The organism is Streptomyces aureocirculatus (assembly GCF_000720475.1).
GTDB classification, from domain to species: Bacteria; Actinomycetota; Actinomycetes; order Streptomycetales; family Streptomycetaceae; genus Streptomyces; species Streptomyces aureocirculatus.
In genome coordinates, this window is sequence record NZ_JOAP01000057.1 from 1 (window position 1) to 45,188 (window position 45,188).

General features: G+C 72.8%; 39 protein-coding genes and 1 pseudogene. 27 read left to right on the forward strand and 13 right to left on the reverse strand.

The genetic code is table 11. From position 1 onward, the window contains the following. Positions 1–283: 283 nt before the first annotated feature. Positions 284–958 carry a GDSL-type esterase/lipase family protein gene (locus IG78_RS0135620; protein ID WP_030571900.1) on the reverse strand — a complete coding sequence of 225 codons (675 nt, stop codon included), beginning with the start codon at positions 956–958 and terminating at the stop codon, positions 284–286. Between the two features lie 112 nt (positions 959–1,070). On the opposite strand from IG78_RS0135620, the gene IG78_RS0135625 reads away from it, so the two are divergent. Next, positions 1,071–2,081 (forward strand): NHL repeat-containing protein, encoded by a 1,011-nt coding sequence (locus IG78_RS0135625; RefSeq protein ID WP_030571903.1) that lies wholly within the window; start codon positions 1,071–1,073, stop codon positions 2,079–2,081. 164 nt (positions 2,082–2,245) lie between these two features. On the opposite strand, the gene IG78_RS0135630 is transcribed toward IG78_RS0135625, so the two are convergent. After that, positions 2,246–3,037 carry an AraC family transcriptional regulator gene (locus tag IG78_RS0135630; protein ID WP_078965830.1) on the reverse strand — a complete coding sequence of 264 codons (792 nt, stop codon included), beginning with the start codon at positions 3,035–3,037 and terminating at the stop codon, positions 2,246–2,248. A gap of 55 nt (positions 3,038–3,092) precedes the next feature. Here IG78_RS0135630 and IG78_RS0135635 point away from each other — a divergent pair, with 55 nt between their 5' ends. After that, entirely contained in the window at positions 3,093–4,460 is a 1,368-nt protein-coding gene (locus IG78_RS0135635) for an MFS transporter (protein WP_030571907.1), read from the forward strand. Here IG78_RS0135635 and IG78_RS0135640 read toward each other — a convergent pair. Continuing rightward, positions 4,367–5,140 (reverse strand): TetR/AcrR family transcriptional regulator, encoded by a 774-nt coding sequence (locus tag IG78_RS0135640; RefSeq protein ID WP_030571910.1) that lies wholly within the window; start codon positions 5,138–5,140, stop codon positions 4,367–4,369. The two genes, IG78_RS0135635 and IG78_RS0135640, sit on opposite strands and share 94 nt — an antisense overlap. Before the next feature lie 100 nt (positions 5,141–5,240). Between IG78_RS0135640 and IG78_RS0135645 the strand changes: the two genes are divergently transcribed. Further along, positions 5,241–6,227, forward strand: a complete 987-nt coding sequence (locus IG78_RS0135645; protein WP_030571913.1) for a daunorubicin resistance protein DrrA family ABC transporter ATP-binding protein — start codon at positions 5,241–5,243, stop codon at positions 6,225–6,227. Continuing rightward, the gene (locus IG78_RS0135650) at positions 6,224–7,069 is read left to right on the forward strand and encodes an ABC transporter permease (RefSeq protein WP_051853253.1); all 846 of its coding nucleotides are present in this window, start codon (positions 6,224–6,226) and stop codon (positions 7,067–7,069) included. Before IG78_RS0135645 ends, IG78_RS0135650 begins: the two co-directional genes overlap by 4 nt. Before the next feature lie 111 nt (positions 7,070–7,180). On the opposite strand, the gene serC is transcribed toward IG78_RS0135650, so the two are convergent. Next, a complete protein-coding gene (serC, locus tag IG78_RS0135655) occupies positions 7,181–8,299 on the reverse strand; it encodes a phosphoserine transaminase (protein ID WP_030571919.1) in 1,119 nt (372 codons plus the stop codon). A 261-nt stretch (positions 8,300–8,560) separates the two neighbouring features. Here serC and IG78_RS0135660 point away from each other — a divergent pair, with 261 nt between their 5' ends. The 16 genes from IG78_RS0135660 (at position 8,561) to IG78_RS0135730 (ending at position 26,156) form a co-directional block, all read left to right on the forward strand. Next, positions 8,561–11,431 (forward strand): FAD-binding and (Fe-S)-binding domain-containing protein, encoded by a 2,871-nt coding sequence (locus tag IG78_RS0135660; RefSeq protein WP_030571922.1) that lies wholly within the window; start codon positions 8,561–8,563, stop codon positions 11,429–11,431. 229 nt (positions 11,432–11,660) lie between these two features. Further along, positions 11,661–12,659, forward strand: a complete 999-nt coding sequence (locus IG78_RS0135665; protein WP_030571925.1) for an EamA family transporter — start codon at positions 11,661–11,663, stop codon at positions 12,657–12,659. Between the two features lie 53 nt (positions 12,660–12,712). Then, complete coding sequence (locus tag IG78_RS0135670) at positions 12,713–13,924, forward strand: helix-turn-helix domain-containing protein (RefSeq protein WP_030571927.1); 1,212 nt, start codon at positions 12,713–12,715, stop codon at positions 13,922–13,924. Between the two features lie 94 nt (positions 13,925–14,018). Further along, positions 14,019–14,513, forward strand: a complete 495-nt coding sequence (locus IG78_RS0135675) for a recombinase family protein (protein WP_030571930.1) — start codon at positions 14,019–14,021, stop codon at positions 14,511–14,513. After that, positions 14,510–14,776, forward strand: a complete 267-nt coding sequence (locus tag IG78_RS0135680; RefSeq protein ID WP_030571943.1) for a DUF7848 domain-containing protein — start codon at positions 14,510–14,512, stop codon at positions 14,774–14,776. The genes IG78_RS0135675 and IG78_RS0135680 overlap by 4 nt, the downstream gene beginning before the upstream one ends. Beyond that, a complete protein-coding gene (gene tgmA, locus IG78_RS52305; RefSeq protein WP_078965831.1) occupies positions 14,776–15,126 on the forward strand; it encodes a putative ATP-grasp-modified RiPP in 351 nt (116 codons plus the stop codon). The genes IG78_RS0135680 and tgmA overlap by 1 nt, the downstream gene beginning before the upstream one ends. Before the next feature lie 11 nt (positions 15,127–15,137). After that, positions 15,138–15,587, forward strand: coding sequence for an MvdC/MvdD family ATP grasp protein (locus IG78_RS52840; RefSeq protein WP_404827809.1), 450 nt, complete (start codon positions 15,138–15,140; stop codon positions 15,585–15,587). Between the two features lie 52 nt (positions 15,588–15,639). Next, positions 15,640–16,101: an MvdC/MvdD family ATP grasp protein gene (locus IG78_RS52845; protein ID WP_404827810.1), complete on the forward strand. Its 462-nt coding sequence runs from the start codon at positions 15,640–15,642 to the stop codon at positions 16,099–16,101. Beyond that, positions 16,094–17,221, forward strand: coding sequence for an ATP-grasp peptide maturase system methyltransferase (gene tgmC / locus IG78_RS0135695; protein WP_030571949.1), 1,128 nt, complete (start codon positions 16,094–16,096; stop codon positions 17,219–17,221). The genes IG78_RS52845 and tgmC overlap by 8 nt, the downstream gene beginning before the upstream one ends. Before the next feature lie 99 nt (positions 17,222–17,320). After that, positions 17,321–18,181, forward strand: a complete 861-nt coding sequence (locus IG78_RS0135700; RefSeq protein ID WP_051853255.1) for a TIGR03084 family metal-binding protein — start codon at positions 17,321–17,323, stop codon at positions 18,179–18,181. A 44-nt stretch (positions 18,182–18,225) separates the two neighbouring features. Beyond that, positions 18,226–19,950, forward strand: a complete 1,725-nt coding sequence (locus IG78_RS0135705) for an acyclic terpene utilization AtuA family protein (protein ID WP_030571955.1) — start codon at positions 18,226–18,228, stop codon at positions 19,948–19,950. A 73-nt stretch (positions 19,951–20,023) separates the two neighbouring features. Further along, a complete protein-coding gene (locus IG78_RS0135710; protein WP_030571958.1) occupies positions 20,024–21,622 on the forward strand; it encodes an acyl-CoA carboxylase subunit beta in 1,599 nt (532 codons plus the stop codon). A 21-nt stretch (positions 21,623–21,643) separates the two neighbouring features. Further along, positions 21,644–23,578 carry an acetyl/propionyl/methylcrotonyl-CoA carboxylase subunit alpha gene (locus IG78_RS0135715; RefSeq protein WP_037687217.1) on the forward strand — a complete coding sequence of 645 codons (1,935 nt, stop codon included), beginning with the start codon at positions 21,644–21,646 and terminating at the stop codon, positions 23,576–23,578. After that, positions 23,575–24,738: an acyl-CoA dehydrogenase family protein gene (locus IG78_RS0135720; protein ID WP_030571964.1), complete on the forward strand. Its 1,164-nt coding sequence runs from the start codon at positions 23,575–23,577 to the stop codon at positions 24,736–24,738. The genes IG78_RS0135715 and IG78_RS0135720 overlap by 4 nt, the downstream gene beginning before the upstream one ends. A 57-nt stretch (positions 24,739–24,795) precedes the next feature. After that, a complete protein-coding gene (locus tag IG78_RS0135725; RefSeq protein ID WP_030571967.1) occupies positions 24,796–25,545 on the forward strand; it encodes an enoyl-CoA hydratase family protein in 750 nt (249 codons plus the stop codon). Next, positions 25,533–26,156: a TetR/AcrR family transcriptional regulator gene (locus IG78_RS0135730; RefSeq protein WP_030571969.1), complete on the forward strand. Its 624-nt coding sequence runs from the start codon at positions 25,533–25,535 to the stop codon at positions 26,154–26,156. The genes IG78_RS0135725 and IG78_RS0135730 overlap by 13 nt, the downstream gene beginning before the upstream one ends. A 28-nt stretch (positions 26,157–26,184) precedes the next feature. Here the strand turns inward: IG78_RS0135730 and IG78_RS0135735 are convergent, their stop codons facing one another. After that, positions 26,185–26,604: a cupin domain-containing protein gene (locus IG78_RS0135735; protein WP_107055074.1), complete on the reverse strand. Its 420-nt coding sequence runs from the start codon at positions 26,602–26,604 to the stop codon at positions 26,185–26,187. 239 nt (positions 26,605–26,843) lie between these two features. Beyond that, complete coding sequence (locus tag IG78_RS0135740) at positions 26,844–27,944, reverse strand: citrate synthase 2 (RefSeq protein ID WP_030571975.1); 1,101 nt, start codon at positions 27,942–27,944, stop codon at positions 26,844–26,846. 266 nt (positions 27,945–28,210) lie between these two features. Here IG78_RS0135740 and pdxH point away from each other — a divergent pair, with 266 nt between their 5' ends. After that, positions 28,211–28,939, forward strand: a complete 729-nt coding sequence (pdxH, locus tag IG78_RS0135745; RefSeq protein WP_030571978.1) for a pyridoxamine 5'-phosphate oxidase — start codon at positions 28,211–28,213, stop codon at positions 28,937–28,939. Positions 28,940–28,987: 48 nt separating this feature from the next. Here the strand turns inward: pdxH and IG78_RS0135750 are convergent, their stop codons facing one another. After that, entirely contained in the window at positions 28,988–29,854 is an 867-nt protein-coding gene (locus IG78_RS0135750) for an alpha/beta fold hydrolase (RefSeq protein WP_030571981.1), read from the reverse strand. Positions 29,855–30,478: 624 nt separating this feature from the next. Next, positions 30,479–31,171, reverse strand: coding sequence for an iron-dependent transcriptional repressor DtxR (locus IG78_RS0135755; protein WP_030571984.1), 693 nt, complete (start codon positions 31,169–31,171; stop codon positions 30,479–30,481). Between the two features lie 341 nt (positions 31,172–31,512). Between IG78_RS0135755 and IG78_RS0135760 the strand changes: the two genes are divergently transcribed. Further along, a complete protein-coding gene (locus IG78_RS0135760; protein ID WP_078965832.1) occupies positions 31,513–32,379 on the forward strand; it encodes an SIS domain-containing protein in 867 nt (288 codons plus the stop codon). A gap of 208 nt (positions 32,380–32,587) precedes the next feature. Next, positions 32,588–32,815: pseudogene (locus IG78_RS0135765) on the forward strand (ABC transporter permease); the annotation flags it as partial. Between the two features lie 47 nt (positions 32,816–32,862). Here IG78_RS0135765 and IG78_RS0135770 read toward each other — a convergent pair. From IG78_RS0135770 to IG78_RS0135785, 4 genes are all read right to left on the reverse strand, one after another. Beyond that, the gene (locus tag IG78_RS0135770; RefSeq protein ID WP_030571993.1) at positions 32,863–34,251 is read right to left on the reverse strand and encodes a PAS domain-containing protein; all 1,389 of its coding nucleotides are present in this window, start codon (positions 34,249–34,251) and stop codon (positions 32,863–32,865) included. Between the two features lie 427 nt (positions 34,252–34,678). Then, complete coding sequence (locus tag IG78_RS0135775) at positions 34,679–36,313, reverse strand: hypothetical protein (protein WP_037687213.1); 1,635 nt, start codon at positions 36,311–36,313, stop codon at positions 34,679–34,681. Beyond that, on the reverse strand, positions 36,310–37,086 hold the full coding sequence (locus tag IG78_RS0135780) for an ABC transporter ATP-binding protein (RefSeq protein ID WP_030571997.1): 777 nt from the start codon (positions 37,084–37,086) through the stop codon (positions 36,310–36,312). The genes IG78_RS0135775 and IG78_RS0135780 overlap by 4 nt, the downstream gene beginning before the upstream one ends. Before the next feature lie 147 nt (positions 37,087–37,233). Continuing rightward, positions 37,234–37,896: a bifunctional DNA primase/polymerase gene (locus tag IG78_RS0135785; protein WP_030572001.1), complete on the reverse strand. Its 663-nt coding sequence runs from the start codon at positions 37,894–37,896 to the stop codon at positions 37,234–37,236. A gap of 387 nt (positions 37,897–38,283) precedes the next feature. On the opposite strand from IG78_RS0135785, the gene IG78_RS0135790 reads away from it, so the two are divergent. Beyond that, complete coding sequence (locus IG78_RS0135790) at positions 38,284–39,672, forward strand: NsdA family TPR-like regulatory protein (protein ID WP_030572004.1); 1,389 nt, start codon at positions 38,284–38,286, stop codon at positions 39,670–39,672. Positions 39,673–39,966: 294 nt separating this feature from the next. Further along, positions 39,967–42,012: a hypothetical protein gene (locus IG78_RS51865; RefSeq protein WP_107055073.1), complete on the forward strand. Its 2,046-nt coding sequence runs from the start codon at positions 39,967–39,969 to the stop codon at positions 42,010–42,012. Between the two features lie 50 nt (positions 42,013–42,062). Here the strand turns inward: IG78_RS51865 and IG78_RS0135800 are convergent, their stop codons facing one another. Beyond that, entirely contained in the window at positions 42,063–43,415 is a 1,353-nt protein-coding gene (locus tag IG78_RS0135800; RefSeq protein ID WP_051853257.1) for an ABC transporter substrate-binding protein, read from the reverse strand. A 118-nt stretch (positions 43,416–43,533) separates the two neighbouring features. On the opposite strand from IG78_RS0135800, the gene IG78_RS0135805 reads away from it, so the two are divergent. Together IG78_RS0135805 and purU are read left to right on the forward strand one after the other, a co-directional pair. Continuing rightward, positions 43,534–44,034, forward strand: a complete 501-nt coding sequence (locus IG78_RS0135805; RefSeq protein WP_078965833.1) for an SCO4402 family protein — start codon at positions 43,534–43,536, stop codon at positions 44,032–44,034. A gap of 124 nt (positions 44,035–44,158) precedes the next feature. Then, complete coding sequence (purU, locus tag IG78_RS0135810; protein ID WP_030572015.1) at positions 44,159–45,052, forward strand: formyltetrahydrofolate deformylase; 894 nt, start codon at positions 44,159–44,161, stop codon at positions 45,050–45,052. Positions 45,053–45,188 lie beyond the last annotated feature (136 nt).

A 45,188-nucleotide genomic window follows, 5' to 3' on the forward strand; every position in this document is an offset into this window, starting at 1 on the left:
CATACCGAAGGTCCTGCATCGCCTGCTCGATATCCGGGACCACGAAGCACACATGGTAGAAGGCAGTCATTCACCCATGATCGAGCACGTCACCCCAGAGGCCCAGAGCTTAAAGAACAAGCTGAGGAGTCGGGCGACGGCTGCGCTGTTGCCGACGGAGTCGGCGGAGCGCATCGTGTCGACCAGTTCGACGGCGAAGGCGTGGACGTCGGCCTCCGGCAGGAAGCGATCGCCCGCAAGAGGGACCCGCGCCGAGCGATGGATCCGGAGCGGGGGGCGGAGCCTAGAGCTCCGGTGGGCCGCCCAGATCCCACGCCTCCCACATCGCCCCCGCGAACGCCGCCGCCAGCTTCCGTTCGCCCTGTTCGTTGGGGTGGGTGCCGTCGTACGTGTCCAGGTGGATGTCGTACGCGGGCGGTGGCGAGGCCAGGAGGAGGGCGGAGGAGGACGTGTCCAGGTCGGCGACCGTCTTGGCCAGGAGTTCGTTGAAGCGGGTGACCTCGCTCGCGAAGGCGGGCTCCGTGTCGGCGCGGATGTTCGGTATCACCGGCAGGACGGCGACGGCGATCCGCGGGTTGGCGGAACGGGCCTCGGCGACGAAGCGGCGTACGTTCTGCGCGGTCTGCTCGGCGTTGGTGTAGAAGCCGAGGTCGATCAGGCCGAGGGAGACCAGGAGGACGTCCGCGCGGTGCGCGCTGACGGCGTCGGCGATCAGCGGGGTCAGGTGCGACCAGCCCTCGCCCCACCCCGCCAAGTGCCGCCTCGGGAAGTCCGGTTGGGCGTACTCGTAGGACGTCGCGTCGTCCGTGGCCTTGTCGTGCATGGCCTCCCGCGGGCCGACGATCTTGAACGGGGCGCCGTACGCGGCGCACAGGTGCCGCCACATCCAGTAGCGCCAGGTGTGCTCCCCGGCGCTGCCGATGGTCATCGAGTCGCCGACGAACATGAACCTGAGCATCCGCTCATCATCGCGTGCGCGGCAGGGGTCCGAACGCCCCGCCGGGTGTGAGGATGAGCACGCCCCGCGATCATCCGGTCGCAGCCGCCGCGCGGATGGCACGCTTGACGCCATGCGCTCGCTTCCGCCGGTCGTCCCCGGTGCCGCCACCGCCGTCGCCCTGTGCACGGTGCTCGCCCTGACCGCCCCCGCGGCCCACGCCGACGGCAAGCCCGGCAACGACGGGTTCACCATCGAGGACCCCCGCATCACCGAGTCCAGCGGACTCGTCGCGTCCCGCGCGCACCCCGGCGTCTACTGGACCCACAACGACCAGGACAAGGGCGCCTTCCTGTACGCGGTCGACAGCAGGACAGGCAAGACCGTCGCCACGATCACGATGACCGGTGTCGGAACGCCGCGGGATGTCGAGGCGATCTCCATGGGCCCCGACGGCGATCTTTACGTCGGCGACATCGGCGACAACCTCGGCGGCAAGTGGTCCTTCGTGTGGGTCTACAAGCTGCCCGAGCCCAAGGAGCTGAAGGACCAGAAGATCCGTGCCACGCAGTACGTCGTGAAGTATTCCGACGGGCCGCGCGACGCCGAGGCCCTGATGGTCCACCCGAAGACCGGGCGCGTCTACATCGCGGACAAGAAGGAGGACGGCGGCAGCCTGTACGAAGGGCCGCCGATCGCGCGGATGTCGACCTCCAGGCCCAACATCTTCAAGCGTGTCGCCGCCACCGACCTGTGGGTCACCGACGGCGCCTTCTCACCCAACGGCAAACAGCTCGCCCTGCGCGGCTACTTCGGCGGTGTCGCCTTCCGCTGGGAGGGCGCGGGGAAGATCAAGCGCGAGGGGCGGCTGAGCGTTCCGCTTCAGCGCCAGGGCGAGTCCGTCGCCTACAGCCCGGACGGCACTCGGCTGATGTACGGCACCGAGGGCCAGGCCGGCGACGTCGAGCCGGTCGACGTCAAGGGCGCGGGGCGGCCCGCCGGGGCGGGGGACGACGCGGGCGGCGACAGCGACGGAGGAAACGAAGGGATCAGCGGCAACTACAAGAAGGGCATCCTCGTGGCGGGTGCCGCGCTGCTGGCCGTCCTCGGCCTGAAGCGGTTGTTCCGGCGTTCGGGGGGATAGTCCCTCCAGTACGGGAAGCTCCCTCCAGTGCGGGAAGCTCCCTCCAGAGCGGGAAGCTCCCTCCAGTGCGAGAAACTCCCTCCAGTGCGGGAAACAGTCCCTCCAGTACGGGGGGACAGTCCCGCCAGCACGGGGGGACAGTCCCTCCAGCAGCCGGGGTGCGTTCAGCGTCCGAGGCGGTACGTTCCCGGCGTACGCCCCATCGTGCGGCTGAACGTGTCGATGAACGCACTGGTCGTCGCCCACCCGCACGCCCGCCCCGCCGCGCTGACGCTCGCCCCCTCCGCGAGCAGCACCATCGCGCGAAAGACCCGGACGTTCGTCCGCCACTGCGGATACGTCATGCCGAACTCCGTCCGGAAAAGACGGGCCAGCGTGCGCTCGCTCACGCCCACGCTCCTGGCCAGCCAGGCGGCCGTGCGCGGCTGCCGCAGATCGTCGGTCACAAGGGCGCACGCCCGCCGCAGCAGCGGGTTGTCGGGGGCGGGCAGCGCCAGCGGTTCCACCAGGGCCCGGCGCAGCCGGTCCCGCAGCACGGCGCGCAGCCTGCGGGCCTCGGGGCGCGGCAGGGACGGTTCGCTGCACGCGATGACCAGCTCGCGGACCAGGGCGTCCACGGCCACCACGACCGGACCCGCGGACCGCACGAGCACGTCGTCGACGGCGAAGGCGAGCGTGTGCACGGAGCTGTGCCCGTGCACCCGGTGCTCGTGCCAGACGCCCGCGGGGATCCAGACGGCCCGCGCGCTGGACGCCACGAAGGACGCCTCGCCCGTCCGCACCGCGAGCACCCCGGCACTGACGTAGAGGAGCTGGTGGCAGTCGTGCCGGTGGCGGCCGATGACCTCGCCCGCGAGGTGGTCGTGCGTCGTGCTCCAGGGCTCCGCCGCCACCGTCCCGAGTTCCGCGGCCGACTCGGTGCCCACCACACCCACACCTTGTCCGTTCTGCGACATACGACGGCAGATTAACGGAAGCGGGGCACGGCGGGGCTCTGCCAGCGTGGTCGCCATGCCCGCACCGACGCCCCCGCCCCCGCCGACGCCCACGCCTCCACCCCTGAAGTCCCGGCTCGCCGCCGGGCTGCGTGGCGTCGCCCTCGACACCCGCCCGCTGGCCGACCCCGTCTTCCGGCGTCTGCTCCTCGGGCAGAGCGCGGCGTACGTCGGCACCATGGTCACCGCCGTCACCATCCCGGTGCAGGTGTACGCGCTGTCGCGGTCGTCGCTCGCCGTGGGCCTCACGGGCCTCGCCGGGCTCGTGCCCCTGGTGGTGTTCGGCCTGTACGGCGGCGCACTCGCCGACCGGTTCGACCGGCGGGTGCTGTATCTGGCGTCGGCGTTCGTCACGTGGGCGACCACGCTCGCCCTGCTGGTCCAGGCGCTCGCCGATGTGCGCTCGGTCCCGCTGATCCTCGGCCTCGTCGCCGTCCAGGCCGGCGCGTTCGCGGTGTCGTCCGCCGCCCGGGGCGCGATCATCCCCCGGGTGGTGGCCCCGGACCTGGTGCCCGCGGCGAACACCCTGTACTTCACCGCGGGCAACGTCGGGCAGGTCGCGGGGCCCCTCGTGGCGGGCCTCCTGATCGGCCTCCCGAACGGCTACTGCTGGGCGTACGCGGCCGACGCCGTGCTGTTCTCCCTGCTCCTGTACTCGGCCGTCCGCCTGCCCCCGGTCAAACCGGCCGGAGGATCCGCCTCCCGGCCCGGCGGACTGCGCCAGGTCTTCGACGGGCTGCGGTTCATCGCCGCCGCCCCGGTGCTCTGGATGTCCTTCGCGGTCGACATCGCGGCGATGACGCTCGCCATGCCCACGGCGCTGTTCCCGGAAGCGGCGCACGTCCGCTTCGGCGGCGGGGTGGGGCTGCTGTACTCGGCCATCGCCGTCGGCTCCGTCGTCGCGGGCCTCTTCAGCGGCTGGATCGGACGCGTACGCCGCCAGGGCCGGGCGCTCGCCCTGGCCGTCACCGCCTGGGCCGCGGCCGTCGCGCTCGCGGGCACCGTCCACCACCTCGCCGCCGCCGCGGCCCTCCTCGCCCTGGCCGGGGCTGCGGACCTCGTCAGCGCGGTCTACCGCCAGACGATCCTCCAGACCTACGCACCCGACGCGATGCGCGGCCGGCTCCAGGGCGTCTTCACCGTCGTCGTCGCGGGCGGGCCGCGCCTCGGGGACCTGCGTGCCGGTGCCATGGCCACCGCCACCGGCCTCGGCGTCGCGTGGTCGGGCAGCGCACTGCTCTGCGTGGTCGTGGTCATGGCGGGCGCGCTGCTCGTGCGGCCGTTCTGGCGCTACGACGTGACCTCGGGCCCTGCTTCCCGCGCGCGCTCCGCCACCAGCACGTCGAGCCCGTCCAGAAGGCGCTGCAGCCCGAACTCGAAGTGATCGAAGTCCATGCCGAACGCGTCCTCGGAGAGCCCCGCGATCAGCGGATAGCGGCCGCTCTCCATGGCCCGCTCCAGGACCGGGAGCTGCGCCTGCCAGAACGCCTCGTCCGACAGTTGCGACTCCTTGGCGGCCTGCGCCGCCTGCACCTGGGTGCGCGCGACCCCGGACACGTACCCCTCGACCATCACGAGGACCGAGATCAACTCGGGGTCGCTCAGGCCCATCGGCTTGATGTACGTCAGGAGCTTCTCCAGACCGCCGAGCGCGCTGGGGCCGAGCACCGGCCGCGTCTGGTTGACCTGGAGCAGCCAGGGGTGGTCGCGGTACTGCTGGAGGGTCTCGCGTCCGTACGCCTCCACGGCCGCGCGCCAGCCGCCGCGGAAGGACTCCTCGTCGTCGGTGGGCGCCTGCACGTGATTGAGCATCAGGTCGAGCAGCTCGGCCTTGCCGGGGACGTAGCGGTACAGCGACATCGTGCCCGTGCCCAGCTCGGTCGACAGACGGCGCATGGAGACCGCGGCGATGCCCTCGGCGTCCGCGAGGCGCACGGCGGCCTCGGTGATCCGCTCCAGGGTCAGGGCGGGTTTGGGCCCGCGTGTGGGGCGCTCGCCGCTGCCCCACAACAGTTCCAGGCTGCGTGTGACATCGCCGCTGCCGCTGGTCTCCGAGGTCGCCATGGCTCTCACGATAAGCCCTTGGACGGAAACTGGGTACGGTGTACTCTCTATTGGGTACGGTGTACTCAGGTGCATGGTGTACTCAGTTCCTGGAGGGGCAGTGAACAGCGCAGAACACGCGGTCCGGGCCCGTGGCCTGGTGAAGAGATACGGCGACAAGCGGGCCCTTGACGGCTTCGACCTGACCGTGGAACACGGCACGGTGCACGGCCTGCTCGGCCCGAACGGCGCGGGCAAGACCACGGCGGTGCGCATCCTCGCGACGCTGCTCAGGCTCGACGGCGGCCGGGCCGAGGTGGGCGGGGTGGACGTCGTGCGCGACGCCCGCGCCGTCCGCGGCCGCATCGGCCTCACCGGTCAGTACGCGGCGGTGGACGAGATCCTCACCGGGCGGCAGAACCTGGAGATGTTCGGCCGCCTCTTCCACCTCGGCGGCGGGCAGGCGGCTCGGCGCGCGGCGGAACTCCTGGAGCAGTTCGACCTGACGGCCGCCGCCGACAAGGGCGCGGGCCAGTACAGCGGCGGCATGCGGCGCCGCCTCGACCTCGCCGCCTCGATGATCCTCGCCCCGTCCGTGCTGTTCCTGGACGAGCCGACGACCGGCCTCGACCCGCGCAGCCGCAGCGAGGTCTGGGAGTCCGTACGGTCCCTGGTGGCGAGTGGAACGAGCGTTCTGCTCACCACGCAGTATCTGGAGGAGGCCGACAGGCTCGCCTCCCGCATCACCGTCATCGACCAGGGCCGGGCCATCGCCGACGACACCCCCGACGGCCTGAAGGCGACCGTCGGCAGCAGTCATCTGGAAGTCGTGGTCACCGAGGCCGCGGACCTGCCGGCCGTGGTGAAGGCCGTCGCGCGGGTCGCGGACGGCGAGCCGGAGACGGTCGACGCGGAGCGCCGCGTGCAGGCCGCGGTCACCGACCGCGTGGCGGCGCTCACCGACGTCGCCCGCACCCTCCAGGACGAGGGCATCGCCGTGGAGGACATCGGCCTGCGACGGCCGAGCCTGGACGACGTGTTCCTGCGGCTCACGGGGGACAGGCCCGCGGAGGAGTCCGCGGGCGACGAGACGGGAGCCGCGGCATGAGTGACGTCACAACGACCGGCGGGATCGCGCCGGTGACCCCCGTACCGCACGGGCGGGCCTACTGGGCGGTCGCCGACACCCTCAACATCACCCGCCGCTACCTCACGCACTTCCGGCGCCAGCCCATCAACATCGCCTGGCAGCTCGGCTTCCCCATCATCAGCGTGCTCCTGTACGGCTTCGTCTTCGGCGAGGCGATGAAGGTGCCGGGCGGCGAGGGCGACTACAAGGACTTCCTGATGCCAGGCATGTTCGTGATGACGATGGCCTTCGGCTTCATGAACACCGCGATGGGCGTCGTCACGGACGCCTCCAAGGGCGTCATCGACCGCTTCCGCTCCATGCCCATGGCGCCCTCCGCGGTGTCGGCGGGGCGCGGCCTCTCCGACATCGTCGTGGCCTGCGCGGAGTTGACGATCCTCGCGCTGACGGCCGTCGCGATCGGCTGGCGCCCGGACAACGGCGTCCTGAACGCGATCGCCGCGTTCGCGCTGCTCCTCCTGCTCCGCTTCAGCCTGATCTGGGTGGGCGTCTGGCTCGGCCTGGTGGTGCCGACCCCGGAGGCGGCGGGCGGCCTCTACGCCGTCGCGTTCCCGCTCACCATGATCTCCAGCGTGTTCGTGGCACCGTCCCTGATGCCGGACTGGCTGGCGCCGATCGCCGCCTGGAACCCGGTGTCGTCCACGGGTACGGCGGCCCGCGAGCTCTTCGGCAACCCGGGCGCGGGCGGGTCGAGCTGGGTGGAGCAGAACGCGGTGCTGATGGGGGTGGTGTGGCCGCTGGTGGTGACGGCGGTGTTCCTGCCGCTCGCGGTACGGAGGTTCAAGCGCCTGAGCCGCTGACGCGGTGTGCCCTGTAGGGGGTGTAGGGGTACGGGGACGGGCCCGGGTACGCGCGCTGCGTACCCGGGCCCGTCCCCGTACCTGTATTCGTCCTCGTACCCGTACTGACCGTCAGAGCTGCTCGATCACATAGTCGACGCACTTGGTGAGCGCCTCGACGTCCTTCGGGTCGACCGCCGGGAACATCGCGACGCGCAACTGGTTGCGGCCCAGCTTGCGGTACGGCTCGGTGTCCACGATGCCGTTGGCGCGCAGGACCTTGGCGACGGCGGCCGCGTCGATCTCGTCGGCGAAGTCGATGGTGCCGATGACTTGCGAGCGCTGGGCCGGGTCCGCGACGAACGGCGTCGCGTACTTCGACTCCTCCGCCCAGTTGTAGAGCGTGCGCGCGGACGTCGCCGTGCGGCGCACCGACCAGTCGAGACCGCCCTGGCCGTTGATCCAGTCCAACTGCTCGCCGAGCAGGAACAGGGTGGCGAGGGCGGGGGTGTTGTACGTCTGGTTCTTGCGGGAGTTGTCGATCGCCGTCGGCAGGCTGAAGAACTCCGGTACGTGCCGCCCGCTCGCGTGCACGCGCTCCGCGCGCTCGATGGCGGCCGGGGAGAACGCGGCCACCCACAGGCCGCCGTCCGACGCGAAGGACTTCTGCGGGGCGAAGTAGTAGACGTCGCTCTGCGCGATGTCGACGGGCAGGCCGCCCGCGCCGGAGGTGGCGTCCACGAGGACCAGGGCGTTCTCGTCGGCGCCCGCCACCCGTTCGATGGGGGCGGCCACGCCGGTGGAGGTCTCGTTGTGGGTGAGGGCGTAGACGTCCACGCCCTGCTCGGCCTCGGGGGTGGGGTGCGTGCCCGGCTCGGCGGAGATGACGGTCGGCTCCGCGAGCCAGGGGGCGAGCTTGGCCGCCTTCGCGAACTTGGAGCTGAACTCGCCGAAGGTGAGGTGCTGCGACTTGTTCTCGATCAGGCCATGAGTGGCGATGTCCCAGAACGCGGTGGAGCCGCCGTTGCCGAGTACCACCTCGTAGCCCTCGGGGAACTGGAACAGTTCGCGTACGCCCTCGCGGACGCGGCCCACGAGGTTCTTCACCGGCGCCTGGCGGTGGGAGGTGCCGAGCAGGGAGGTGCCGGTGGCGGCCAGGGCGTCGAGGGCCTCCGTCCGCACCTTGGAGGGGCCCGCGCCGAAACGGCCGTCGGCGGGCTTGATGTCAGCGGGAATCCGGATCTCAGCCACGGGCTGAGCCTAGCCTCTCCCGGTCGCCCGGGGCGCCCCTCGTCCACCCCGCGAGACGCCCAGGTCCTCTGTCCCTCCGGTGGCCGGTTTCCCCCGCGCTCCGCGCGGGGCCTTGCCCACCCACTCACCCGTTACCCCCCGTTCCCGCTCCCGCTGTGGGCAATCGTCCCGCAGGGTGGGACGGGTGGGCACAGTCCCCGGCTTCCGGTGCCGTTCATAGTGGCGGTGAGGACAGGTGCCGCGCGGGGCAGCCTTCTGAGCATGGGTAACGGAAGCGACGACCTGGAGCAGGCCTTGCGCCGAGCAGTACGGGGGGACGTGGACTTCACGAGGACGGCCCGCGCACTGGCGACCATGGACGCGTCCAACTACCGCCGCGTCCCGCGAGGAACGGTCGCCCCGCGCGACCCGGCGGACGTGACCGCGGCCCTCACCGTCTGCCGGGACCACGACACCCCCGTCGTACCGAGAGGCGCCGCCACCTCCATCGCAGGCCAGGCGACAGGAACCGGCGTGGTCCTCGACTTCACCCGGCACATGAACAAGCTGATCGACCTGGACCCCGAGGCCCGCACGGCCCGAGTGCAGCCCGGCCTGGTCCTGGACACCCTGCGGAGCACCGCCGCGCCGCACGGCCTCACCTTCGGCCCCGACCCCTCCACCCACAGCCGCTGCACCCTCGGCGGCATGATCGGCAACAACTCCTGCGGCTCCCACTCCGTGGCCTGGGGCACGACCGCCGACAACGTCCACGAACTGACGGTCGTGACGACGAAGGACACCGACGGCGACATCGACGGCGACGGCGGCAAGCCCCGCGCCCTGGGCCCCCGCGCCCTGGGCCCCCGCACCCTCCGCCCCGGCACCTGGACCGGCGCCCCCACCGGCCTCAAGGCCCTGGTCGAGGCCGACCTGGCCCTGCTGCGCACCGGCTTCCCCGACCTGCCGCGCCGTATCTCCGGCTATGCCCTCGACGCCCTGCTCCCCGAGCGCGGCCCCGACCTCACCCGCCTCTTCTGCGGCAGCGAAGGCACCCTCGGCGTCCTCACGGAGGCCACGGTCCGCCTCGTCGAGGCCCCCCGGGCCCGCGCCCTCGCCGTCCTCGGGTACGCCGACGAGAGCGCCGCGGCCGAAGCAGCCCCGGGCCTGCTCCCGCACCACCCCCTCACCGTCGAGGGCATGGCCGCCGACCTCGTACGGGACACGCGCGGTCTGCCCAAGGGCGCCGCCTGGCTGTTCGTGGAGACGGGCGGCGCGACGACCGCCGAGGCGCGGGCGCACGCCACCGCGATCGTGCGCGCCGCGGACTGCCTCGACGCCGACGTCGTGGTGGACCGGGCGCGGCAGCGCGCACTGTGGCGGGTGCGCGAGGACGCGTCCGGCACGGCCACCCGGATGCCGGACGGCAGCGAGGCCTGGCCCGGCTGGGAGGACTGCGCCGTGCCGCCCGCCCGGCTCGGCCCCTATCTGCGGGACTTCCGCGCCCTGTTGGCCGAACACGGCCTGCGTGGCACCCCGTACGGGCACTTCGGCGACGGCTGTATCCACGTACGCATCGACTTCGACCTCCTGACGGGTCCGGGTGTGGCCCGCTTCCGGCGCTTCTCCGAGGACCTGGCAGGACTCGTCGTCGCCCACGGCGGTTCGCTGTCCGGCGAACACGGCGACGGTCAGGCCCGCGCGGAGCTGCTGCCGAAGATGTACGGGCCCGAGCTGGTGGGGCTCTTCGCACGCGTCAAGGACCTCTGGGACCCCGCGGGCATCCTCAACCCCGGCATCCTCGCCCGCCCGGCCCCCCTCGACGCCAACCTCCGTTTCGCGCCCCTGCCCCGCGAACCCGTCGACGTCACCTTCGGCTACCCGCACGACGGCGGGGACTTCGCCGCGGCCGTCCGCAGATGCGTGGGCGTCGCCAAGTGCCGTACGCGGAGCGCGACGTCGGGGGGCGGTGTGATGTGCCCCTCCTTCCGCGCCACCGGCGAGGAGGAGCACTCCACGCGTGGCCGGGCCCGGCTCCTGCACGAGATGCTGGCCGGGGAGATCGTCGAGGACGGGTGGCGCTCCACCGAGGTGCGGGACGCGCTCGACCTGTGTCTGTCCTGCAAGGGCTGCCGCTCGGACTGCCCGGTCGGCGTCGACATGGCCACGTACAAGGCCGAGTTCCTGCACCACCACTACGCAGGGCGGCGCAGGCCCGCCGCGCACTACGCCATGGGCCGCCTCCCGCGCTGGCTGCGGGCCGTCGCCGCGACCCGCACCGCCCGGCTCGTCAACCTGCTCGCGTCCGTTCCGCCGCTGGCCGCGCTCGCGAAGCGCCTCGGTGGCATCGAGCCGCGGCGACCGCTGCCGCGGGTGGCGCCGCGGACGTTCCGGCAGTGGTGGAACGCGAGGCCGGGGAGCGGCGGCGGCCCCGGCGGCCCGGCGGTGGTCCTGTGGCCCGACACCTTCACCGACCACCTCGCACCGTCCGTCGCACGCGCCGCCGTACGCGTCCTGGAAGCCGCGGGCCTGACGGTCCTGCTGCCGCCGAAGGGTGTGTGCTGTGGCCTCACCTATGTCTCCACGGGCCAGCTCGACCACGCCCGCGCGGTGCAGCGCCGCACGCTTGAGCTGATGCGTCCGCTCCTTGCGGCGGGCACACCCGTCGTCGTCCTCGAACCGAGCTGCGCGGCCGCGCTGAAGACGGACCTGGTGGAGCTCGCGGCGCCCGACGACCCGCACGCGCGCGTGCTCGCCGCGTCCGTCCGCACCTTCGCGCAGACCTTGGAGGAGTACGCACCGGACTGGCGGCCGCCGCGCGTCGACCGACCCGTCGTCGGCCAGACCCACTGCCACCAGCACGCCGTCCTCGGTGACGCGGCCGAACGCAGGCTGCGCGCGAGGGCGGGCCTGGACGGCGAACTCAGCGGCGGCTGCTGCGGTCTCGCGGGGAACTTCGGCTTCGAGAAGGGGCACCACGACGTGTCGGCGGCCTGCGCGGAGGACCAGCTCCTGCCCGCGGTCCGGCGGGCCCCCGCGGGCGCGGCGGTCCTGGCGGACGGCTTCTCCTGCCGTACTCAGCTCGAACAGCTCGGGGGCGTGCGGGGACGGCACCTGGCCGAGGTCCTGGCGGAGGCGCTGGGCGGCGACTGAGTAACGGGTTTCGCCTCACCGCGGCAGTCCATTACCTTGGACGATGGAGTCCATGAAGTTGGACTAAGGGAAGTTGGACCAAGGTGGACTGTACGAGGGGCTGTCGCGGTGGCGGCGGCGGGAAAGGCCTGGCGTGAACAACTCGCGTACGGACGGAGCGGACGCGGCCGGATCCGCACCTGCACCTGGGGCTGGGGCTGGGGCTGCGGCTCAGGGTGGCTACGGCGGTGTGGCGGGTGCCCCGGCGGCCGTGGAGGCACCGGCCACGGTGGTGGCACCGGAGGCCGCGGGCGCGGCGGAGGCTGGGGGCGCGGCGGGGGCTGGGGGCGCGGCGGGGGCTGCGGCGTCCGGGAGTGGGCGCCGCGCCGTCCTCGGGCCTGTCGGCCTCGTCCTCGCGGGCTGTGTGTCGGTGCAGTTCGGCGGTGCGGTCGCGGTGAGCCTGATGCCGCGGGCGGGCGCCCTCGGCGTCGTCACGCTGCGCCTGCTGTTCGCCGCCCTCGTCCTGCTCGCCGTGTGCCGCCCCCGGCTTCGCGGGCACTCGCGGGCGGACTGGGGCACGGTGGTGGCGTTCGGCGCGACCCTCGCCGCGATGAACGGCCTCTTCTACCAGTCCGTGGCCCGCATCCCCCTGGGCCCGGCCGTGACCCTGGAGGTCCTCGGCCCCCTGGCCCTGTCCGTCATCGCGTCGCGCCGCGCGGTGAACGTGGTCTGGGCGGGCCTCGCCCTCTGCGGTGTCTTCCTCCTCGGCGGGGGCGGGGCGGGCGGCTTCGGCGCGCTTGACAAGGTCGGCGTCGCCTACGCGCTGGCCGCCGGCGCGATGTGGGCGACGTACATCGTCTTCAGCGCCCGCGCGGGCCGCCGCTTCCCCCAAGCGGACGGCCTCGCCCTCGCCATGGCGTTCGCCGCGGTCCTCGTCCTGCCCCTGGGCATCGTGGAATCCGGCTCGAAACTGACGGTCCCCAGCACCCTCGGCCTCGCCGCAGCCGTGGCGATCATGTCCTCCGTTCTCCCCTACACCCTCGAACTCCTCGCCCTGCGCCGCCTGCCCGCGTCCACCTTCGCCGTCATGATGAGCCTGGAACCGGCCATCGCCGCCGTCGCGGGCTTCCTCGTACTCGACCAGTCCCTGACCCTCACGGAGTCCCTGGCGATCACCCTGGTCATCGCGGCGAGCATGGGTGCGGTGCGGACGCAGGTGGGGCGGGGCAAGGCGAAGACGGGTCCCTGAGCCGGGACTTACCATCGGAGTGCACCAGCCTGAGCGAGCGCACTGGGGTGACCGTGAGCAACTGGGCCGAATTGACGACCGGCAGGCGCATCAAGCACTTGCGGGGCTCCGATCTGACACAGCAGGGCCTTGCCGACGCGGCGGGTGTGTCGCTGGCGCTGGTGCAGAAGGCCGAGCAGGGCCGGGGCGAGCTGTCCGTGGGCTCGCTCCTCCGGCTCGCCCACGCGCTGAACGCGGACGTGTCCGTGATCCTTGGGCAGCAGGCCCCGCGCCGGGGCATGCGCCAAGGCGACCGCGCTGCCCTGCGTCAACTCTCCGATGCCGTGCACGAGAGCGCCCTTGGCGAGTGGGGGGGCATCGAGGACCCGAGCACCGTCGAGGAGTTGGGGGTCGCCCGACACCGCGCGTGGGACGCCTTCTGGGCGAGTGACACGGCGAAGCTGAGCAGTTACGCCTCAAAGGTCCTCATGGAGGGGCAGGTGCGGTACGCCGGGGCCACCGGCAGCGAGCGGGAGCGACTGGGGTCCATCCTGGCCAGCACCTACCGTGTGGCAGCCTCGTGCTCCAACGGATTCGGGCAACGAGACCTCGCCCTCAGCGCGCTCACGTCGGCGAAGCACCTGGCGCAGGACGTCGACGATCCCGTGATGACGGCACTGCTCGAGTCCACGCTGTCGTGGATCTACCTGCGCGGCGCCAAGTTGCCCCGTGCCGTGGCCGTGGCCGAGCGTGCGGCACTGGCGATCGAGCCGTCGTTCAGCAGCGGGTCCCGTCCGCAACTTCTCGCGTACGGGCGCCTGATGATCTCCGCCGCGGTGGCGGCGTCGAGGCGCGAGGACGAGAGCGCGGCCGACGACTACCTCTCCCAGGCGCATGCTGCTGCGGCGCGGCTCGGAAGGGAGGAGAAGCTGTACGGAACCAGCTTCGGCCCCACGGCGGCCAAGACGGAGGCAGTGGGGATCCACGTCGCGCTGAAGAACTACGGCCGCGCGCTCGAACTCGCCGGTCAGCCCGACATGAAACAACTCCCCGACTCCATGTCGAAGGTCGCGCGCAACCGCTACAAACTCGACGTCGCCCTCGCGCAGTGCGCGGCGGGGCTGCACGACCAGGCCGGAGACACCCTGATCGAGGTGGGCCTCGACGCCCCGGAGTGGGTCAGGCACCAGGCGCTGCCCGGCGTGATCGGGCAGCGCCTCGCGAAGGTGTCGACGGCACGCGTGCGCACCATCAGCGAGCTGATCGGCGTGCCCCTGATCGCATGAGCCCTACGGAGCGTACGAGTTGGGGCCTGACAACCTGGCCCGGTCGTACGCCTCATCACTTCACTCTGGGTGACCGGTCGGGCACGATTTCCGCATGGTCGGAGTCGACAACAGCGGACAGCAGGGGCAGCGGCGGCCCGGAATCCACCGCACCGAGGGTGAGCTGCGGCGGCGCCGAACGCTCGCGGACGCGGCGGCGGGGGTCGGGCCGGGCGGCGGCGACGAACCGGGGGCCCGGGCCGCTGGGATAGAGCGATTCCGCTGCGTGATCTACCTGTGCGGCGCCGCCCGCACGAACATCGCGGCGCCCCGTGAGGAGTGCACGCAGTACGCGCAGGCGTTCGGCTGGGAGATCACGGAGGTGATCGAGGAGTACGCCGGGCTGCTCCCGCCGCACGGGCGCCCCGGCCTCGGGCGGGCCGTCGAGCGCCTCACGTCCGGCGAGGCGGGCGCGGTGCTCACAGCGTGGCGGGCGATGATCTCGCCGGTTCCGCAGGAGTACGACGAGGTCGCGCGTCAGATCGAGAAGGCAGGGGGTTTCCTGCACGTCATGGACCCGGTGCGCAGCGGAAAGGGGGCGGTCCTGTGACCCGGCGCGTGTTCCGCTACGTCCCGTTCACGATCGAGCAGGACGAGACGGCGGAACCGGAGTACGAAGCCCGGTGCGTGTCCGGTGACGACGCGGACTGCGGCGCACGATCCGGCACGCAGGGCGCCCCCGGCCCGGTGGAGGAATGGCAGCGCAAGCACACCCAGGACACGGGCCATCGGCGCTACCGCCGGAACTTCGGTGACTACGCGGTTGTGCGGCCCGCGGGGGAACTGGTGCGGGCGGACGGGGGCACGGCGTGATGCGTACCCCTGCTGTCGAGCGCCTGCCGGGGCACAGTACGCATCCCGGTCAGCAACACAGCGGCCCAGGAGGAGACTCGCAAGCACAGACCGCGGGTACGGAGACGATCGAGCGGGCTCCGTGGGGCCTGCGCCGGATGGCTCCGTTGCGCAACGGTCCCCCTGCCCCCTGGCGGTACGCGGGCATCGACCCGGCCACGCAGACCGGCCGCTGGACCGGCGCGGACGGGGAGATGACGCCGGCCGAACTCGGGAAGCACGGCACGTCCGTGAACACCTACCCGCCCACACAAGTCGGCAAGGACGGCAAGCTGGACGCCGACTCCGGGCATGACGCGACACAGGACTAGGAAGCAGCGCCATGGACGAACGGCCGGTGCCGGTCTGCACGCAGTACGAGGACGCCACCGCTGACCTGGTCATCGCGGAACTGAACCGGCGCCGCGTACCCGTCCTCCGGTTCGACCCCGGGCGGGACTTTCCCGCTTCCGCGACACTCGCCGCGCGTACCGGAGTGACGGGGTGGAGCGGGCGGCTCACAGTCGGGGAGCGTACGGCCGACTTGGCCGCCGTACGTGCGCTGTACCACCGCCGTCCGAGCCCCTACCCGGCGGACAGCGGGGACCAGGCAGCCCGCTTCGCGGCCCAGGAGAACCGGCGCGGGCTCGGTGGCGTGCTCGGTGCCCTGTCGGGGTGCCTGTACCTCAGTCATCCGCAAGCCATCGCGCGCGCGGGCCGAGTACAAGCCCGCGCAATTGGCCGCGGCGACACGCGTAGGGCTCACGGTTCCGGCAACCCTGATCACGAGTGACCCGACCGCGGCCAGGCAGTTCTGCGCTGAACAACCCACGATCTACAAGCCCTTGCACGCGGGTGTGTACGAGGTGGCGGGCGAGCCCGCGGGCATCTGGGCTGCCCCGGTCGAGCCGGGTGAGATCGACGGTGCGGTGAGCCATAGCGCGCACCTTTTCCAAGCCAGGGTGCCCAAGACGGCGGACGTGCGGACGGTCGTCGTCGGTGAGCGTGCGTTCAGCGCCCGGATCACCGCGCCACCCGGACTCGTGGACTGGAGAGCCGACTACCTGAACCTCAGCTATGAGCCGGTCACTTGCCCGGACGGGCTGTGCGAGGCGCTGGTGGAGTTCCTGGCCGACTTCGGGCTGAGCTTCGGCGCCTTCGACTTCGCCGTGACCGAGGACAGCACGTGGTGGTTCCTGGAGTGCAATCCCAACGGCCAGTGGGCGTGGCTCGAAGGCGCGGTCGGGCTCCCGGTCGCCGACGCCATCGCAGACCTGCTGGAGAACGGAGCGAGCGAGCATGGCTGATCCCCTTACCCCGTCTCACCCACGCGTCGGCCTGGTGCGGCGCCTGTCCGAGACGGGCACCCTGCGAGGCTCGCGATGGAGAGCGGCCGTCATGGCTGTGCCCCGAGAGACGTTCCTCCTGCATGGCTGGTTCACATACGAAGAGGGTGGCTGGTACCGGCCCGCGTCCGGGGACGCCGCCGCCCGGCTCGCCCGGGTCTACGAGGACGACACCCTGGTGACACAGGTGGCCGGAGGTGTCTTCCCCGACCAGGTCGACGGACGCATCGCCGCCGCGCCCTCATCGTCCGCCACCCTTCCGAGTCTGGTCGTGCGGATGCTCGAAGACCTGCGGGCGACCGACGCGACGCGCGTCCTTGAGATCGGTACGGGTACGGGCTACTCGACCGCTCTGCTCTGCCACGCCGTCGGCGAGGAGAACGTGATCACGGTCGAGGTCGACGCCGAGGTGTCGGCCCGTGCCGGAATGGCACTCGCGTCCGTCGGGTACCGGCCGACGCTTGTGGTCGGTGACGGGCTGGCGGGACACAAGGAGGGCGGCCCGTACGACCGTGTGATCGCCACGTGCGGTGTGCACACGGTCCCGGCCGACTGGCTCGCGCAGACCCGGCCCGGCGGGGACATCCTGGTGACGGTCGGCGGCTGGATGCACGCGTCCGAACTCGTGCGGCTCAAGGTCGCCGACGACGGCACGGCAAGCGGCCCCGTACTCGGCGGAGGCGTCTCCTTCATGCTGGCCAGGTCGCAACTGCCGCCCCCACTGGGGGTGCTGCCGAACCTGAGCACGGGTGAGGCCGTGCCCGCACGACTCGGCGCCGACGTGCTCGACGACTGGACGGCGCGGTTCGTCGCGCAGTTCGCCGCTCCCCGTACGCAGCGGCTCACCCTGGTCCGCGACGGCCGGACGGAGCACGTGGTGATCGATGTGGGAGCGGAGGCTTGGGCCGTCGTCTTCCAGGACGGTGGGCGGTGGATGGTCCGGCAGGGCGGCGCCGCCCGCCTGTGGGATCTGATCACCGAGCGTGTCAGGACGTGGCAGGACTGCGGCCGACCGCCTGCGGATCGCATGCGACTGCACGTCGGGCCCGACGGGCAGTGCCTCACCTGGCCGCAGGGCTGAGCGGGCGGGTTGGGGAAAAAAATAACCAAGCACGCTTGATTGTTTCTCGTCGCGCTGCCATGCTCCAGGGCACACCGCCCTGCCCCGAGGGGAGCGCCCGTGTCCGACGTACCCACACCCGCCACCGCGGCCGCCGCCACATCCGCCGCCACACCCGTCACCGCCGTACTCGACGACCTGCGCGCCGAGAGCGATGAACTCGACCGGCTGGTCGCGGAGTTGGGGGAGGGAAGCTGGGCGCTCGACACGCCAGCGCCCGGGTGGACCATCGCCCACCAGATCGCCCATCTCGCCTGGACCGACCGGGCCGCCCTGCTCGCGGCGACCGACGCCGACGCCTTCGCCGGTCACGCCGCCGACGCACTGAAGAAGCCCGACAGCTTCGTGGACGACGGTGCCCGGGAAGGGGCCGCGCTGCCGCCCGCCGAGCTGCTCGCCCGGTGGCGCGCGGGGCGTGAGGAGTTGCAGGGGGTGTTGCGCGCCGCCCCGGCCGGGGCCCGTTTCCCCTGGTACGGGCCGCCCATGTCCGCCGCATCCGTCGGCACCGCGCGGCTGATGGAGACCTGGGCCCACGCCCAGGACGTCGCCGACGCCCTCGGGGTGCGGCGCGTGCCCACGGACAAGCTGCGGCACGTGGCCCGCATCGGCGTACGGGCGCGTGACTACGCCTATGCCGTACGGGGGTTGAGCGCGCCGGGGGAGGAGTTCCGGGTGGAGCTCACCGCCCCGTCCGGCGCGGTGTGGGCGTACGGGCCCGAGGACGCCGCCCAGCGCGTGACCGGGCCCGCCCTCGACTTCTGCCTCCTCGCCACCCGGCGCGCCCACCGCTCCGACCTCGCCCTGCACGCCGAAGGCCCCGACGCCGACCGGTGGCTCGACATCGCCCAGGCCTTCGCGGGCCCGCCGGGGCAGGGGCGCGAGGCGGGCGGGGGCGCGCAGGAGAAGGCGGCGGAGGCGTGAGTGGGGCGCGGGACAGGGGCGGGAGCCGGACGCGGGGCGGGGGAGTGGGCGGGGCGCGGGGCGGCACGCCGTCCCCCCTGCGCGTCGGCAACGCCTCCGGCTTCTACGGCGACCGGCACTCCGCCGTGCGCGAGATGCTCACCGGCGGCCCCCTCGACGTCCTCACCGGCGACTACCTCGCCGAGCTGACCATGCTCATCCTCGGCAGGGACCGCCTGAAGGACCCGGCACGCGGGTACGCGAAGACCTTTCTGCGGCAGTTGGAGGAGTGCCTCGGGGAGGCCATGGACCGGGGGGTGCGCGTCGTCACCAACGCGGGCGGCCTCAACCCCGCGGGACTCGCCGCCGCCATACGGGAGTTGGCGGACAAGCTCGGGCTCGACGGCGTACGCGTCGCCCACGTCGAGGGCGACGACCTCGGCCCCCGCCACCCCGACGCCCTCACCGCCCATGCCTACCTCGGCGGCTTCGGCATCGCGGCAGCCCTGCGCGCGGGCGCCGACGTCGTCGTCACCGGACGCGTCACCGACGCCGCCCTCGTCACCGGACCCGCCGCCGCCCACTTCGGCTGGGGCCCGCACGACCACGACCGGCTCGCGGGCGCCGTCGTCGCCGGTCACATCCTGGAGTGCGGCACCCAGGCCACCGGCGGCAACTACGCCTTCTTCACCGAGCACGACCCCGCCACCCTGCTCCGGCCCGGCTTCCCGCTCGCCGAGATCCACGACGACGGGTCCTGCGTCATCACCAAGCACGACGGCACGGGCGGCGTCGTCGACGTCGGCACGGTCACCGCGCAGCTCCTGTACGAGACGTCCGGCGCCCGGTACGCGGGGCCCGACGTCACCACCCGTCTCGACACCGTCCGCCTCACCCAGGAGGGCCGGGACCGCGTCCGCGTCGACGGCGTACGCGGTGAGGCACCGCCCCCCACCCTCAAGGCAGGGCTCACCCGCGTCGGCGGCCACCGCAACGAGGTCGCCTTCGTCCTCACCGGCCTCGACATCGAGGCCAAGGCCGCCCTCGTGCGCGCCCAGATCGAGGACGCCCTGGAGCGTGCCGAGTCCCGGCCCGCGGACGTGCGATGGGAGCTAGCCCGTACCGATCACCCCGACGCGGACACCGAAGAGGCCGCCAGTGCTCTGCTGCGGCTCGTCGTGCGCGACCCGGACGCGGAGGTGGTCGGCCGGGCGCTGAGCGCTGCCGCCGTCGAGCTCGCCCTCGGCAGTTTCCCCGGCTTCCACGTCACCGCCCCGCCCGGCAAGGCCAAGCCCTACGGTGTCTTCGAGGCCGTGTACGTGGACGCCGGTGACGTCCCGCACGTCGTGGTCCTGCCGGACGGGCGACGCCTGGCCATGCCCGCGCCACAGGCCACCCGGGACCTCACCGACGTCCCCCCACCACCCCTGCCCGAGCCCCTCCCGTACGACCGCGGCCGCGTCCGCCGCGCCCCCCTCGGCCTGGTCGCCGGTGCCCGCAGCGGCGACAAGGGCGGCGACGCCAACGTCGGGGTGTGGGGGCGTACGGACGACGCCTGGCGGTGGCTGGCGCACGAGCTGACGGTGGAGCGGTTCCGTGAGCTGATCCCGGAGTGCCGGGGCCTTGACGTCACCCGGCACCTGCTCCCCGGTCTGCGCGCCCTGAACTTCGTCGTCGAGGGCCTCCTCGGCGCCGGCGTCGCCTCGCAGGCCCGCTTCGACCCGCAGGCCAAGGCCCTCGGCGAGTGGCTGCGCTCCCGGTACGTCGACCTGCCGGAGGTACTCCTGTGACCGCCCCCGCGCTACCGGAGGCAAGAACTCCAGTGACCGCCCCCACCCCGCCTGCCCCACCGGAGGTACTCCTGTGACCGTCCTCGCCTCCGCCCTCGACCCCGCGAGCGCCGAGTACGCAGCCCACCGCGACGCCATGCTCGCCAAGCTGGCCGAACTCGACACCGAGCAGGCCAAGGCCCTTGAAGGGGGCGGCGCCAAGTACGTCGAGCGGCACCGCAAGCGCGGCAAGCTGCTCGTCAGGGAGCGCATCGAGCTGCTGCTCGACCCCGACACCCCGTTCCTGGAGCTGTCGCCGCTCGCCGCCTGGGGCAGCGAGTACCCGGTCGGCGCGTCCATGGTCACCGGTATCGGTGTCGTCGCGGGCGTCGAGTGCCTGATCACCGCCAACGACCCGACCGTACGCGGCGGTGCCAGCAACCCCTGGACGCTGAAGAAGGCGTTCCGCGCGCACGAGATCGGGCACGCCAACCGGCTGCCGTCGATCCACCTGGTGGAGTCCGGGGGCGCCGACCTGCCGTCCCAGAAGGAGATCTTCATCCCGGGCGGCGCCCTGTTCAAGCACCTCACGCGGTCCTCCGCCGCCGGGATACCGACCGTCGCCGTCGTCTTCGGCAACTCCACGGCGGGTGGCGCCTACGTACCCGGGATGTGCGACCACGTGATCATGGTGAAGGGGCGCGCGAAGGTGTTCCTCGGCGGCCCCCCGCTGGTGCGGATGGCCACCGGCGAGGAGAGCGACGACGAATCCCTCGGCGGCGCCGAGATGCACGCCCGCACCTCGGGCCTCGCCGACCACCTCGCCGAGGACGAGCGGGACGCCCTGCGCCAGGCCCGCCGCGTCGTCTCCCGTCTCAACTGGCGCAAGGCGCACCCCGATCCGGCCCCGGCCGATGAGCCCAAGTACGACCCCGAGGAGCTGCTCGGCGTCGTCCCCGGCGATCTGCGCACCCCCTTCGACCCGCGCGAGGTGATCGCCCGCGTCGTCGACGCCTCCGACTTCGACGAGTTCAAGCCGCTGTACGGGACGAGCCTGGTCACCGGCTGGGCGGCGCTGCACGGCTATCCCGTCGGCGTCCTCGCCAACGCCCAGGGCGTGCTGTTCTCCGCGGAGTCGCAGAAGGCCGCCCAGTTCATCCAGCTCGCCAACCAGCGCGACATCCCGCTGCTCTTCCTGCACAACACCACCGGCTACATGGTCGGCAAGGAGTACGAGCAGGGCGGCATCATCAAACACGGCGCCATGATGATCAACGCGGTGTCCAACAGCCGGGTGCCGCATCTGTCCGTCCTCATGGGCGCCTCCTACGGCGCCGGGCACTACGGCATGTGCGGGCGCGCCTACGACCCCCGCTTCCTGTTCGCCTGGCCGAGCGCCAAGTCCGCCGTCATGGGCCCGCAGCAGCTCGCGGGCGTCCTGTCGATCGTCGCCCGGCAGTCGGCCGCCGCGAAGGGCACACCGTACGACGACGACGCCGACGCGGCGCTGCGCGCGATGGTGGAGCAGCAGATCGAGTCCGAGTCGCTGCCGATGTTCCTGTCCGGGCGGCTGTACGACGACGGCGTCATCGACCCGCGCGACACCCGCACGATCCTCGGCATCTGCCTGTCCGCGCTGCACACGGCCCCCGTCGAAGGCGCCCGCGGCGGCTTCGGCGTCTTCAGGATGTGAGACACGGTGACTGAGACCTCCCTGATTTCCAAGCTCCTTGTCGCCAACCGCGGTGAGATCGCCTGCCGCGTCTTCCGTACGTGCCGTGAACTTGGCATCGCCACGGTCGCCGTGCACTCCGACCCCGACGGCGACGCGCTGCACGTACGCGAGGCCGACGAGGCGGTACGCCTCCCGGGGGCGGCGCCCGCGGACACGTATCTGCGCGGCGAGCTGATCGTGAAGGCCGCGCAGACGGCGGGCGCGGACGCGATCCACCCCGGGTACGGGTTCCTGTCGGAGAACGCCGCCTTCGCACGGGCCGTCATCGACGCGGGGCTCGTGTGGGTCGGGCCACCGCCCGAGGCCATCGAGGCCATGGCGTCCAAGACGCGCGCCAAGGAGTTGATGGGGCTCGCGCCACTGGACGTGGACGCGGTCACGGAGGCCGACCTGCCGGTCCTGGTCAAGGCGGCCGCCGGTGGCGGCGGGCGCGGAATGCGGATCGTAGGGGAACTGGACGCCCTCAAGGGGGAGTTGGCGGCCGCGCGCGCCGAGGCGGCGAGTGCCTTCGGGGACGGTGAGGTATTCGTCGAGCCGTACGTGGAGGGCGGGCGGCACGTCGAGGTGCAGATCGTCGCGGACACGGCCGGGACGGTGTGGCCGTACGGGACGCGCGACTGCTCGCTCCAGCGCCGCCACCAGAAGGTCATCGAGGAAGCCCCGGCACCCGGCCTCCCGGACGCCCTCGTGGAGCGGCTCTTCGGTCTCGCGACCCGGGCCGCGCGCGCCGTCGGCTACCGGGGCGCGGGCACGGTGGAGTTCCTGCTCGCCGCGGACGGCACCCCCCACTTCCTGGAGATGAACACACGCCTCCAGGTCGAGCACCCCGTCACGGAGGCCGTGTGCGGAGTCGACCTCGTGGCCCTCCAGATCCGCGTCGCCGAGGGCCACCTCCTGGAGGGCCCGCACCCGACCCGGCCCCAAGGGCACGCCGTGGAGGCCCGCCTGTACGCCGAGGACCCGGCGGCCGGATGGGCCCCGCAGACCGGGACGCTGCATCGCCTCGCCGTGCCGGAGGGGGTGCGCCTGGACTCCGGCTACGCGGACGGCGACACCGTCGGCGTGCACTACGACCCGATGCTGGCCAAGGTCGTCGCCCACGCGCCGACCCGCGCGGAGGCCCTGCGCCGACTGGCCGACGCCCTGGAGCGGACCACCGTCCACGGCCTTGTCACCAACCGGGAGCTGCTGATCCGCTCGCTGCGCCACCCCGAGTTCACGGCCGGGCGCATGACCACGTCCTTCTACGACCGGCACCTGGCCGACCTGACCACCACGGACGCGGGCCCCGCGGCACGGCACGCGCCGCTCGCCGCCGCCCTCGCCGACGCCTGCGGCCGCTCCCGTTTCGGCGGCTGGCGCAATCTGCGCTCGCAACCGCAGGTCAAGCGGTACCGGACGGAAGCGGACGGCGTCGAGCACGAGGTCACGTACACGCACACCCGCGGCGGCCCGACCGCGGCGGGCGTGCGCGTCCTCGCGGCCGCGTCCGGGCACGTCGTGCTCGAAGTGGACGGCGTGCGCAGGGAGTTCCGGGTGTTCCGGTACGGGGACGACCGCGTGTACGTCGGGAACGTACCGCTCACCGCGCTGCCGCTGCTGCCCGAGCCCACCGTGCGGCAGGCGCCGGGCTCACTGCTCGCGCCGATGCCGGGGACGGTGCTACGGGTCGCGGAAGGCCTGGTGGAGGGCGCGCACGTCACCGCGGGACAACCGGTCGTGTGGCTGGAGGCCATGAAGATGGAGCACCGCGTCGTGGCCCCCGCGTCCGGGCGGCTCACGGCACTGCACGCGGTACCGGGCAGACAGGTCGAGGTGGGCGCGCTGCTCGCCGTCGTCCAGGAAGACGTACAGGTCGCAGAGGTCGAGGAAGACGTACAGGTCGTGGACGACGTACAGGAGGAAGCACTGTGAACGCTCCCGTTCTGGAGACCGAGGAACACCGGGCGCTGCGCGCCGCCGTCGCCGCGCTCGGCAAGCGCTACGGCCGTGAGTACATGGCCCGTGTGGTCGCGGCGGAGGGGCACCCGGACGAGCTGTGGGCAGAGGCCGCCAAGCTCGGCTACCTGGGCGTGAACCTGCCCGAGGAGTACGGCGGCGGGGGCGGCGGCATGGCCGAGCTCTCCATCGTCCTGGAGGAGCTCGGCGCCGCGGGCAGCCCGCTGTTGATGCTGGTGGTGTCCCCGGCGATCTGCGGCACGGTCATCGCCCGCTTCGGCACCGAGGAGCAGAAGCGGGCGTGGCTGCCCGGCCTCGCCGACGGCAGCCGCACCATGGCGTTCGGCATCACCGAGCCCGACGCGGGCTCCAACTCGCACCGCATCACCACCACGGCCCGCAGGGACGACGACGACTGGCTCCTGACCGGCCGCAAGGTCTTCATCTCCGGCGTGGACATCGCCGACGCCACCCTGATCGTCGGCCGTACCGAGGACGCCCGCACGGGCCGTCTCAAGCCGTGCCTTTTCATCGTTCCGCGCGACGCGCCGGGCTTCGCGCGCCACCGCATCGACATGGAGGTGCAGGCGCCGGAGAAGCAGTTCGAGCTGGTACTCGACGAGGTGCGGCTGCCCGCGGACGCGCTGGTCGGCGACGAGGACGCGGGCCTGCTCCAGTTGTTCGCGGGGCTCAACCCCGAACGCGTCATGACGGCCGCGTTCTCCCTCGGCATGGCCCGCTTCGCCCTCGCGCGGGCCGTCGCGTACGCCAAGGAACGCAGCGTGTGGAAGACCCCGATCGGCGCCCACCAGGCCATCGCGCACCCGCTGGCCCAGTCGCACATCGAGATCGAACTGGCCCGCCTGATGATGCAGAAGGCGGCGCGCCTGTACGACGACGGCGACGACATGGGCGCGGGTGAGGCCGCGAACATGGCGAAGTTCGCGGCGGCGGACGCCTGCGTGAAGGCCGTCGACCAGGCGGTGCACACTCTCGGCGGCAACGGCCTGTCCAAGGAGTACGGGCTCGCCCCGCTGATCGTGGCCTCCCGCGTCGCGCGGATCGCGCCGGTCAGCCGCGAGATGATCCTGAACTTCGTGTCCCACCAGAGCCTCGGCCTGCCCAAGTCCTACTAGGGGTCGTCCTGGGGGTCGTACCAGGGGTCGGGTCGTACCAGGAGTACGGGAGTTCTCATGGCATGGATATCGGTGTCCGGGCCCGACCGGGGTATCGTCACGCTCGCCCTGGACGCGCCCGCCCGGCGCAACGCGCTCTCGGCGGCGCTGGTGGGCGAACTCGCCGCCGCCCTGGAGGAAGCGGGCAGGGACGACAGCGTGCGCGCCGTCGTCCTCACCCACACGGGGACGACGTTCTGCGCGGGCGCCGACCTGCGCGAACCCCCGGACCCGGGGGCGTTCGTCGCGCTCCTGCGGCAGCTCGTGGAACTGCCGAAGCCGGTGGTGGCACGGGTGACGGGGCACGTGCGGGCGGGCGGGCTCGGGCTGCTCGGGGCGTGCGACATCGCGGTGGCGGGCGGCACGGACGCCTCGTTCGCGCTGACCGAGGTGCATATCGGTGTCGTACCCGCGGTGATCTCCCTGACCCTGCTGCCGCGCCTGGAGCCGCGCGCGGCGGCCCGCTACTACCTCACCGGGGAGCGGTTCGACGCGGCGGAGGCTGCCAGGATCGGCCTGATCACGGCGTACGCGCGGGACGGTGCGGACGTCGGCACGGTCCTGGAACCGGTGCTCCAGGGGTTGCGCAAGGCGGCGCCGGGGGCGCTGGCCGACGCGAAGAAGCTCGTCACGGCTAGGGTGCTTGACGCATTCGACAAGGAAGCGGACGCCCTCGTCGCCCTTTCCGCACGCCGTTTCGGTTCGGCCGAGGCCAAGGAGGGGATGGAGGCGTTCCTGGAACGACGGGAGCGTTCATGGGCGCTGTGACCGAGGCCGACCGCGCCCCCAAGCAGGACCGCAGCCGGGCCACCCGGCAGCGGCTCCTCGAGGCGGCGGTCGCGTGTCTGGCCGAGCACGGCTGGGCGGGCTCCACGGTGTCCGTCGTCGCCGAACGCGCGGGAGTGTCGCGCGGCGCCGCCCAGCACCACTTCCGCACCCGCGAGGAGCTGTTCACGGCGGCGGTCGAGTACGTCGCCGAGGAGCGGTCGGCCGCGCTGCGCGGATTGTTCCCCGGGGTCCCGGAAGGCCGGGGGGACGCGGCAGGGGTCGACCGGACCGCGGTGGTCGGCGCCCTGGTCGACCTCTACACGGGGCCGCTCTTCCGGGCCGCCCTGCACCTGTGGGTCGCCGCTTCCCACGAGGAGCAACTGGGCGCCAGGGTGGCCGAGCTGGAGGCGCGCGTGGGCCGGGAGACGCACCGCATCGCGGTGGAGCTGCTCGGCGCGGACGAGCGCGGGCCCGGGGTGCGGGAGACCGTGCAGGGTCTGCTCGACATGGCCCGCGGCCTCGGGCTCGCCAACCTCCTCACGGACGACGGGGCGCGCCGCGAGCGGGTCGTGGCGCAGTGGGGGCGCCTGGTGGACGAGGCGCTCGGCTGAACCGTGCGGCCGAACCGTGCGGTCGGGCCTACTCGAAGGGGCAGCCCGGGTTGGGTTCGTCCCGGGACAGGGGCGCGCCGTGCGGCAGGACGTAGAGGACGTCGAGGACGAGCGGGTCGGTGCCGAGGTTGCGGCCTATGTGCACATTGCCGGGGCCCGGCGGCTCGTACACCGTCTCGCCGGTCCCGTACACGCCGTCGGACGCGCAGGCCGCGGCGTAGTGGCTGAGGGTGCCCTCGCGGACGACGGCGTGCAGCGGCCCGTCGTGGTGGTGCCAGCCGGTGGCCTGCCCTGGCGGGACGGTGACGCGGCGCAGGATGTAGTCGGTGTCGCCGACGGTGGTGTGGTGCAGGACCCGGCCGGTGACGCCGGGGCCCGGCGGGGTGGCGTGGGCGGTGGCGGGGGCCGAGAGGGGCAGCGCTGCCAGAAGCAGGGGTATGCATCGCAGGGCAAGGCGCCGCGAAGCCAAGTGCCGCGGGGCAACGCGTCGCGGGGCAACGCGCCGGGAGGCAACGCGTCGCGGGGCAACGCGCCGGGAGGCAACGCGTCGCGGGGAAACGCACCGCATGGGGACCGTCCTTCGCTGGTGGCCGGTGGGCGTGCCCGGGAACCGTGCGCGCCCCCGGGGCACGGGCCGGGGCGTCCGCGCCCCGGCCCGGCGCCTGCCCCCATGGGCGGGGACGGCGCTCAGCCCTTCAGGTCTCCATACCCGGAGATGTCCTCGGGGCTGCGCGCGGCAGGACCCACGTACCGCGCCGACGGGCGCACCAGGCGGCCCGTGCGCTTCTGCTCCAGGATGTGCGCCGACCAGCCCGCGGTGCGGGCGCAGGTGAACATGGACGTGAACATGTGCGCGGGCACCTCGGCGAAGTCGAGCACGATCGCCGCCCAGAACTCCACGTTGGTGGCGAGGACCCGGTCGGGGCGGCGGGCGTGCAGCTCGTCCAGGGCCGCCTTCTCCAGGGCCTCCGCGACCTCGAAGCGGGGCGCGCCGAGTTCGCGGGCGGTGCGGCGCAGGACGCGGGCGCGCGGGTCCTCGGCGCGGTAGACGCGGTGCCCGAAGCCCATCAGGCGCTCGCCCTTGTCCAGGGCCTGCTTGACGTACGCGACGGCGTCGCCGGTGCGCTCGATCTCCTCGATCATGCCGAGGACACGGGACGGCGCCCCGCCGTGCAGCGGGCCCGACATGGCGCCGACGGCACCGGACAGGGCGGCGGCCACATCGGCGCCGGTGGAGGCGATGACGCGGGCGGTGAAGGTGGAGGCGTTCATGCCGTGCTCGGCGGCGGACGTCCAGTAGGCGTCGACGGCCTGGACGTGCCGCGGGTCGGGCTCGCCGCGCCAGCGCCGCATGAAGCGCTCCACGACGGTCTCGGCCTTGTCGATCTCACGCTGCGGGACCATCGGCAGGCCCTGGCCGCGCGCGGACTGCGCCACGTACGAGAGCGCCATGACGGCGGCGCGCGCGAGGTCGTCGCGGGCCTGGGGCTCGTCGATGTCGAGCAGCGGGCGCAGGCCCCACACCGGGGCGAGCATGGCGAGCGCCGACTGGACGTCGACGCGGATGTCACCGGAGTGCACGGGGATGGGGAAGGGCTCGGCGGGCGGCAGACCGGGGTCGAAGGCGCCGTCGACGAGCAGGCCCCAGACGTTGCCGAAGGAGACGTGGCCGACCAGGTCCTCGATATCGACGCCCCGGTAGCGCAGGGCACCACCTTCCTTGTCCGGTTCGGCGATCTCCGTCTCGAAAGCGACGACTCCTTCAAGTCCGGGTACGAAGTCGGACATCAGGCGGCTCCTCGTGATGGGTGGGACGGGGTGGGTGCGACGGGGCGGGTGCGACCCGAAACCTGGGCTCCGGGATCCGGGGGTAACCCGGTGATGCCCCGAGCGGTCGGAGGTCACCCAACCGACACGGATTCGGAACGATAACCCTTGGTGCCACCCTTGGCGATGGGCCGCGGCACTCAGTGCCACACATCACCTCAAGGGAGGCCGCCGCACCGCCGACTGCCGCCGTATGCCGGGGTGTTCGTATACGGCAAGATGATCGGGTGACCGACTCCCGTGCCACCGCCCCCGACGCGACCGGCCCCACCCCTGACCCCGCCGCGGGCGCCGCCGACCTGGCCGCCATGCGTGCCCACTACGTCGCCGAGGGCATCGCCGAAGCCGACTTCCCCGCCGATCCCTTCGAACAGTTCGGACGTTGGTTCGCCCAGGCGGCCGCCGAGGCCGCGGACCCCGCCGGGGTGGTCCACGAGCCGAACGCGATGGTCGTGTCCACGGCGAACGCCGAGGGGCGCCCCAGTTCCCGCACGGTCCTCCTGAAGGGGTACGACGCCCGCGGCTTCGTCTTCTACACGAACTACGAGTCCGGCAAGGCCCGGGACATCGACGCGAACCCGCAGGTCTCGCTGCTCTTTCCCTGGCATCCGATGGCCCGCCAGGTGATCGTGTCCGGCACGGCGGTGCGGACCGGCAGGGACGAGACCGTCCGCTACTTCCGCAGCCGCCCGCACGGCTCCCAGCTCGGCGCCTGGGCGAGCGCCCAGTCGTCCGTGATCGGCTCCCGGGCGGAACTCGACACGGCGTACGCGGAGTTGGCCGCGCGCTATCCGGAGGGCGAGCAGGTGCCCGCACCGCCGCACTGGGGCGGCTACCGCGTCGTCCCCGACACGGTCGAGTTCTGGCAGGGCCGCACCAATCGCCTGCACGACAGGCTGCGCTATGTCCGCGAGGACGCCTCCGCGCCGTGGACGCTGCAGCGCCTCAGCCCCTGAACCCGGCCTTCCGGGCGGACGAGGGGCTGGACAGCGTCCTGACAGGCCCTAGGAGCCCGTCAGGACGCCGTCCAGGAATGGCTCGATCGCTTCGCGCCAGCCCGCCGGCTGGTCGTAGTGGACGAGGTGGCCGGCGTCCGGGACCTCCGCGTAGGCGCCGCGGGGCAGGACGCGCACCATCTCCTGGGCCTCGGCGCGGCCCAGCTCGCCGTCCAGGCCGCGCACGACGAGGGCAGGGCACTGGACCTGGACCAGCTCTTCCCAGTGCGCGTCGTACACCCAGGTCTCGCGGGACTTCAGCATGTGCGCCGGGTCGAAGACCGGACGCCAGCCGTCGTCGCCCTCGGTCATCACCTCCGAGAAGAAGCTGCCCCGCGAGGGATTGGGCCGCTCCACCCAGGGGTCGTCCTCGCCGAACCACTTGCGGACGTCCGCGAGCGTCGCGAACGGCACCGGCCAGGACTTGAACCAGGCCTCCCACTCCCGCTGCGACGCGGCCCCGAGCGCCGACGCGCGCATGTCGCAGATGACCAGGCCCCGGACGAGGTCGGGTCGGCGCGCGGCCAACTGCCAGGCCGTGAGCGCGCCCATGGAGTGGCCGATGAGGACGGCGGGAGAGAGGCCGAGCTGCTCGAGGGCCGCCTCGGCGTCGTCCACGTACGCCTCGCGGTGGTAGGGGCCCTCGGCGGGCTTGTCGCTCTGGCCGTGTCCGCGCTGGTCGAGCGCGACCGCGCGGTGCCGCTCGGCGAGCCAGCGGGCCGTGCCCGCCCAGTGCGAGGCGCGGCCCATCAGGCCGTGCAGCAGAAGCACTCCGCCCGGGGACGCCTCGGCCTCCCTGGATTTGGGAGGGTCCGCGTACTCCCAGGCGGCAAGGCCCACGCCGCCCGCGCCGGTCACGTCGATGCGTCGCACCATGGTCCCAGGCACCCCCCTTGGTTCCGGACGTGTTGTTCGCTCACGCACCCCGGCACGCTATCGAACCCTCATTCGATCTCGGCCGTATTGCCGCCAACACCCCTCGTTCGGGTGACCGTGCTCAAGGATTGATCGCCGCCGCCAAGGGGAGATCTTCATCGGGGGGCGGGTCGCTCGGGGAAACCGGCCCGTGGGGGATGACCCTGGGAGCTCGGGGCTCCGGGTCAGCACAGGGGAGGACAGGCCCCGGCGCTCAAGGGCGCCGGGGCCCTCTGCGTGCGCGGGGCGGGGCGTGCGGCGCCGCGTGCACGCCCGTTCACCAACTGGGCTCATCGTCCGCCCCCTCTCCCGCCGTACGGCAAGGACCCGGTGCAGGACCCGGCGACCGCTCGACCGGCCCGTCGGCCGGAACCCCGGGTTCCGGGGCCCGGGGTTCCGGCCGGGTCGAGAGTCGTCGGGTCATATGCCTCTCGCGACAGCCTCGCACGCAATGCGTTCCTCCGCTGCGATTCGGCGCACTGAATCTTCGGCTCCGGCTGGTCTCGGTCTCGTACCAACTACCTCTGTTGTCACAGAAGTTGACCGAAACATCCGGTTCGTGACCCGGCTCGGCGCCGGGTGCCGTCAGCGCTTGGCCACGAACACATGCGACGCGACGTCCGCCGCGAGCTCGGCGGCCTCGCCGCTGCTGCCCACGAGGACTCCGCCTGCGGACTCCGTGACGCTCACGACCGAGCCGGGCTGGACGCCCGCGCGCCGGAGCGTGTACATGAGCTGGGCGTCCGTCTGGATCGGCTCGCCGATGCGGCGCACCACGACCGTCTTGCCGTCCGCGCCGGGGTCGAGGTCGATCAGGGAGACCATGCCCTCGTCCAGGAACGGGTCGGCGCCGTCCTTCTCGCCGAGCTCTTCCAGGCCCGGGATGGGGTTGCCGTACGGCGACTCGGTGGGATGGCGCAGGAGCTCCAGGACGCGGCGCTCCACCGCCTCGCTCATCACGTGCTCCCAGCGGCAGGCCTCGGCGTGCACCTGCTCCCACTCCAGGCCGATCACGTCGACCAGGAGACATTCGGCGAGGCGGTGCTTGCGCATCACGCGGGTGGCGAGGCGGCGGCCCTCCTCGGTCAGCTCCAGGTGCCGGTCGCTGGCGACGGCCACCAGGCCGTCGCGCTCCATCCGCGCCACCGTCTGGCTCACCGTCGGACCGCTCTGGTCGAGCCGCTCGGCGATCCTGGCGCGCATGGGGACGACACCCTCCTCCTCCAGTTCGAGGATGGTGCGCAAATACATCTCAGTGGTGTCAATCAGCCCCGACATGGGTGCCCCTCAGAATTCGCTCGTGCGCTGGCCCTGTCCTCAATTCTGACGCATACCACTGACAACCGGGTTGCGCCGGGAAAAGAGGCGGTCGGAGACCGTGTTGACAGGGCCCTGGTCCAGACCGCACCGTGATCCGCGACACGACGGGACGACGGCGGGACGAAGGGGTTTCGCGGATGAGCCACGGCATGGCGGCAGGCGGGTCCGACGGGGCCCGTGAGGGCGACGGGACTCCTGTGAAAGACGCGACGGGCACGGGCGCGTCGCCCGAAGCGGGCGGGTCGCCCGCGGCGGGCGGCGGCGTTGCCTCCGGCGGTGGCACGGCTTTGGGCGGTGGCATGGCTGCGGGGGGTGCGGCGGGCAGTGGCGCGGCGGGCAGTGGCGCGGGTGCGGCGGCTGTGGGCGGTGCGGCGGGCAGTGGTGCGGGTGTGGGCGGTGCGGTGGGCGGTGGTGCGGGTGTCCCGGTTGCCGAGCGTTATCTCGACGCCGCGATCGACCTGCTGCGCCGGGTGCGGGACGAGGAGGCCCCGGCGATCACGGCCGCGGGTGAGCTGATCGCCGACGCCGTCGCGGGGGACGGCCGCCTCTTCGCCTTCGGCGCGGGGCACTCCTCCCTCGCCGCCCAGGATGTCGTCTACCGCGCGGGCGGCCTCGCCCTGATGAACCTGCTCGCCGTGCCCGGCGTCGTCGGCGTGGACGTGATGCCCGCGACGCTCGGCTCGGCCCTGGAGCGCGTGGACGGCCTCGCCGCCGCCGTCCTCGACTCCAGCCCGGTCCGCCCCGGCGACGTCCTCGTGATCATTTCCCTCTCCGGCCGCAACGCGCTCCCCGTGGAGATGGCCATGAACGCCCGCGCGCTCGGCCTGAAGGTCATCGGCGTGACCTCGGTGGCGTACGCGACGCAGACGAAGTCCCGGCACATGTCCGGGACCTTCCTGAAGGACCACTGCGACGTCGTGCTCGACTCCAAGATCGCGATCGGCGACGCGGAGCTTTCCGTCGACTCCGTCGACGCTCCGTTCGGGCCCGCGTCCACCGCCGTCACCAGTGCGCTGGTGCAGGCCGTCACGGCCACCGCGGTTGCCGCCCTCGGGAGCCGAGGTGTCCAGCCGCCCCTGCTGCGTTCCGGGAACGTGGACGGGGGCCATGACTGGAACGGGCGGATCTTTGCCGAGTACGGGGATCGGATTTTTTACCGGCACTGAAGGCTCCGCCGGGTGGGTTGTTTTGTATCTGCTGCCCGGTGGGGGCTGTTCGTGCCCCGCGGCGGAGCCGCATATTGAGACAGCCCCGCGCCCCTTGAGGGGCGCTTGCGCGAACCGCACCTGTACGTGCAGGCCACCGCCCGTCCCGTTCGCCTCCGCCTTCGCCTCGCCCCCGTTGACGACGGTGACGCCGGTGGCCGTGGTGCGGGTCACCGAGTCCCTGATGCTCTCGGGCCTCGGCGGCCTGGCAGGCGTCGCCCTCGGCGCGGCGGCGACCGCGGCGTACGCGGCCTCCGGCGACCTCCCCCGGGTGATCCCCCTGCGGGCCGTGCCGGCGGGCTTCGGCGCAACACTGGCGATCGGCACGGTGGCGGGCCTGTACCCGGCGGTACGAGCATCGCGCCTGTCCCCGACGCCGGCGCTGCACGCGGCGTGACCTCTTCCCCCAGCCGTCCCTGGGGCACCCCGCAGAGGCCCACCCCCCTACTGCGCCCCCGCGAGGTCGAGGGAGGCCGCGACCCGTGCGGCAACACTCTCGGCGTACATGACGTCCGCCCGCTCGAACTGCGGCCGAGCGGCCCCCCGCAGAAAGGTCACCACCCCCAAGGTCCGCCCCCGGCTGCGCAGCACCGCGCACAGGGCGTGCACCGTGGACTCCGGCCACTGCCGGGCGGCAGCCCACTCACGGGCCCGCTCGGGGGTGGCGAGGCCGGCCCCGGCCCGCACGGTCCCCACCCGCTCCACGCACTGCGGCGCCGGGTGGCCTTCCGGATAGCGCACGGGCAGCCGGGACTTGCCCCCGGGCACGCGCGGCCCCGGCGCCCCGGCCGGGGACGCGACGGTACGCACGAGCCGCAGCTCGGGCTCCTCGCCCGCGACCACGTCGATCAGGGCGTGGTCGGCGAACCCGGCGAGGGCGAAGTCGAGCTGGACGGTGACAGCCTCCATCGGGTTCTCGCACTCGGCGGCGGCCCGGGCGGCCCGGTGCAACTGCTGCGACCTGAAGCGCAGTTGCGCCGCCTCCTGCTCGGTCTGCTTGGCCTCGGTGACGTCCAGGAAGAGCCAGCCCACGCCGAGCGGCACGGGCTCCTCGGCGAGCGGCGAACCGAGCCGCAGGAAGCCGCTGCGCCAGCACCGCCGCTCCGGCTCACCGCCGTCCCCGCTGTCTCCGCCGCCCCCGCCGTCCCCGCGCACGGCCACCCACATCTCGGCCGGGGCGGGCGGCGCCCCCTCGGCGAGCACATGCGTGAGCGCGCTCTCCAGCTCCTCGACGCCCTGCGCGAGCACCTCGCCGAGCGGCCGCCCGAGCAGCGCCGTGCGGCTCGCGCGCAGGGCGCGGGCGGCGTGTTCGTTCACCACGGCGGGCCGCAGGTCGGCGTCGACGAGGACGACCCCCCAGGAGGCGTTGTCGAAGAGGGCCTCGCTCAGCGCGATCGACCGCTCCAGGTCGATCTGGGTGTGCACCTCGCTGAAGGCGCAGTACACCCCGCTCGGCTTGCCGTCACCGCCGCGCACGGGAGCGGACTGGGTCCGCACGAGCACCCGCCCGCCGTCCCTGGTGAGCAGCGCGAACTCGTCGACCCGCCGCCCCGACGCGTGCATGGCGGAAAGGAGGCGCCCCTCGACCTCCGTCGCGTCGGCGGTGCGCACCGCCCAGCCCGCGAACCCGCGCCGCCCGACCGCCTCGTCGGCCCTCCAGCCGAGGATGCGCTCGGCCTCGCGGTTCCAGTGCGTCACGACGCCGTCGGCGTCGAACGCGCACAGCGCCGCGTCCATCCCGTCGAGGAGCGCCGCGAGCAGCTCGGCCCCGCCGGGCCGCGGTTCCTCTGGACCTAGTTCGTCGGTGGTTCCGCTCTGTCGGGAAGCACTCACCCTGACCCCCCTGCAGGCCGTGTACTGCACGTCAGATCATTCAACTTGAACGTGACCCAGCACACAGGAAGTTCCCGGAAGTTGAAGCAATTCGTTGTCGGTCCCGTCGTTCCCGCGTTCCCGCGTTCCCGAAAATCAGTTGAACGGCCGCCATGGGCTTCCTAGGGTGAGTGTCACTTCAGAGAGGAGGTGGTTCGGCAGATGTATGGAGACCGGACGGAAGAGGTGACTGCGGGCTAGCGGCCCGCCACCACGCTCAGTGCGGTGCCGGACCAGCGCGTGTGACAGGCGCGCAGCCGGCCGTAATCTCAGGCAGTCACCCGACCCGCGAGCCGCCGGTACGTCCGGCCGGCTTCCCCCGCCGCACGGCGGAGGAACCACGGCTCGCGGGTCGCTGCGTTTCCCCGCGCCCGCCTGCTGCCTGCTGTCAGCCCTTGCTGACCGCGGTGAGGATCTCCGGCAGCCGCCCCGCCACCCGGGGAGCGGCGACACGCAGCCCCGCCCAGGTGACCGCGGCGCCGTAGACCGTCCCGACGGGCAGCAGCAGCCACGTCCAGGAGGTGTGGCCCGCGGTGTGCAGCCAGATCGTGAGGGTGAGGACCGGGGCGCACAGCACGGCGGCGGCGAGCATGCCGCCGAGGATGGAGATCCAGGCGAGGCCCACCTGGCCGGGGGCGACGTTCTTGTAGCCCTGCTGCGGGATGGAGTACGGATAGCGGGCCGACGACCAGGCGCCGGTGGCCAGCATGGCGCCGAGGATCGCGAAGGACAGGCCGAGGGTCTCGGGCAGCGCGCGCCACTCGCCGAGCAGGGCCGTGGTCAGGACGGTGACGAGGGCCGCGTACGGCAGCGTGACCACGAGCAGGGCGAGCGCGCGGGAGCGCAGCTCCTCGTACGCGTCACGGGTGGCGGAGATCGTCATGGCGACCATCCAGAACGCCGACGTGTCCTGCCCGAACTGGTTGTACATCTGGATGCCGAGCATCCCCGCGGCGAAGCACGCGAAGTACACCGAACCGGTGTCCTGGAGGGCGTTGAACACGGGCACGATCAAACCGATGGCCAGGGATGTCACCCAGGCCGCCTTGGTCTTCGGGTCGCGCCACATGTAGCGCAGCGTGCGCTCCATGACGGGCCCGGTGCGCCCTGCGGGGAGCCGGGCGAAGAGGCCGCCGCCGCGTCCCTTGCGGTCCGGTTCCGCCGCCGTGAGGGTCGAGCCGTCGGGCGCCGTCATGAGTCGGGTCAGGCTGCGCTGCCAGCAGCGCAGGAGCAGCAGCAGGGCGGCGACGGACAGGGCGAGCTGGGCCGCCGCGGTGGCGTAGCGGGCCTCGCCGGTCGCGTGCACCGCGGACAGCGCCGACGACGGCGGGAGCCAGCCGAGGACGTCCGCGGCCGGATCCAGCTCGCCAAGGCCCTGGTCCGAGGAACCGATCCGCTGCGCCCCGAAGTTCACCAGTTGCGCGCCGACCGCGATGACGAGCCCGCTGAGCACGGCGAGGTCCCGGCCTCTGCGGCTGGTGAGCAGGCGGATGTTGGCGGCGGCGACGGCCCGCGCGAGCGCGACGCAGACGAGCAGTGTCAGCGGCACGGCCACGACACCCACCGCGACCGCCGCCCCGCCCCGCGCCACCGCGATCACCGCGCCGAGGGCCAGACAGAGCGTGAAGAGCGGCCCGATGCCGACCAGGGATGCGACGAGGAGGGCGCGTACGAGGGGCCGGGGCCGCAGCGGCAGCATCACCAGACGAGTGGGGTCGAGCGTCTCGTCGCCGCTGGGGAAGAACAGCGGCATGACGGCCCAGCCGAGCGCGAGCACCGCGACGAGGATGACCGACACCGTCGCGGCGTGCTCGTCGCCGCGCAGCAGGATCAGGCCGAGCAACTGGAGCGCGGCGAAAAGCAGCGTCATGACGGCGGACGCCACATAGGCGGCGCGGCGGCCCGACGACTGGCGCAGGCCGTTTCGCAGGAGGGACAGCTTCAGACGTACGAAGACGGGGGTCAGGCCGGGCGCCACGGCCGGGGCCGCGGGCGTGGCGGGTGCCGCGGTCGGGGCCGTCACCGGGTGCTCCCGCCGCCGAGCCAGTCCAGGTCCGTGCCGGTGTCGCGCCCGTGCGCGCCGACGAGTTCGAGGAACGCCTCCTGGAGCGTGGCCGCGTCGCCGCGGACCTCGGCGAGGGGGCCCTGGGCGCGGATGCGGCCCGCCGCGATGACGGCGACCCAGTCGCACAGGGACTCCACCAGCTCCATGACGTGGCTGGAGAAGACCACCGTCGCCCCGGAGGCCGTGAAGCGTTCGAGGACGCCGCGGATCGTGTGCGCCGACACCGGGTCGACGCCTTCGAACGGTTCGTCGAGGAAGAGCACTTCGGGGTTGTGCAGGAGCGCTGCCGCGAGGCCGATCTTCTTACGCATGCCGGTGGAGTAGTCGACGACCAGTTTGTGCTGGGCGCCCGCGAGGTCGAGTACGTCAAGGAGCTGCGTGGCGCGTTTGTCGACCTCCGTGCCGGGTAGGCCCCGCAACCTGCCCGTGTACGCGAGGAGTTCCCGGCCCGAGAGCCGGTCGAACAGGCGCAGGCCCTCGGGGAGCACGCCGATGCGGGCCTTGACCTCGGCCGGGTCCTTCCAGACGTCGTGGCCGACGACCTCGACGGTGCCCTGGTCGGGGCGGAGCAGGCCGGTGACCATGGAGAGGGTGGTGGTCTTGCCCGCGCCGTTGGGGCCCACCAGGCCGATGAACTTGCCTGCGGGGAGGGTGAGGTCGATGCCTGCCACAGCGAGTTGTTGGCCGAAGGCCTTCCACAGGTTGTGTACGTGTACTGCTGGCTCGGTCACCGCTGCCCCTTTTTTGTTGCCGTAGGCCTTGTGTCAACCCTACGTGGGGGCTGTGACCGTGGCGTTTACGGTGACCGTCGGCCGGGGGCTGTGCCCACCGCGGGTGCTGCACAGGAGAGAGAAGGGTGGGTGGGCGGGGAGGGGGAGTTACTTGCGGCGGGTTTCCCTGCCGCAGGCGTAGGACAGGGGGGAGATGACTTCTTCCGCGTCGGGGAGCCAGCGGTTGGCGGGGGTGGGGCGGCAGGCCCACTGGACGGCGCCGGACGCGCCGAAACGGGTCGGGGGCGCGGCGACGTAACTGCCCTCACCGAGGGTGACGAGGTCGAGCGCGGCGGGCGGCCAGCCCAGGGCGCGGATCAGATCGGGGACCTTCGCCGCGGCACCGGGCAGCACGAAGAACTGCATGCGCCGGTCGGGCGTGCACGTCACGGGCCCGAGCGTCAGCTCCATGCGCTCCATGCGGGCGAGGGCGAGGAACCCGGCGGTCTCGGGGACGTCGATCGCATCGAACGTACGCCCGGTGGGAAGCAGGATGGAGGCGTTCGGCTGCTTCGCCCACATGCGCCGGGCGACCGTCGCACTGCCGGTGGCCTGCGTGGGCCAGTCGTCGCGCACCGGGTGTGCGCCGGGCGCGGGGCACGCGGCCTCACCGCACGAGCAGCGCCACGTTCCCTCGACGGAATCGAGCCAGGCGCCGGGGAAGACATCCCAGTGCCGCTCCTCCGCGTACCGTACGGCCGTGTCGGGCAGGGCCTCTCCGCGCTGCTTCGGGATCTGCGCGGCTGACGTCACTCCGATGGTCTCTTCCACGGAGGTCTCAACTGCGCGCGTCAGCAGGGGTTACGGGCTGTCATGTGCGCGGGGGAGGAGCATCGTTCCCCCTGCGGGGCGCATGGGTGCACAGGTGGGGGCGCGCATGGGCAAGGGGCGTCCGGTGCGGGTAGCCAGGTCAGGGACAGTCGGAGTTCACCCAACTTCACCCGGCTCGCTGACTTGCGCCGCGTTCTGCCGCATGAGTCCAAGAAACATGGTATTTCAGCGGCTTGCTGCGTATCTGTGGTGTTTGTGGTGCATCTTCCGGTTGTTCCCAGGGCATTGATCATCTGGGCGATGCGGGCAAACCGGCCCGGACCGTTCCTCATTCGACACGACATCCGAAGTTCCAGATGGTCCACGGTGCACATCAGGGGGTACGCCATGGCCGCCAGGCCTCTCGTCGCACGGCAGCCCAACGAACGGCTGCAGGCGCTCATTCAGGAAGCCGGCTGTTCCAACGCCGGCCTGGCCCGTCGCGTGAACATGTGCGGCGCGGAGCACGGTCTCGATCTTCGTTACGACAAGACGTCGGTGGCTCGCTGGCTGCGCGGCCAGCAGCCGCGCGGGCGCGCGCCGGGCATCATCGCCGAGGCGCTCGGCCGCAAGCTGGGGCGCACGGTCACGATCGACGAGATCGGCATGGCGAACGGCAAGAACCTCGCCTCCGGCGTGGGACTGCAGTTCTCGCCCACCGTTCTCGGCGCCATCGAGCAGGTCTGTGAGCTGTGGCGCAGCGACGTGGGCAGGCGGGACTTCCTGTCCGGCTCGTCCGTCGCCGCCTCCGCCCTGGTGGAGCCGAGCAGGGACTGGCTCATCTCCTCGCCGGACGCCCAGGTCGGCCGGACGGCGGGGCCACGCGTCGGGCTCTCGGACGTGGCCGCCGTCAAGGCGATGACGGAGGCCCTCACCCAACTCGACCACCAGTACGGCAGCGGGCATGTGCGCCCCGTCGTCGTGCACTATCTGAACTCCGTGGTGTCCGGTCTGCTCGCGGGCTCGTACCGGGAGTCGGTGGGCCGCGAACTGTTCGCCGCCGTGGCCCGGTTGACGGAACTCGCCGGGTACATGGCCGTGGACACCGGCCAGCCGGGCCTCGCCCAGCGCTACTACATCCAGGCCCTTCGCCTGGCCCAGGCGGCGGGCGACCGGGCGTACGGCGGCTATGTCCTCGCGGCGTCGATGAGCCATCTCGCCGCGCAGTTGGGCAACCCCCGGGAGATCTCGCAGTTGGCACGGGCGGCGCAGGAGGGGGCGCGGGGGCGCGTCACCCCGCGCGCGGAGTCCATGTTCTACGCCGCGGAGGCGCGGGGCCACGCGCTGCTCGGTGACGCCCGGTCCACGCAGGCCGTCGCGGGCCGCGCGGTCGAGGCGATGGAGCGGACCACGGGCGAGGAGGGCTCGGGCGACGACCCGGTGTGGATCCGCCACTTCGACCAGGCGTATCTGGCCGACGAGCTGGCGCACTGCCACCGCGACTTGGGCCAGGCGGACGCCGCCGCCCGGCGCGCGGAGGAGTCCCTCGCCGGGCATCCCCCGACACGGGCACGGCGGCGCGCCATCGGTCTGGTCCTCCTCGCCACCGCCCAGGTCCAGCGGCGCGAGGTCGAACAGGCCTGCCACACCGGTACGAAGGCCGTCGAACTCCTCGGCACCCTGCGGTCCAACCGCGGCGCCGAGTACCTGGACGACTTCCAGCAGCGGCTCGAACCGTTCCGGGAGGAGCCGGTGGTACGCGAGTTCGGGGCCAGGCTCGACCTTCAGGCGGCGTGACGGCCGCCACGGCGACGGACGGGGGCGGTCTTCGGCCGCCCCCGTTCCCTTCGGCTCCCTTCCGACCCCACTTTTGGCTCGCCTCCGGTTCCCCCTCGTTCATTTTCGGCCAGGGCCCCTCGTCCCCTTCAACCCTCGAACCCCTCAACAGCGTCTCCCCCACGACTTCTGTTACTCGCGTGCTGTCCGTGACAGGAGCGGCGTGCGGCGGGCTCTGAGCTGCGTGGCAGAGCGCCGCGGGGACCCGGTAGCGTGAGCCGACGTTCCGAAGGTCCCCCATTCGTAGGAGTCCCGGTGACGCAGCAGAGCGGGCAAGGCGCTGCTTCCTCCGAGCCGCAGCAACCCTCGGCGCGACACGCGTACGAGGGCATCGTGCTGCCCGCGGACGGCAGTGCGCCCCTGATGCCGGGCACCACCGGCGACCACGCCGCCCCACCCGTCGGCAGCCCCTGGGGCGACCCATGGGGGCCCGCCCCCTCGACACCGCCGCCACCGGCACCGGACGCAGGCGCGGGCGAGGCGTGGGGCGCCCCCCACCAGGACCTCGCGGAACCCTCTGTTCCGCCGGGGACCGGAATGCCGCTGCCTCCCGAGGGCACACCGCCGCCGACACGGGCGCCACTGCCGCCCGAGGGGGCGGGCCAGGGGTACGCCCCGACGCCGGGACAGATACCCGGCCAGGGCCAGGACCCCCTGTCCGCGCCGGGGCCGATACCCGCGGAAGGCGGCGCCTACCCGCCGGGGCCCCCGCACCCCCACCCCCAGCCCCAGCCCCAGGGCGGGTACGGGGATCAGGGGCATCCGCCGCAGCAGATGCACCAGCCGTACCAGCCGTACCAGCCGCAGGCCTATCAGCAGCCGCAGGCCCAGCAGCAGCCGCAGGCCCAGCACGAGCACCAGCAGCAGCCGCAGGCCCAGCAGCCGCACCCCCAGCACCAGCAGCCGCACCCCCAGCACCAGCAGCCGTCGTACCAGCCCCAGAGCCAGCCCCAGCCCCAGCCCCAGCCCCAGAGCCAGCCCCAGCCTCAGAGCCAGCCGCTGCCGCCCGCCGCCCCGAGCATGCCGCTGCCGCCCGTCGACCAGGGCGCCCCGCACGGCGGTCACTTCCCGTCGGCGGGACAGTACGACGCCGCGTACGGGAACCCCGGCTCCGGGCAGCACGCGGGCCCCGCGCACACCGCGTACCAGGGCGGGCGGCCCGACGCCGGGGCCGCCCGCCCCATGGGAAGCGGAGGCGGTAGGCACGCCGCGGCCGCGCCGATGCCCGCCGGGCCCGACGCCGAGGCCACCCAGTTCATCGCGCCGGTCGCCGACGGGGCGCCGGGCGCGCTGCCGCCCGAGCGGCCCGCCGACGGCGCCACCCAGTTCCTCGGCCGTGCCGAGGACGTGCTTCCGGGCGGCGCCGCGCACGGGGTCCCGGACGACAACGCGCCCACCCAGTTCATCGCGCCCGTCACGGACGGCGGCGCCCCCGCGGGTCCTGCCGCCGCCGCGTCACCCTCCGCCGGGTACGGCGTGCGCCCCGGGGCGCCCGGTGACCGGCAGCCGCCCGCCGAGTTCGACAGCCTCTTCCGCCGGGAGCCGGAGCCCGAGGGACCCGCGTCCACCCAGCAGATGCCCCGGATCCAGGTGCCGGGCCCCGGCGCCGTGCCCGAGCCGATGCCGATGCCGGAGCCCGACGCCGGGGGGAAGCGGCACGGGCGCGGCGGCTCCAAGATGCCGTTGCTCGCGGCCGTCGGCGTGGGCATCGCCGTGCTCGGTGTGGGCGCGGGCGCGCTGCTCAGTGGTGGCGGCGGGGGCGACGGCGAGGAGGCCAAGGACGACAGCCGGCCGCTGGCCTCGACCGCCTCGCCCGAGAGCGACAAGCCCTCGCCGACCGCGGACCCGGCCAAGAAGCAGGCCGTCGCCCTGGACAAGCTGCTCGCGGACAGCAACAACAGCCGCGAGACCGTGATCGGCGCCGTACGCGACGTGGGCAACTGCAAGAACCTCAAGCAGGCGGCCACCGACCTGCGGGCCGCGGCCAGGCAGCGCGACGGCCTCGTCGGCCGTCTGTCAGGACTGTCCGTCGACGAGCTGCCCGCGAACTCCCGCCTGACCGCGGCGCTCAACAAGGCGTGGAAGGCGTCCGCGTCGGCGGACAACCACTACGCCGCGTGGGCCGACCAGGTCGCCCGCAAGAAGGGCTGCCGCAAGGGCCACGCCCGCCAGACCAGCCACTCGGCCGCGGGCAACCGCGCGAGCGGCGAGGCCACCCAGGCCAAGCAGCAGGCCGCGACCCTGTGGAACGCGATCGCCCAGAAGCACGGCCTGACGAAGCGGGACAAGGCGCAGCTCTAGGGACGGGGACGTGACCTACGGCCGCGGTCCTCGCGGCGGGCCGATTCCGGTCAGCGGGCCGATTCCAGTGTCTTCTCCACGTCGACGAACGACTTGCGGGCGAGGACGAGGCGGCCGTCCCGCACCACCTGGAAGGTGACGCCCGCGTTCACCAGGCGCGGGTAGTCGCTCGCCGCGAGCATGTCCTCGAAGCGCCAGCTCAGCATCGGTGTGAGCCCGCCGGTGTCCACGCGCAGGCCCTGGTCGAGGGTGCGCCGCAGCGAGCGGGCGGTGACGGCGTCGCCGTTCAGCGACTCGACGGCCTGCTTCAGGACGGTGTACGCGATCCAGGTGGTCTGCACGCCCGCGTCCGCCGCGTCGACCCGGTTGTCGCCGAAGGCCTGCTCGCGGATGACCTCGCGCATCTTGGACCAGCGCCGGTCGCTGCCGTCCGGGTACCAGCCGGTGACGTAGGCGCCTTCGTACGGGCCTTCCGCGCCGCCCGTGCGGTCGATCAGGGACTGGTCGACGCTGCCGAGCACGGAGGCGGTGCGCACCGGCGGATAGTCGTCCTCGGTGCGCCGGAACGAGTCGAAGAACGTGTCCGTGCGGGTGCCGAGCGCGGCCGCGACACACCCTTCCCTGCCCTGCCCGGAGCGCTTGCCACCGGTGGCGGAGGCGGAGGCGATGCCGGTGCCGCCGCCCCGGGACGCGCGGTCGAGTGCCTGCTCGGCCTGCGCCGTGTAGTCCGTGCCGTCCTCGGGGGCCCGGATGTCCGCGGACGCGGCACGGTGGTCCTGGGCGAGGCCGGAGTCGAGGAGCTTGGAGAGGCTGTCGCCCGCGATGGTGTCGGGCCGTACGAGGGAGACCCGCTCGCAGACCCCGGCGAGCTGCCGTCCGTTGCCCGCGAGCAGCGCGGGCTGTCCGCCGTTGACGGGGTACGACAGCGGGCTCGAGAACTCCTCGTCGGTGAGGCCGTAGCCGCCGATGTAGGGGATGCCCGCCGACTCCAGGGGGCCCATGAAGGCGCGGCCGTGCTGGCTGTAGGAGCCGACGACGGCGGCCACGTTCTTCTTGACGGCCTCGCGGGCGCAGTTGCCCGCGCTGGTCGGATCGTTGCGTTCGTTGCAACTGACGACTTCGAGTTTGCGGCCGTCCAGGCCGCCGTTGGCGTTGATCCAGCGGGCGTAGGCCTGGGCCATCGCGGGCATGCCGGGCTTGTTGGTCGCCCGGGTGTGGTCCGGCGCCCAGGTCATGACCTTCACGGGGTCATCCTCGGCACCCCCCGTGGTACCGGGGATGACCCCGCAACCGACGGCCAGGGACGCACACGCCGTCACGGCAACCGCGCCCACCAGCGCTTTTCGCGCTCGGCGCGCGGTCTCGACGGGACGGGGAGGGAAGACGCGTCGCAAGGCGGTCATGGACACGCACGATTCCGTCACCGGGCCAACCGCGGAGTGACGCGTACGCAACGGCTGGTGACGGCCGCGTGAACTGGTGGGGCCGTACACGCGTGGGGGATGTGGGAACGTACGATCGATGACCGTGCAAGGAACGGAGAAGTCTTCCCGTCGTGGCCGTCGGTCGACGACCATAGGCGGCATGCCAACGAACGACATGCCGTGGTGGCGCTGGCGCAGCAATGTGCGCTCGGCGCTGCACATGCTCTCGGACCCGGTCTTCCAGCGGGAGTGCTGGCTCGCCGGGCGCGAGGAGTACGGGGATGTGACCGACGCCGTGTACCGCCTTGTCGAGGACACGTGGCTGGACAACTGGTCGGCGGAGAAGTACGTCGGGACGATCTTCCGTGACCAGCAGGAGGCGGCGCTCGTCGACGCCGCCGTGCTGCGGGTGCTGCGGATCATGCACGAGGTCGGCCCGGACGCGGCGGTGTCCGTGTATCTGGACCACCCGGGCTGGCCGGACGCGGTGCACGCGGCGCGGGAGGCGCATGTGCGGCTCGCCACCGGGGACGGTGACGACCCGGACGGGGAGCCGCGGACCCTGGAGGTCCTGCGGATCCTCACCCGGTCGGGCTGACCGGGGGCCTCCGCACCTGGTCGCCCCGGCCCCTTTCCCCTCGCCCGGTTCCCCTCGCCCGGTCGGTCCTGCCCCGGGTCCGCACACGGTCGGGCGAGACCCCGGTGTATGGGACCCTGGGCGGATGAACGAGCAGTCCGCCGTCGCCAGTGACCCGCGCGCCGACCGCGCCGAGCAGTACGTCCTCACGCTGTCCTGCCCCGACAAACAGGGCATCGTGCACGCCGTGTCGAGTTATCTCTTCATGACCGGCTGCAACATCGAGGACAGCCAGCAGTTCGGCGACCACGACACCGGGCTCTTCTTCATGCGGGTGCACTTCTCGGCCGAGGCGCCCGTGTCGCTCGACAAGCTCCGGGCGAGCTTCGCCGCGATCGGTGACTCCTTCCAGATGGACTGGCAGTTGCACCGGGCCGACGACCGGATGCGCGTCGTGCTCCTCGTGTCGAAGTTCGGGCACTGCCTGAACGACCTGCTGTTCCGCTCGCGCATCGGGGCGCTGCCGGTGGAGATCGCGGCGGTCGTCTCCAACCACACGGACTTCGCCGAGCTGGCCGCCTCGTACGACGTGCCTTTCCATCACATTCCGGTCACCCGGGACACCAAGCCCGAGGCCGAGGCGCGGCTGCTTGAGCTGGTGCGGGCGGAGAACGTCGAGCTGGTCGTGCTCGCCCGGTACATGCAGGTGCTCTCCGACGACCTGTGCAAGCAGCTCAGCGGGCGCATCATCAACATCCACCACTCGTTCCTGCCCAGCTTCAAGGGGGCGCGGCCGTATCACCAGGCGCACGCCCGGGGTGTGAAGCTGATCGGTGCCACCGCGCACTATGTCACCGCCGATCTCGACGAGGGGCCGATCATCGAGCAGGAGGTCGAGCGGGTGGGGCACGGGGTCACTCCCGACCAGCTTGTCGCCGTCGGGCGGGATGTCGAGTGCCGGGCCCTTGCGCGGGCCGTGCAGTGGCATGCGGAGCATCGCATCCTCTTGAACGGCCACCGCACCGTCGTCTTCGCCTGACCCCACGACCTCTCCCACCCGCCCGCCCGCATCTGCCCCGCCACGGGGTGGGCGCCTCCGGCGGGGGCCGCCCACCGTCGGCGTCTGCCGCTCCCGCAGAGGCGGCCGAGCAGCCGCTGCCCCCACAACCTTTCCC

Coding starts and splice junctions, on each gene's coding strand:
- IG78_RS0135755 (WP_030571984.1), bottom strand. CDS start 31,171: ATGTCGGGGCTGATTGACACCACTGAGATGTATTTGCGCACCATCCTC.
- IG78_RS0135660 (WP_030571922.1), top strand. CDS start 8,561: ATGGGTAACGGAAGCGACGACCTGGAGCAGGCCTTGCGCCGAGCAGTA.
- IG78_RS52840 (WP_404827809.1), top strand. CDS start 15,138: ATGGACGAACGGCCGGTGCCGGTCTGCACGCAGTACGAGGACGCCACC.
- IG78_RS0135630 (WP_078965830.1), bottom strand. CDS start 3,037: ATGTCGCAGAACGGACAAGGTGTGGGTGTGGTGGGCACCGAGTCGGCC.
- IG78_RS0135675 (WP_030571930.1), top strand. CDS start 14,019: ATGGTCGGAGTCGACAACAGCGGACAGCAGGGGCAGCGGCGGCCCGGA.
- purU (WP_030572015.1), top strand. CDS start 44,159: ATGAACGAGCAGTCCGCCGTCGCCAGTGACCCGCGCGCCGACCGCGCC.
- IG78_RS0135805 (WP_078965833.1), top strand. CDS start 43,534: ATGACCGTGCAAGGAACGGAGAAGTCTTCCCGTCGTGGCCGTCGGTCG.
- IG78_RS0135790 (WP_030572004.1), top strand. CDS start 38,284: ATGGCCGCCAGGCCTCTCGTCGCACGGCAGCCCAACGAACGGCTGCAG.
- IG78_RS0135740 (WP_030571975.1), bottom strand. CDS start 27,944: ATGTCCGACTTCGTACCCGGACTTGAAGGAGTCGTCGCTTTCGAGACG.
- IG78_RS0135640 (WP_030571910.1), bottom strand. CDS start 5,140: ATGGCGACCTCGGAGACCAGCGGCAGCGGCGATGTCACACGCAGCCTG.
- IG78_RS0135730 (WP_030571969.1), top strand. CDS start 25,533: ATGGGCGCTGTGACCGAGGCCGACCGCGCCCCCAAGCAGGACCGCAGC.
- IG78_RS0135635 (WP_030571907.1), top strand. CDS start 3,093: ATGCCCGCACCGACGCCCCCGCCCCCGCCGACGCCCACGCCTCCACCC.
- tgmC (WP_030571949.1), top strand. CDS start 16,094: ATGGCTGATCCCCTTACCCCGTCTCACCCACGCGTCGGCCTGGTGCGG.
- IG78_RS0135750 (WP_030571981.1), bottom strand. CDS start 29,854: ATGGTGCGACGCATCGACGTGACCGGCGCGGGCGGCGTGGGCCTTGCC.
- IG78_RS0135625 (WP_030571903.1), top strand. CDS start 1,071: ATGCGCTCGCTTCCGCCGGTCGTCCCCGGTGCCGCCACCGCCGTCGCC.
- IG78_RS0135800 (WP_051853257.1), bottom strand. CDS start 43,415: ATGACCGCCTTGCGACGCGTCTTCCCTCCCCGTCCCGTCGAGACCGCG.
- IG78_RS0135725 (WP_030571967.1), top strand. CDS start 24,796: ATGGCATGGATATCGGTGTCCGGGCCCGACCGGGGTATCGTCACGCTC.
- IG78_RS0135650 (WP_051853253.1), top strand. CDS start 6,224: ATGAGTGACGTCACAACGACCGGCGGGATCGCGCCGGTGACCCCCGTA.
- tgmA (WP_078965831.1), top strand. CDS start 14,776: ATGCGTACCCCTGCTGTCGAGCGCCTGCCGGGGCACAGTACGCATCCC.
- IG78_RS0135620 (WP_030571900.1), bottom strand. CDS start 958: ATGCTCAGGTTCATGTTCGTCGGCGACTCGATGACCATCGGCAGCGCC.
- IG78_RS0135760 (WP_078965832.1), top strand. CDS start 31,513: ATGGCTGCGGGGGGTGCGGCGGGCAGTGGCGCGGCGGGCAGTGGCGCG.